This is a genomic window from Pseudahrensia aquimaris, assembly GCF_042676045.1.
Classification (GTDB): Bacteria; Pseudomonadota; Alphaproteobacteria; order Rhizobiales; family Rhizobiaceae; genus Pseudahrensia; species Pseudahrensia aquimaris.
In genome coordinates this window covers 686485-742110 of sequence record NZ_JBHTJV010000002.1, presented here as the reverse complement: position 1 = coordinate 742110, position 55626 = coordinate 686485, and the positions used below count along the sequence as shown (strand labels likewise).

Sequence of the window (55626 nt, the reverse complement as noted above, 5' to 3'; positions counted from 1 at the left end):
CGCCATCCAGCCCGGCGCTGTTCTCACCCGCGTCGCAGCCAGCCACATTCGCGTTGGCACGTTCCAGTTTTTCGCCGCGCGGGGCGAAGTCGAGCGCATTCGACAACTGGCCGACTACTCAATCCAACGTCACTATCCACATTTGATAGACAGCCGCACACCCTATCTTGATTTCCTTAAGCTCGTCATCGAAGCGCAAGCCGCACTCGTTGCAAGTTGGATGAGCATCGGCTTCATCCATGGGGTGATGAATACCGATAACGTCACCATTTCCGGCGAGACCATCGACTACGGCCCGTGTGCCTTCATGGACGGTTTTGATATGAATACCGTCTACAGTTCCATCGACCGCGGCGGCCGCTACGCCTATGGCAATCAACCAACGATTGCCCAATGGAACCTCGCTCGCTTTGCCGAAACCTTGATCCCATTGTTGGAAGCTCCCGACCAAGACGCAGCAGTCGAAATGGCAACCGAAGCCGTCACTGATTTCAGCGCTATCTACGCCAACCACTGGCTTGACCGAATGCGTGCAAAGATGGGCCTCAAGTTGGCGCAGGAAAACGATGGCGCTTTGGTGAAAGACCTTTTTCAAGCCATGCAAAATGAAGGCGTCGATTTCACCCTCTTCTTCCGTGCTCTTGCAGAAGCCGCGAACGGTAACGAAAATGCGGTGCTGTCGCTCTTTAACAAGCGAGATGAAATCTCGGCTTGGCTGGAAAGCTGGAAAGCGCGATGCAACGCTGAAAGCACTGCACCCAACCAGCGCCACAAAGCCATGAATGCGGTCAATCCACTCTACATCCCTCGCAACCACAAGGTTGAGGAGGCGTTGACTGCTGCTTGGCAAGACGACGACATGGAGCCCGCCAAAAAGCTGCTTGATGTCCTGTCCAACCCGTTCGAAGAGCGCGACAGATTGGAAGAGTACGCAAACCCGGCGCCAGCCGATTTTGGCCCTTACAAGACGTTCTGCGGTACATAAAGCGTGTGATCCCAGCACGATAAACGGTGCCTGCGGCGAAATGGCATCTTCATAAAGTTCGATTTTCCTTGAGCCGAAGCCCTCGCTACCCCAAATCCAACCAATCAAGTTCAGCCCAAGTCTCGGAAACCGCGTGTCTCTTTTTGTCATCGCCGTATTGCCGTTTCTGGGCGCGTTGCTTCCCGGTCTTCTGTATCCGGCAGGGCGTCAAACGTGTGCGGGTGTAACATTCATCGTCACGCTCGCTGCGCTTGTCGGCTTGCTCTCGAATGCACCGGCAGTGTTCGCAGGTGAAGTGGTCACTGCCCGGCTGGAATGGCTGCCCGCGCTGGGCCTCAACGGAACGCTCATGCTCGACGCACTGGGCTTCTTCTTCGCCTGCCTCATTCTTGGTATCGGTCTGCTCATCATTGCTTACGCGCGATACTACCTCTCGCGTGAAGATCATATGGGCGAATTCTTCACCTATCTGCTGCTGTTTCAAGGCGCGATGGTGGGCATCGTCATCTCAGACAACATATTGTTGTTGCTGATTTTTTGGGAATTGACCTCGCTGTCGTCTTTCCTGTTGATCGGTTATTGGAAACATCTGCCAGAAGGCCGCCAAGGCGCACGCATGGCACTGACCGTTACTGGCATGGGTGGTTTGGCGCTGATTGGTGGCATGCTTCTGCTGGGCCAAATTGTCGGTTCGTACGATCTCAGTGTGATCTTGCAAAACAAAGAACTGATCCAAGCCTCGCCGCTTTATGTGCCCTCTCTGCTGCTGATCTTGCTCGGCTGTTTTACAAAGTCTGCACAGTTCCCCTTCCATTTCTGGCTGCCTCACGCGATGGCGGCGCCGACACCTGTTTCCGCGTATTTGCATTCCGCAACGATGGTGAAAGCAGGTATTTTCCTAATGGCACGGTTGTGGCCCGTTCTTTCTGGCACAAACGAATGGTTCGTTATCGTAACCACGGCAGGGCTGATTACGATGGTGCTGGGTGCAGTGATCGCACTCTTCAAACACGACCTGAAAGCTCTGCTCGCTTTTTCCACCGTCAGCCATTTGGGCCTGATCACAATGCTGCTTGGAACCGGAACAGCCTTTGGGGCGATGGCTGCAGTCTTCCACATCCTCAACCATGCGACGTTCAAGGCCGCTCTGTTTATGTCAGCGGGAATTGTCGACCACGAAACGAAAACACGCGACATTCGACGCCTGGGTGGCCTTCGCCATCTCATGCCGATCACATTCGTGATCGCTTCGTTGGCGGCGCTTTCCATGGCCGGAATTCCCTTGCTGAACGGCTTCTTGTCGAAGGAAATGATGCTTGAGGAAACCACCCGCACAACATTGTTCGGCGCACCGTGGTTGGTGCCTGCGCTTGCCGTTATCGGTTCGCTCTTCTCAGCCGCCTATTCATTCCGCCTGATCGGCCACACTTTCCTCGGCCCCAAGCGCGACGATTACCCGGCACCGCCGCACGATCCAGGTCCTGGCCTGTACTTGCCGCCAGCAATCCTGATCGTGCCTGTCGTAATCATCGGCCTGATGCCATTCCTTGCTGAACCCTTCGTCCGACTGGTCACAGAAGCTGTGATCGGCGGCACTGCGGAAATGCCGACAGCCAAATTGAAAATCTGGCATGGTCTGGTTCCCGCGCTCTATATGTCGATTGTCGCTGTGGTTGGTGGTTTACTGCTGCTCAAAGCGTTTCCCACAGCCCTGCGCATTTGGGACAACGCTCCTCGGCCCGAAGCCAAAACAATCTTCGAAGCACTGGTTGAGGCTGTTGCCGCAGTCGCGCGCAAGACAACCTATGCCCTACACAATGGTGCCTTCACCCGCTATGGCGCGATCATGGCCTCGACCGTTATTGTCGCAGGCACCTACGCTTGGTTGACCGGGACAGTCGGCCCAGTCACGCGCGCTGTGCAGCCGGTAGACCCGGTTTCCATTGGCGGCTGGGTGATGCTAACCGCAGCAACGGTCGGGTTGGTCTTTACCCATCGCAACCGCTTCATGTCGCTCATTCTGATTGGCATTATCGGTCTCATCGTCTCCATCGGCTTCGTCTTTTTCAGCGCACCAGACCTCGCCATGACGCAGATTACGGTGGAAGTGGTTACGATCATCCTGCTGTTGTTGGCCCTCAATTTCATGCCAAACAAAACACCGGTCGAATCGACACCATTGTTGCGTTTGCGCGATGGCACAATTGCTGTTGCTGGCGGCTTGGCAACGACCGCTTTGGCCTGGCACTACCTGTTGCGGGACCACGTCGCACCGTCGATTTCAGATTTCCACCTCGCCAATTCCTACAAAGGTGGCGGTGGCACAAATGTTGTGAACGTAACCCTAGTGGATTTCCGCGGCTTTGACACCTACGGCGAAATCATCGTTCTCGGCATCGCAGCCCTGTTGATCTACGCTTTGACAGAAGCGCTTCTTTCCAGCCCCGTTCGCGCCAAATTGCTCAACCGCAAACCCGACCAGCCCCGCGCGGGCGACAAACATCCCATGATGATGGTCATACTCACCCGCGTCCTCATGCCACTTGCCATCATGGTCGGCTTCTACATCTTCTTAAGGGGGCACAACCAACCAGGTGGCGGCTTCATTGCAGGACTCATCGTTTCCATCGCAGTCGTGATGCAATACATGGCCAGCGGTTTCTCGTGGGCCTCAGCAAGATTGCGCTATCCCTACCACGGCGTCATCGGCGCAGGTGTTTTGATCGCAGGTCTCACCGGCATCGGCTCGTGGTTTGTTGGAAAACCGTTCCTGACAACAGCCTTCGAATATGTCCGCATTCCGCCGTTCGAGAAATTCGAGCTCGCCACCGCGCTTGTCTTTGACCTTGGAGTTTTCCTTGCAGTTGTCGGCGCAGTGATGTTGTCACTAGAAAGCCTGTCGCGCCTTTCAGAACGGGCGAATGTTCAAAGCAGCGACTACCCAATGGACATTGACCCATCACGTGATGACGCTGGCGAAAAGGGGAGCGCATAACATGGAGCTTCTCGTCGCCACAGGCATTGGTGTTTTGACCGCAGGCGGACTGTATCTCGTTCTGCGATTGCGCACCTTCCCCGTCATTCTAGGCATCGCTTTGCTCACATACGCGGTGAACGTTTTCCTGTTCGCATCCGGTCGCCTCACCATCGGCTCCGCCCCCATTCTGCGAGACGGCGTGACGACCTACGCCGACCCCCTGCCCCAAGCATTAGTGCTGACAGCAATCGTGATTTCCTTTGGCATGACAGCTGTTGTGGTGATGATCTCACTCGGCGCGTTTCTTGGGTCCGAAGATGACCACGTGAACGATCCGGCTGAAGACGACGACGGCACTTCCGAAAACAATTCGGGGGCAGCGAAATGAACCATTGGATTATCGCCCCGATCATTCTGCCGGCCATTCTCGCACCTTTCATCGTGCTGGCTGCCCGCTATCACATCGGCATTCAGCGGGCTTTATCGATCGCGGGTGTCGCCGCCCTTGTGATAATTTCTGGTGGCCTTGCATGGCAGGCATCTGACGGCACCATTTCGCTCTATCAACTAGGCGATTGGGCCTCTCCCTTCGGTATCGGACTGGTTGCAGACCGGCTCTCTACCGTCATGGTGTTCCTTACATCTGTTCTCGCCTTCTTCGTGCTGCTTCACTCAATCGGCTCTGGTTGGGACGAGCGTGGGCGGCACTTTCACGCGCTTTATCAGTTTCAGCTCATGGGCATTATCGGCGCGTTCCTGACGGGCGATCTGTTCAATCTGTTCGTCTTTTTCGAAGTCTTGCTCATCGCTTCCTACGGTTTGATGATCCATTCTGGCGGCAATGTGCGACTGCGCGCAGGCGTGCAGTATGTGATGTTTAACCTGCTTGGTTCGACGCTTTTCCTGTTTGCCCTCGGCGCAATCTACGCGGAAACCGGCACGCTCAACATGGCAGACCTCGCCCAGCGCGTCACACTTATTGACCCGTCCGCCAGCGTTGGCATCCGCGTGGCGGCAGTGCTTTTGCTGCTAGTATTCGCGATCAAGGCAGCAGTTGTTCCGTTGCACTTCTGGCTCCCCTCCAGCTACGCCGAAGCACCCGCACCAGTCGCCGCCTTGTTCGCTATCATGACCAAAGTGGGGGCTTATTCGATCATCCGCGTCTACACTTTGGCCTTTCCCGCTGATATGGAAATCATGGCGGGCCTTCACGGAACATGGCTGCTGCCGGCCGCCCTTATATCGCTTGCGCTGGGCACAATCGGCGTGTTGGGCGCGAAAAAACTAGACCGACTTGTAACGTTCTCGGTCATTGGCTCGATGGGTATGGTGATGGTGGCAATCTCCAAATTCACGCCGGACAGCATAACAGCCGCACTTTACTACATGATCCATTCCACGCTGGCCGCCGGAGCGCTTTTCCTCATCGTTGACCTCGTTCGCACTGGCCGGAAAAACCTTGTACTAACACCGCAGCCAACCGTCGCAGGCGCTTCGATGACCGCAGGAGTGTTCTTCGCTGCCGCCATAGCAATGGCGGGCCTACCGCCGCTATCCGGCTTCGTCGGCAAGCTGCTCATTCTGGACGCCGCCTTCTCGACGCCATACGGTGCTTGGGTATGGGCAGTTATCTTGATCAGCAGCCTTATTGGCATTGTCGGCTTTTCTCGCGCTGGCAGCATTATCTTTTGGAAGGCAAAGAGCGTCGAGCGGGCTCAAGATGACGCCATGCCGCCAGAGCCAAATGTCTTGAGCTATGTCGCGGTCGGTGGCCTTCTGGCCCTCATCGTAGCGCATACGATTTTTGCCGGTCCAATCTATGACTACCTCGCCGCCACATCAGAACAATTATTCGACCCACAGCCTTACATCTCGACCGTTCTGGAAACACCGGGCAAACTCAGCCCACCGGCAGGAGGCAATTGATATGAGCGCATTTGTTCGCTGGCTTTTGCCCCATCCGTTTCTGACGCTGCTCCTCGCCATCGTTTGGGTGCTGCTGCAAAACGAAGTATCGGCTGGAATGGTCGTCTTCGGCTTTATTCTAGGTATTATCATCCCACGCGCGACCGCCGTTTGGTGGCCCGAACGCCCAAGCAATTTCCGAATGGGCAAGATGATAAAATATAGCCTTTTGGTGATCTGGGATATTATCATCGCCAACATACAAGTCGGCTGGATCGTTCTGACCAAGCCAAATTCCAAATTGAAACCCGCTTGGGTTGTCGTTCCCATAGACGTGCGTCAACCAGAGGCCATCACGGTGCTTGCAGGCACCGTGACGCTGACGCCCGGCACGATTTCTGCAGATTTGTCGAACTGTGGTCACTATCTACTCGTCCACGCACTTCACACCGAAGATCCAGACGCCGTGCGTGAGGAGATCAAAGAGCGCTATGAGCGCCGATTGAAGGAGATTTTCGTATGATTTTCGCCCAAAGCCTGATGAATTTCGCCCTGATTTTTGCCTTCGTCGTCGTGGCACTGGCGCAATTGATGGCAACCATTCGCCTGGTCATAGGCCCCAGTTCCAGCGACCGCATACTGGCGCTGGATACGATGTTTGTGAACGCCATCGGCGTCATCGTGCTGCTTGGTATCTGGCAAGGAACACGAATTTATTTCGAGGTTTCGCTTATCATCGCCATGTTCGGCTTCGTCTCCACGGTGGCCTATGCCCGCTTTATTCTACGCGGAGACATGATCGAATGATGGAGATCGCCGCCCTTTATTTTATCAGCTTCTGCCTGCTTGTCGGCGCATGCTTCATCGCCATCGGGGCAATTGGTCTGCTTCGCTTTGATGACGCAATGGCCCGCCTTCATGCGCCAACAAAGGTCGGCACGCTCGGCGTAGGCGCGCTGTTGATCGCGTCCATGCTGCATTCAGACCTGTTCGGCGAAGGCTGGTCCATGCACGAAGTCCTGATCATGGCTTTCCTGTTCGTCACCGCACCAATTTCCGCAAACTTCATGGCCAAAGTGACAATTCACGCAAAAGCGTGCGAAGCGCCGCCGAAGCCAAGCGAGCAATCTAAATGGTCAACACTGGATGTTCCGGAAGAAGATCTTGAGGTGGCAGAGCAAAAGGTCTGATCGCGCAAGCAAGGCAACACCAAAATGACAACCCGACTAAGCCACTGAAATATCCGAAGAAATGGTGGGCGATACTGGGATTGAACCAGTGACCCCTACAATGTCAATGTAGTGCTGACGCGCCAAACGCTTGAAATAATGAGAAAAAATTTGAAAATTTAGTCTCGATTTGAAGTGTTTTAAGACGTAAGCATCCGATTTGGCCGGAACTTGACCAAGTTTTGACCAAGTCATGTTTCCACCTTCTGTGACAATTCAGTTTCATTGGCTCCTGAGCATTATGAAACTCCCAAATCAACGACCGACTACCCTCCCCGCACCAGAAACGCAGGATGACACTAAACGTCGAGATACATTCGACACTAGCCTGAAAAAAGAACAGCAGGCTGCACCATCGGACAGGATTGAAATTTCTGAAAACTCTCCAACAGGAGGTGGGCCAACCTACGAAAAATCTAAGGTGTTAATAGACCTGTTGCCTAACCAGTCGTCAGACCCGTTGTCTGCAACGTTGGCTGAGCCGTTACCCGAAATGTTGGGTAACGGGGGCAGTCGTGAATTTGTATCTTTCGCACTATGCAATTTAGGCGAAAGCTTGAGACTTCGTACCGTAGATATCGACCTGCTAGCAGCTTCAATTTCAAGTCGCCCAATTATCGAGCACATGCCGATGCCACATGCAATCGCGCAACTTTGCATTTGGGTGGACGGCATCTCAAATGGCACTCCTACTACGCCGACAACCTACGATGTCACGTTCTCAAAATTGGCGAAACGCTTTGTAGGATCCGCGCTGAATGCACACAATGCAGTTCCTCTTGCGCGGAAAATTAAGCAGCATGCGGGTGGTTTAGCGAGTGGAACAAAGTCCGTTTACAACTCATCAGCAGCGTTTGCATTCGCCAAACTTGCGATCGATGCCAGCAACACACAGGACCAGATTGCATATTTGGCGGCATTCCTAATTGCGGATTCTAAGCTTTTCGATCCGACCAAATTTCATGTCAGCCAAACAAGGTCTTCGCGATATCCAAATCAACTTGGCGACAATGAATTGTGTCGCATCGAGAAATATTTACGCGAAAGCTCCTCAGCGCTCTCCGAAGTGGCCGGACACATGCTCCATGCTATTCGCGAAACCGGTATGCGGCCTATTGAACTCAACAACTTTGATACAGGACAAAATGAAGAAGGTGTAATGTGGGTCAGGATAGAAAACTGTAAATACAGCCAAGATGGTCTCCGTGCTCATGGGCCGCATCGTACACTCTTTTTCGAGGAACCCAGCGAACGATTGATCATCGCTCTTCAAGAAACCTACGATCTTGCGTGGGGCATGCATGACGAGGATTGGCGAGTTTTGCTAAACGCAGCGCAGCGTCTGCTGAAAATCGCATGCCAAAAAATATGGGCTACCAAGAAAGAATACAAACATCACAATCACAGATTGTACGACGGTCGTCATCAGTTCGCGGCAGACGTTAAACTTGCTTATGAAAACCACCCCGACAAAGGGCGAATAGTAGCTGCTTTGATGGGACATGCGATTGATACAACGGCAGACGAACACTACGCAAAAAAGTCGGTGGGACGTAAGGGGGGCAAGCGCCCGCGTCCATCGCCGAAGGACGTAAAACAAGTCTCGGAAGTTAAAAAGAAAAAGACGGCTAAGCGGCTTAATCAGTTGCTCAACAGATCGGGATCCTCCAAGCTGAATGGGCCCAAAAAATAGATGCAGTGTCTTATTCAGCAGTTGCGAGATAGAAAGCCAGATGAGAGTGGTTTTGTCCTTGGGGTCGCAGGTAGCAAGGGTGGGGTTGGAAAAACAACCCTCGTTACTAACTTGGCTATCGCATATGCGCAGTTTGGATTGAGAGTTGCTATCGTGGATTGCGACTTTGATCAGCGATCAGCAGCAAGCTGGTGTCGGAGACGTCAAGAGCGTGGAAGCTCACCAAAAATTACTTGGTCTACCACCAAGTTGTCTGAACTCCGACAAAGTTCAATAATCCGGTCGCAAGCATATGATGTAATCATGGTTGACACTGCAGGACATGCGAATAACGTCATCGGTCAATTAGCATCGGTAGTTGATAAACTGCTGTTTCCAACGCAGTCGTCAATTTTTGACATCGAGCGAACAAATTTAATGGTGCACGCTGCGCAAAATATCGAAGGTCTTGATTTTGGAGTAGTTTTCAATCGAGGCCGCTCCCCCAGCAAGATGAGATTACAAGCGGTAGAGGAAGTACCAAAGCTACTTGATACTCATCTACCGGAATCGGTCAAACTACACGATGCCAGCGCTATCGGATTTGGCATCGGCGAGCTTGATTACAACTGCTCAGTCGCGAAATCCTTACGAGAAATCGCTTTGGAGGCCGTGGATCCAAACCAAAAGGGCATTGCAGAAAATGAGTAAATTCACAGATCTGATTGAGGAACACAAAAAATCTGCACTTGAAAGCGGCAACGCTCGCTTCAGCCTGCGTATACCGAGAAATCAACATTCCATGATCCAAAGACTGGCCGATGATGTCGGCATTTCTATGAACGATCTCATTTTGTGTGCGCTACAGGCCGCCTACTCCTCTTACACGGGCACGGAGTTACACAAACCAGACGATATGGCTTCGGAACTAGATAAACCAAAAGTCGAGTAATCGTGGAAATAGGTCTGTTAGGTCAGTTTACCAACCAACTTTCTGCGCAGCATGTAGTTGTATCACGAGCCCAGCCAAGCTGGCCGGAAGCGGAAGTTGGATTTCGCAGACAAAAACATCCGAAGCAGACGTTGACATCGCTTTTTTGGAGGAATGGTTTAACGCTATCGGAGCGAACAATGCTGACGTTTACATCCTAAGCTTGTGTCCAGTTCGACATCCCATTGACCAAACAATTGTGCCGCCGAGATCTTATAAGGAAGAAACGCTATTTCGGGCGCACTCTCTCTGAATGTCGTTCAGCCCAGTCTTTCATGGCCAGTGCAATTTTGCCTAGATCATGGCCAAGCTCTGTAAGCTCATAGGTCACTTTTGGTGGCGATGATGGTTCTACTGTGCGCGTCAAAAGATTGTCCTCCTCCATCTCGCGGAGATGCTCGGTGAGAACTTTGGACGAAATACCTTCAATCGAGCGGCGCAACTCTCCAAATCGACATGCCCTTTGGGTCAATCGACCAACGATCAGAATTGTCCATTTGTCGGCAATGCGCGATAGTGTCCGGCGTGTGTGACACTCGCGGGAGTAGACACCCCAGCATTCAAAACCGGGCGTGACCTTGGCACGGCGGCCGTCGCTTGGTTCAGCTACATCAGACATTTGAACTCTCTCATTTAGTGGTTACGAAAAGGTACCTACTTTTCCATACAAACTATATGTGACTAATGCAATGTCTCACGCCTGAAAGCAACAGGCACCACACAACGGAGAGACACGATGTCCATCAAAACAACCATTGCAGCAGGCGTAGTTGCTGCAGCTTCCACTCTTTCGACGGCTTCCGCAGAAGAACTTACCAAGCGTGTTCTTGTCTACGGAGATTCCAATGCCTGGGGCTGGGTCCCAATCGCGGAAGGATTTCCAACAACGCGCCTACCCGATGCCGAGCGCTTTGCTGGTGTCATGCAGGCCGCCTTGGGCGACGGCTATGAAGTTGTCGTAGATGGCTTGAATAACCGAACAACCGACATCGACGATCCGCAGGACTGGGGAAATGTACCCATGCGGTCATTCAACGGCGCAGCTGATCTACCTGCTGCAATTGCCCGTGAAATGCCGCTTGACCTTGTCATCATCATGCTTGGAACGAACGACGTGAAGGCGGGCTTTGAGCGTACGCCGGAGCGCGTGGCCGAGGGTGCAATGGCATTGGCCCTTATCGCAAAAGAAAGCCAAGGTGTTGCTACAGCCTATGCGGCTCCCAAGGTGCTTGTCGTAACCCCGCCACCCTTTGGAGCGTTTGGGGTTGAGGCATTTGCACAGTTTTACGCTGGTGGTGATGCCAAATCAGCGGCCTTCTCGGCTACATTTGCGGATGCAGGCAAAGCAGCAGAGGTGAGAATATTTGATGCAAGAGACGCAATGGGTGCCACCAGTGGCATCGACGGCGTTCACTTTTCGCTTGAAGATCATACCCAATTGGGTTCCGCACTTGCCACCGAAGTGAGTTCAATCCTTAAGTAAAATTAAATTGCGGGGCTCGATTTGTTCGAGCCCCGCAATGCGTTGGCGAGTAATGTGGTCTGTGAAATAATTCAAAATCCTCGTGTGTCTTTCGAAGATGCATAACCCAATTTCATCATGAGCCAATTCCCAATTCCAGCCTTCGAGAGTCGCTATAGTTCTTCTCGATGCACCTAAGACGGTAATAATTTTAGTATCATGCAACATCGGCAACCCTGAGCTCGGGGTTGCCGCTGACCTCCATCATGCCGCTAAACGCGCCTGGCCGGTAGCGGAAGTTGGATTTTGCAGACTAAATCATCCGAAGCGGACCCTAAAATCGCGCTTTGGCGTAATGGTCCAACGGCAACTTTTGCGGACGTTTGAGACCTTGGTTCAAATTGAATTTTACCCAAATCCATGAGACGCTTTGGTATGGATAAGGTAGTTGAAAACGCGGTACTACAGGCGCTCAAAGCAAGAGAACCAATTTTTCATCGCAGAGAATTCGGTATAAGCCGAGAAGCGTTGGAAGCGATGACAGATCCTGAGTTTTGGGAAGTCGGCGCAAGCGGAAAAACCTATGCACGTGAGTACGTTATTTCAAACTTACTCCACAGATATCAAGCTCCTGAACCGCACGATTGGCCTTGTCGTGACTTCAAACTCAGGCAATTAGCAGTAGACCTGTTTCTGCTTACATACGTACTGGATGAACCCGATAGGTGCACACGTCGCTCCACTATTTGGAAGCGAGAAGAGGATCAATGGAAAATAGTATTTCATCAAGGAACAGTTGTCGGCTAAGCGCTCTGAGCCGCCGTTGCTCCCACCCTTGATGTACGACGAGGCTGGCCAGAAGCGGGAGTTGCATTTAATGCTTTGAATGCCTGTTGCTAACGTTGGTTTGCTTACGACCAATGAGGTACTTTCCGTAAATGAGCACAAATCCACCGAAAGCGGCGATCCATAGTGATGCGGAAAGGCTGTACAATTCCATGGCGAAGTTCGGTAAAGCGATGGCTGATAGCCTTGCGGCGAGGGAGGCGATGAGGCTTGCGTAAATGAAAACCGTGCTTCCACCGGCTTTCAGCGGTTGGCCTGTATGGCCCAGCGTTGCGCGGGACATGACGCCGAGAGTCATAAGGCCGATGGCGCCGGCCATCCACACGTGTTGTGCAGCTGCGGCCGTCAGAACTTCAGGAAACATAATACCAACGCCAATACCAAGCGCTCCCAAGGGCACCATTGCATAGGCAATGTGGAGTACGAGGAGCAGTGGCTCTTGTTTGGTTTGCATGCCCTTCCAGCGGGCGAGCCTAAAAGTGTGAAGCAAAACGACAGCCAATAGCAGGAAGCCAGTGACTGCACGGTCCGGGGTAACGACCCAAACCAAAAGTGCGATGAGGGTAAGAAGGAGCGCCAGCTTATCAAATTGCTGCATCGGCGCGACCGGTCTGTCGGTCTTGTTGTTTTGAACCAACCAATTGCGTGTGAACGATGGAATGATGCGTCCGCCAATCACGCAGATCATCATGATGGCGGATGCAAGCCCCAGCCGCAGCCCCAAGCCTTGGGCAGCGTGGATGCCATGCGCCGCTTCCCAGTGAAAGATGCCGTTGGCCAGCGTGAAGGCGGCAAGCATGGCGAGCACGATCAAATTGCGCCAGTTCTTGCCCGCGATGATTTCCTGCAAGATCAAAGCACCCAACAGAATTGGAAAGGCGAGATCCATGATGGCAATTGTAGCCAGCGGCAAAAGGTCGGAAATTGCCATGGCTATTCTGCTTGCAATCCATATTCCAAACAGCAATCCCAGTCGCCAACCAACAACGGGCAATCTGCCCGTCCAGTTTGGAACAGCAGTCAGCAAAAAGCCCGCGATGATTGCGCCCAGATAACCAAAAAGAAATTCATGGGCGTGCCACGAAACGGGATCGAGGTGCGTCGGCAGTTCCACGATGCCGGTTAGCATCCCCATCCACATGACCATTGCCAGTGCTGCCCAGAAAGCGCCGAAAAGAAAGAAAGGACGAAACCCGAACGACAAAATTGCCGGACCATTCCACTCGCGGATTTGTGCTGCTGATGATTTGGACATGTCAGGCAATCTTCGGACTTCTGAATGTGCTGAGCACGGTGCCATCCATTGCGCAGGTCAGGCGAACCTGCCTGCCTTCAAACAAAAATGTCACACGGAATTTCTCCGCATCATCGCCTTCGCCCTGTTCAAAGCGCGAGGTGATACGCCCTGTTTTCATGAGGTCAGGAACTTCCGCAGGCTCAAGCCCAAGAAGGGCCCCCAAGTCTTCGGCGTCCACCACAATGCCTTCGTCCGACTTGTCCACCTTCATCACGGCCCAGCCCTCTTAGATGAAATATTGCAGCGCGATAGCCAGCGCGACGGCGCCCCAGAAGAAGCTGTTGAGCAGCGATCGGAGAATGCCGCTGTCGTCTTCTACGGAAATACCAAGCGCATGGAGAACAAGGGTTCCCGGCAGAAAAAACAGGTTTGAAAGCGCCTTAAGAATGCCCATGGGAGGTTCCTTTCACAGAATTCGGTTTGGTATGCGACCAAGTCGGCGGCTTGGCGAAAATATCGTTTGAGCGGGAAAGCCAAAGACTGGAAGCGATGCGTTTTGCAGCCTCCATCACGGGTGGAACCGCCTCAGCGGCGAAGGTTTGGTTCGCCGTTATTTCAAACAGCGAGAGCCATTGCTGAAAATCATTGATGGTCAGCCCATCTATTTTCTGGTGAGCGGGAACGGGCTTGCCCTTGTATTCTCCGCTGCGCAGCAGGACAGAGCGCCAGAAGGATTTCATCTTGTCGAGATGGCTGTTCCACTCGCCTTCAACATTAATCCGGAAAATCTGTGCCAGCCTGGGGTGCTGCAGAATGTCGGCGTAAAAACCTTCGACCAAATCTGAAATCTGCACCGCGGTAATGGAAGGGTGAACGCTGTGTCTTTCGACTGCGGGGCGAACGCTTATTCCATGATCGGGGTCGTTGCTCATTTTTCAGGGCTTGCTATAACATTCATACCAATTGCATCTTAATATCGTGATGCGAAATGAATTACAACATTTAATATGAATGATAAGGAGCGACGATGCGGCTGAATCAGGCAAGTGATTTTGCATTGCGAATTATGATGCTGCTCGCAGAAGACGAGAAGCCGCTTACCGTTGATGAAATCGCAAAGCGGCTCAATCTCGTAAAATCGCATGTAATGAAAATCGTGGCCAAGCTGGTCAAGGCCGGATTTCTAAACTCCCAGCGGGGAAGAAGCGGCGGTGTTTCCCTTGGCATGGCGCCGCAGCACATCGTGATTGGCGAGGTTGTTCAAGCCATTGAAGCGGACTTCGCCATTGTGGAATGTATGCAACAAGGCAGTTGTGACTGCGTCTTTGCCAGAAGTTGCCGGCTAAAGGGTGTCATCAGCGATGCGACTGCAGCGTTTCTCGACGTTTTGAACGCGCGAACGCTTCAATCTATATTGGCAAAATGACGGTCTGATATCGCCCGCTTCCTTGATCCAGCGCAAAGAGTGTTCTGAGAAAGCTCATTAAACTCATCTCCAACAGCTCGACCACCGGGCTGAAGAAGGAGAGAGACTATGATGATGACACGTCGTACAGCCCTGATGGCTGCAGCAATGGCAGCCGCTGCTCCAGCTGCGATCTCGAAGACCGCAATGGCCAGTGACGAGAGCATGACTCCCGTTGGAGCCAAAGTCGATTTGAGCGCATTGCCACGCAAGAAGGTGTCGCTGGTTGCGCCGCCATTCGTGCATGAGCATGACCAAGTGGCGAAAGATCCGCCCAGCATTGTTGAATTCGAAATGCTCGTGATCGAGAAAGAACACGAGATCGACGAAGACGGCACCATGCTTCAGGGCATGACCTTTGAAGGCTCCATTCCCGGCCCACTCATGGTTGTCCATGAAGGCGACTATGTTGAGTTGACGCTTATCAACCCGCCCGAAAACCAGATGCAGCACAATATCGACTTCCATTCCGCCACAGGCGGTCTTGGCGGCGGTGCGTTGACGCTAATCAACCCAGGCGAAAAAACAGTATTGCGCTTCAAGGCAGACCGGCCCGGCACTTTTGTTTATCACTGCGCACCAGGTGGTCCCATGATTCCGTGGCACGTCGTGACCGGCATGTCGGGCGCAATCATGATCCTGCCCCGCGATGGCCTGAAAGACGATCAGGGCAAGCCTGTCAGCTATGACAAGGTCTACTATATCGGTGAAAACGACTTTTACATCCCGAAGGACGAGAAAGGCGATTACAAGCGGTATGAAGATATTGGCAGTTCCTACGGGGATACGCTGGAGGTGATGAACGGATTGATCCCGACCCATGTTGTGTTCAACGGCAAGGTTGGTGCGTTGACAGGCGATAACGCGCTCAAAGCTAATGTTGGCGAGAACGTCCTGATCGTTCACTCGCAAGCCAACCGCGATACCCGTCCTCACCTTATTGGCGGACACGGCGACCTTGTTTGGGAAACCGGCAAGTTCAACAACCCGCCACAGCGCGACAATGAAACATGGTTCATTCGCGGCGGTTCCGCCGGTGCGGCGCTCTACAAGTTCCGCCAGCCGGGTGTTTATGCCTACGTCAATCACAACTTGATTGAAGCCGTCAGCCTCGGCGCAACCGCGCACTTTGTGGTGGAAGGCGAGTGGGACAACGATTTGATGGCGCAGGTTTTGCCGCCTAGCCCGCTCGAACGCGATGTCACGGCCATCTACAACAGCAAGAAGGCCCTCCCATAGGGGTCAATCTCCTCTATTAGTCAGGAAACTGCAGCCCGGTGCCAGAATTCGGTATCGGGCTGCATTTGTAAGGAGCAAGGACCATGACGATTATCAAAACAATTGCCGGTCTGGCCATTGTCACGTCAGTAGCTGCGATAGGCTACAATCAATTGACGCAGCAGACGCCGGGCGAAAAAGTCGCCGTTCCCGAACTTGTCACAATTCCGGCTGGTTCTTTCGACTACAGGCGGTCAGGCGAATTTCTCAAGAGCGGTGCGCCAGTCAATGCTCCCGTCTCCAAGGTCGATTTCAAGCAACCCTTGCACGTCACCAAATACCAGATCTCACGCGCGGACTATGCGCGGTGTGTGGCTGATGATTTTTGCGAGACGACATTTGGCCAAACTGAAAAGAATGCAGGCATTGACGATAACAGACCCGTCACAGGCGTCAGCTATCTCGACGCTGTAAATTACGCCCGCTGGCTCACAACCAAAACAGGCGTTACGTGGCGTTTGCCAGCAGATACTGAATGGGCCTATGCGGCCGGCAGTCGCTTCTTCGATGATGCAAAGGGCATCGAGACAAGCCAGAGTGATCCTTCAAAGCGGATGCTCTCGAAATACCAGCAGTCGATTGACCTCGACCGCGATGCCGATCCCATCGTTCGCATTCGTGGCGGATATGGCGCAAACGAGAACGGCCTCTTCGATCTGTCCGGCAATGTTTGGGAGTGGACATCGACTTGCTACAAACGGTCCAAAGTTTCCCAAGATGGCAAGGTCATTTCCGACGATGGTGAGGGCAATTGCGGCGTTCGCGTGGTTGAAGGTCGTCACCGATCCTACATGACCTTTTTCATTAAGGACGCCAAAAGCGGTGGTTGTGCTGTTGGCACCCCGCCAGACTATCTGGGCTTCCGTCTTGTCAAAGACAACCCACCACTGCTGTCCATACGACGGGTGCGCAATTGGCTCAAAGCCGTATTGTAAACAGACCGACACAAGGCTCGATTAAAAGAAATAGGCCGATCAGATCTTGAGGATCTGACCGGCCTTTTCGTTCGAGCAAGTCGTTTGGTTTACTTGGAAGCCTCGTATTGGGCGAAGGCTTCTTCAAACCGCTTTTTCGCCTTGCCCCGTTGTTTAACCGCTTTGGCATCGGCTTCATTGGTCGGTGTGCCAACGGCGATCAAGGCGATCATGCCCATTCCATAATGCGGAGAGCATTTGATGCCGTAGAGACCTTCCTTGTCGACCGTCAGGACGTATTCCACGTTAAACTTGCTTTTGAACTTCTCAACGCCATCGGGAAGCATACCCTTGATCGATTCGACATTGTGCCCCTTGTCAGTGGGAACGAATTTGAGGGTGTCACCAGGCGCCGCTTTGACGAAATCCGGCTCGAAAACCATCCCGCCTTTTTCGCCCTTGTTCAACATCAGAACTTCAAACTCGGCTGCATTTGCCCAGCCAGCGTTCAAAGCCGTTGCCATCATGGCGGCTATCAGAATTGCTTTGCGCATGTCATACCCTTTCCAGGTCTTGCTGTTTGCGATAACCCGTTAAAGCAGATGACAAGCGACACGAGTTTGATCCAGCACAACCTCAAGGCAGAATATGACCAAGCTTGACCCTTCGTTGATACAAAACCTGCCACCTTTCGCCGGAATTACTGATGCTGATCTCAAACTTCTGCTGGAACCAGCAAAATCCATAAGGGTGAAAAAAGGTGATCATGTTTTTGAGCAAGGTGAGGAAGCTGGTTCCTTCTTTCTCTTGTTGGACGGTGCCGTTCGGGTAGTCAAAATTACACCCATCGGGGAGCAGATCATCGCCCGTTTCATTGCGCCAGGCGAATTACTCGGCATTGCTCTAGCTTTAGGCTTTTCGCAATATCCAGCCAATGCGGTCGCCGCAGCCGATTGTGTCATCCTCGAATGGCCCAATTCCATCTGGGCCGAAACGATTGCAAAGTTCCCGACTTTTTCCACCAATACCTACAAGATCGTTGGGGCGCGTTTGCAGGAGACGCAAGAGCGTATCGTTGAAATGGCGACGGAGCGCGTGGAACAGCGTGTAGCAAATGCGCTGGTGAAGCTTTCCAAACAAATCGGCCGGAAAACCGATGATGGTCTGCTCATTGATTTTCCAATTTCCCGTCAGGATATATCTGAAATGACTGGCACTACTTTACACACTGTATCCAGATTACTCAGTAGATGGGAACAGGACGGTATCGTCAAAAGTGGACGGCAAAAGATCACAGTTTCAAACGGTGACACGCTCTTGCAAATCGCTGGTAGCCATAGCGGCGCTGTTTGATGGCCACAAACCACTAAAATCGCCGAAGTTGCGGGTTTAGCGAAGCCTTGAGCATCAAATAATTGAAGTGTCCGCTAATATCGGAAGCGATTTATGGCCCAAACGTCCTGAATGGGGCGCATAACGGACGTTGCTTTTTAGGTAAAATTCCCGAGATCCGTGCACAGAGTAATCTATAATTCTGAACTAATGCGATTTTCGGCAAACAAATAGGTTCGTTTACCCTAATTCTGAAAAGCCAAATATGGCTCTTGCTTTTTACGCAGCGTCTAATGATCTTAAAGCCAACGGTGTCGATTCACGGTACCGATCATCTGTAGATAGGCTGCGGGCCCTGGAGCGCTACCAACGCTTCCAGGGACCTAACCCAGCCTAATCTGCGCGTAACAGAAAGGTTGAGCTATGCTCACGTTTAATCACTTGGCTGATTCTGGCCAATACCCTCCCCCGAATAAATATGATGCTCTGGCGTTTGCTGCATCGCGCTGTGCGCTTGCGGCTTTCGTGTCCGACAACTCCAAGATCGACAAACAGTAGCACCCAGTTTTCGAACCGCGTTCGAAGACTGCGCCGTCGTACGCTGTGCGTTGGCCGTGGTGTGTTCTATTTGACCGTCTTGGTGCGCCTTCTGCTGTTCAGCGGCGGGAGGTGTGACCTCGATTGTTCTTCGCACGTCTGTTTTCGGAGCCGGTTCGATCTACTCACAAAAGGATTGAGCACATGAAACGTAACCCAAACACCGAAGCCAAATCTCTTCCAAAGGGCTGGAAGACTGACAATGCGATCACGACTGTCGAGCAAGTCGATGGCGTGGAACAGGTCACTCGTTTCCGCAAACCATTCTCTCATGTCCAGCTTCTCCGCGTACTTTTCGGAGACGTCTACAGCACACTGCGCCAGCTGCAGCTTACTGTGCCTGCAGTCTACGCAATCGTCATGTCTAGCGAAGAGGACAACGTCCATTCCTCGGTGTATGTCGGATCGAGCGGCGATGTGGAGAACCGGTTGCGTAGACACCAATACGACACGCGCTTCTCCTCAAAGGCTCACACCGTCTTCGTTCTAACCACGACCAGCCTTGAGGCCAACAGCGCCCATATGCGGTTTGCCGAAGGCGTTATTAACCGCATGACGGCTGACCAGCCCAATGTGAAAGTCATCAGCCAGGATGTGCCAGCGTTCGAAATGGGCGCTCACGATGAGCACATCGTTAAAGTGATCATCAAAGATGCCATTTCTCTGCTGGCAGCGGCTGGCTACCCAATGAACGCGCATGCCTCTTTGGTTTTGAAGAGTGTTCCGTTCTTGGACGAAAGCGAGATTTTGGACGGCGAAGACGAAAAGAACTTCAGCCTTACACCGATCGAAATCGAAGATGTCCTGTGGGAGTTCAACGCGTCAGCGGGCGTGCTGAGGGGTTACGAGATGAGCGGTGCTGTGATGTCGAACGGGCGTTTTCTCGTATTCCCGGGTTCGCAATATCGCGTGTGCGATGAGCACCAGCTTCCTAGAGGCCTGCAAAGCATTCGCAATCGTCTCGAATGGTCGGGCTATCTGGAGCAAACGAGAGCTGAAGACGGACGCCTTGAGCTGGTGTTTCCTGTCGAGTTTGCCAGCCCAAAACAGGCAGTCCACGCCCTCCTCAAGTCCAACAAACCAGTCGAAGGCTATTGGTCCCAGAAGCCGATGGGCGGTTCTGCACCCACTCTCGAAGTGCAGGAGTAATGGTCATGGATCGTGAAAACAGAAACGAACCCCACCCTGCCCTGCAGCCATCGTCAGTTAAATGGGTGCGAGCTCTCATCGCGAAGAGCGCGGCTAGAAACGGTCATGATAACGCTGAGGCTTCCAAGTCAGCCATACCGGTTGAAGAAAGCGCTCATAATCATGGGTGCTTGGATACGAAGTCGATCGTCGATGATCCCGCCATGGCAGTAAGGCTCGCGTTGGCCTGTGCCAAGGTTCACCGAGGTAACAAGGGCGCCATCCCACAGCCGGTCGTGGACCTTATGTTCAGCCATGCCTGCGATGGCGATGCAGCCTGCGCGGCGGTGCTTGCCTCGTTCAAAGGCTGGGGCTCGTTGGAGGCATCCGATATGATCGCAGCGAAAGCTGGCACGCCATCTATTAGGGGTAAGAAGTGCGTTTCGGACATGTCCGGTTCTGCTGAAAATGCAGGAGGGAAATCCGATGCGTAAACGTTCTCGCCCTCACAAAGTGCACAATCTTGCTAAACGCGCAGCTCGCAGCCACAAGCGTCGGTCTGCCAAGATGAATTACCGCCTGCGATCCACTAAAGGACGTAAGCTCACCAAGACTAACGCCCGTGGCGATCATTTGTTGGCCACTGCCTCAGTGCAGCCACTTGTCCAGCTGATCGACAAGCCTGAACTGCTGGAACTGGCGCCGTTACTGGATGAATTGCTCACCAAGCAAACCGACTGCGTGGACATGCGTGATGATGTGGTGGACGAACCGGACTTTATCATCCAGCCATCCAAAATGGACGGGCAGAACAACCTGCTGAGCGCCCAGCTGCTCTATCTGTTGTTGGCTGGTGTCCCAATCGCACGAAGGCGGCTGATCAGTCAGTTGCCGATGATCGCGCTTCGCACGACCATACCGAACTCCACCTGGTTGTATTTCAAAGTAGTGAATGAAGGTTGTGAAGATTCTGCAGTAGAGCTCTACACTCTGCTCAATCGAGCAGCGCTTTTGGAAAACAGCAAAGTCATCGCTGATATCGCAGATGCGGTTCTGTACAACTTCGCTGTCGACCGAGACTGCGATGCGCTGTTTCCTCTGCTCGTTCGCCGCTTCTCAAATGCGAGGCCAACCGGTATCACCATAACCAATTCCGTCATGCACACGGTGGTCCGATGTGCTGAAGCGCGTTTGACCCTCATGCAATTGCAAAAGGGTGCGGCCGTGGCCGACATGGGCGATCACGTCTTTCCCGGCGGATTGGGCGAAGACTTTGACTTGTCGATTGAGCTTTCCAAGATCATCGTCAATGCCGAGGCCACACCCTTCCAGTGCATTCGTTTGTGGCTAGACGCTCAAATGGACGTGGTGAGGGCACGGGCGCCAGATTTGGTGGAACGTTGGGAGGGGGGAGCGGACGAAGAGGATACCGATATCAAGATCGGGTCACTTTCAATGCGGAGTATGAAACGGAAGGCGCATTCTCCCGATTCCCTCATTGCAATTCTTCGCGATGTGAAGCGGCTGCATTCGTACTGGATTGATGGAACAGAAGTGGCGCACGGCGGACAGGATCTTCCCAGTAGCTCAATCAAACCTTCTTCCAAAACCTCTTCAAACAAGGCAGACAGCAAAGACCTGTTTGATGATTTTGATTTGGTTCGACCTGCACGGTCGAAAGAGCGTAATCGTCCAAACCAAACGTCAGGTGCTGAGAGTACTTATACTCCTGAGCAACCTTCGCTTGTCGTTCTGCCCAGTCTTCCAAAGCGCAACGGCGATACACACCACGATCCGCTGAAGGTGTTTCGGGAAGAATTGGTGGGAAAGGAATTGCCCCTGCTACCCACGCCGGACCTGTCCGACGCCCGTGCGCAATTGATCAAAATGCTTCCGCATCTGGCCTCGGTCACGGACCGCATCCTCAGTGCGATGGTGCCGCATGCATCCATAAAGCTGCCACCAGTGCTTTTGGTGGGACAACCCGGGTGCGGAAAGACAACTCTGCTGGAAGAGTTGGTCAAAGCAGTTGATGTTCCATCAATCACAATTGACGCGGCTGGCACGGCTGACGCGCATATGTTCGGAACCGATAATCGATGGGGAAACAGTTCGGCCGGCGTGCACCTAAACGTAATCATGGAACATCAAATCGCCAACCCGGTCATCATTCTCGATGAGCTGGAGAAACTCGGTGGTTCATTGAAAAACGGCGACCCACGGACCAAGTTGCTTGGCTTTCTTGAACCGCGCCGCGCATCTTCCCTGTTCGACAGCTTCCTCGCAGCACCATTGAATGTCAGTGCCCTCTCATGGGTCTTCACGGCCAACAGGCTACGCGATGTTCCAACTCCCCTGCAGAACCGATTGGAAATCATCCGCTGCCCATCGCCAAAGCCAGAGCATCTGGAAGCCTTGGCTCCTCAACTGCTTCTTGCTGCCTACGCAGAACGCGGCCTGTCAGCAGATTGGTGCGAACCGCTCACCGCAAACGAGCTGGCCACGCTCAAACGCCACTGGCGCGGAGGCTCTATCCGCAACCTACGCCGCCTCATCCGTGTGGTCGTGGACAGCCGAGATAAATTCATGACTGCTGTCTGATCAGCGAGCCATACGCTTCCTATCTTTCGTCTGTCGCTGTCGACTAGGTGCCGAGGCTCTGGGCTCAGGAAACTCCAGTTTGTGCCGTGCCTGTCCGTTCAGTGCGACGCCGATCATCTGCAATGCCAAGAGCATCCTGATCGCCGGGGGGCTTTATCCCAACATTGTTATTGAAATCAAAGAGTGCCAACCATGATCAACGTCAATACGCCCAATAAAGCTAAGTCAGATGATGGCATCAGTCCTGAGCGCAATCCACGCCGGAAACAGAAAGTCTGGGTTCTATCCGACCTTCACCAACGCGGGGTGTCCCCGCCATGGCTACCGACCACAATTCCTGATCATGACATCTGCATTCTTGCTGGCGATATTCATGTCAGCATTCAAGAAGCCATTGCCTTTGGCGAGCAGCTGACCCTACAGCCGACGGTTCTCGTAGTAGGCAACCACGAGTTCTAAAATCACGCCATTGACCGAGGCGTGGACGACGGGAACAAACACTTCGAAGCCAACCACAGCAGTGTCCCGACTGAGGCTAGCCAGGCCCACTCAAAGTCCAATATTCGCCTCCTCGAAAACCGCACCTGCAAGATCGGCGGAATCCGTATCATCGGCTGCACACTTTGGACCGATTACGCGTTGTATAAGAACCGCTGCGAAGATGCGATGGTGGCAGCGGAAATGTTCATGAACGATCACCGCATGATCAAAACATACGATGCACAGGGGTTGCCCGGCCAACGCATATTCCTACCGCACGATGCCCTGGTGCGTCACAGACAGTCGATCGAATATCTCACAACAGCATTGGCCAAGCCCTTCGAAGGTCCAACGATCATCGTCACTCACCACGCCCCACACCCAAACTCAGTCGCACCTCAATACGAAAATGATCTTTTGACAGCTGCCTTTGTCTCGGATCTGTCGGGCATGATCGAGAAATACCAACCCGATCTCTGGATCCACGGCCACACCCATACGCCATTCGACTACCAAATCGGGCAGACACATATCATCTGCAACCCGCTCGGATATGCACGTGAACGGACGGGGTTCGTTGAGGATTTGGTGGTGGAGGTTTGAGCAACATCAGTACGAACTTTGTAAGCGCCGAAGGTCGGTCATGCACCCCCAATTAGGCATTGGAGATCGAAATCGTGCTGCTCCGAAGCGGACATTGAAATTTGGCAATTGCTCCCTGTCAGCGCCAAAGGAACAAAAAAGGCGCATTGCATGTTGAAAATTTGGGACTCATCGTAACTGTCGTTGGTAAATGATGGGACAAAAGCCCGAGCGGCATTACGCTGATTCGCTATGAAACCTAAATAAATTCATTAATTGAGCGGAAATAAGAACCTGATTTCCCTTTATAACTGTCGAAACGACACGAGTAATTAGTATCGACTTATTGAACCCTGACACCGGATTTTACAGAATAACTTGGTTCATACATCGTTACCAATTCTTCAGCTGCTGAGGGGTGTAGAGCCATCGTGTCGTCGAAGTCTTGCTTTGTGCATCCCATTTTCATCGGGACGGCAATGAGTTGGGCCATTTCCCCCGCGTCTGGACCAAGTATGTGGGCCCCTACAAGTCTGTCCGTTTGAGCATCCACAATCAGTTTCATCAGCATTTTGCTGTCACGTTTAGCCAGCGTATATTTCATTGGGCGAAATGTCGTTTTGAAGATGTTCAGCTTTTCGTATTTGCGCGCAGCATCATGTTCTGTCATCCCAACCGTGCCGATTTCGGGATGAGAGAAAACGGCAGTGGCAATATTATCGTGGTTCGGCTCTTGCGGATTTCCCTTAAATTCGGTGGAAACAAAACACATGCTTTCATGGATGGCGACTGGCGTGAGTTGCACGCGGTCGGTCACATCGCCAACAGCCCAGATATTAGCGATATTTGTCTTGGAGTATCCATCAACAGGAATGTATCCGCACTCGTCGGTTTTAACGCCAGCATTCTCAAGTCCCAAAGAGTCCGTTTGCGGCACCCGACCTAGAGCGAACATTACTTGGTCAACCTCGATTGCACTCCCGTCGGAAAGAGTTGCTTTTCGTTTGCCGTTCTCAAGCCTCTCAATTTTCGAGAAGACTTGCTGGGTTATGATTTTTATCCCGCGTTTCTCATACTCCTCGTGCAGCAGCTCTCGGACGTCATCGTCAAATCCGGATAAAATTTCCTGCCCTCGGTAGAGTATTGTCGTATCCACACCCAAGCCGTTAAAAATGCCCGCAAATTCAATGGCGATGTAACCCGCCCCAGCGATGATTATACTCTCTGGAAGCGCGCTGAGATCAAATGCTTGGTCAGAGACAATAGCGTGTTCATGTCCCTCCAAGTCTGCGTGAGGATTTGGTGTGCCGCCGACTGCGATGAGAACTTTGTCTGCTGTCACAACACGGTCTTCGGATTTGAGCCAGATCTCGTGTTGCCCCCGCAGTTCTGCGCGGCTGTCAAAAAGCTCAACGGAATTGCTCATCAAACCTTTTTTGTAGAGCCCTTCCAGCCGGGTAATTTCCGCTTCCTTGCTGGCAACCAATTTGTCCCAATCGAATTTAGTGTCACCGACCGTCCAACCATAGCCTGCCGCATCTTCAAAATGCTCGTGAAAGGTTGATGCGTAGACATATAGTTTTTTTGGAACGCAGCCGCGAATCACGCATGTGCCGCCATACCGGCTTTCTTCTGCAATTGCGACGCGGTGCCCCAACGCGGCAGTTCGATTTGCCGCACGCACTCCGCCGGACCCGCCCCCAATAACAAACAAATCGTAATCATAATTCATTGCGAGCTTCCAATATTTCGGTTCAAGAGAATTTTAAAATTTCTGGATGGTCTCAAAGTATCTGGCACACTTCCTCAAAGCTGAATCTTGGTGCCCGGGGATACGTACTATCCGGATCTGCATAACCGATGGAACAAAGGAAATTCGACTTGATGCGTGTGCCGGCAAAGAACTCTTGATCGACATAACCATTATCAAAACCAGACATGGGACCGCAATCGAGACCCACTGCGCGCGCCGCCATTATGAGGTAAGCGCCCTGTAAGGTAGAATTTCGAAGCGCCGTGATTTGGGCTGCTATTTCATTCTTCTCGAAGAGCTTGATGGCTTGTGGTGAGGATGGATAAAGGCGGGGCAAGTGATCGAAAAATTCCAAATCCTGCCCTACAATAGCAATCACTGGCGCACTTTCAGCCCGCTTGATATTGGCATCGAACAAGGCGGGCAAAAGCCTGGCCCGTGCTTGCGGTGTCGTTAGGAACACAAACCTCACCGGGCTGCCGTTCATGGAAGTCGGCCCCCATTTCATCAAATCATAAATCTCGGCAAGCTGTTGCGCTTCCACTGGCTTGGGAAGAAACCGATTGGCAGTACGCGCTTGTGTAAAGAGTGCCTCTATAGCTTTGGCATCTATCGTCATCTTAGAACGCTCGTCATTTGTGGAAACAGAAGCAAAAGCGCGATCATGAACAGCATGGCTGCCACAAAGGGACTTGTGCCAATAAAGATGTCGCGCAATGTGACCTGCGTGTTTCCAAGTGCAGCTTTGACGACATAGACGGATAGACCGAGCGGCGGGGTAAGCAGACCGACCTCTATTGCGATTACCGTCACGATGCCAAACCAAATCAAGTCTACGTTGAAGCTGACGAGCAGCGGCAACATGAGTGGCAGCGTGATCAGCATTATAGAAACGGAATCCAGGACCATCCCCATCAACAGCAAAGCAATCAGATAGACGACAATCAAAGTCATCAACTGAAGGTCAGCACTTGTCGCTAGCCCCACGAGATCGGCTGGCAGACCCGACAGCGCAATCATGCGCGTGTACATATTGGCCGCGATAATGAGCAACAGGATCGAAACCGAAATTTGTCCGGTTTCAATCATAACCCGCCAAAGTGCGCCCCAACTCGACATGCCAGGCAGAAGGGCAGCCTTTATTGCGTAAACGATCAACGCCAGTACAGCACCCACTGCTCCCGCTTCTGTGGGTGTGAAAAATCCACCGTAGATTCCCCCCAAGACCGAGACCACCAGGAAAGCGATAGGGGTGAGCTTCAAAAGAGCCGAACGCGGCGTTTCAGTTTGGGCAGGTGTGCGGCTCCATGCACTTGGAAAATCAGTTGAAATGATACGATCGAGGTTTCCGACGAAAGAAGGAACCCATCGTGCAAGACCGTAAATCATGAAACAAAAGCCCGTAGCGAGTATCAGACCAGGTACGATAGCAGCGGTGAAAAGAGCGCCAACTGAAACCTCGGCGATGATGCCGTAAACGATCAGCAGGAGCGAAGGCGGGATAAGCATTCCGAGAACAGAACTGCCAGCCACGACGCCCACAGCAAAGCGCGCCGAATAGCCGTGTTCCAGCATGGGTGGCACCGCAACTCTGGTAAACACGACCGCGGATGCAATAGATATTCCGGTAATCGCCGCGAACACCGTATTAGCAGCAACTGTTGCGACGCCAAGGCCACCTAACAAGCGGCCAAGCAACCATTGGCACACATCAAACGCATCTCGCCCCACCCGCGCTTCGTGAACAAGCATACCCATGAGCACGAACAGCGGCACGACACCGAAAAGCTGGTTTTGAATGGAACCTGTCGCGGCGATCTTCAGCATATTGATCGCTGACTCCAGATCGCCCCGCAGCAACCACACGCCAACGAAACTGAGCGCAGCTAAGGCTGTTGCAATTGGCATACCGATCAAGACGATCAAAACCATCAGTACAACCAGAATTGCGGCTATCGCAAAGCCATCAGATGCGGAGAGCAGCAGAGCAGCGGAACACGCACCTATGAGTGCGAAAATGGCGATCGCGGTGTATCCCTTTGGCGCGCCTCGATGAGCGTCAGGATGTTCAGGTTCATCTTTCATAACAGCGCGCAGCGAGAGCCAGGCCTGAACAAGAAACTCGGCGGCAGCAATCGTTGCGCAGATAACGACAATGGCGCGAAAAGGCCAAACTGCTACAGCGAAGTCGCCTTGGCTGCCAAAGTAGTCGTCGTAGATCCAAGCCTCTTGCAGATCAGGTAGTGTGCCGTAAGCGATCAAGGCCATGATTGCAGCACCCACAAGATGGAATACGAAAAAGAACAAGCCAGCTGCCGCAGGCGTGCGCATTTCTATGCCATCGAGAAAAGCGTCTGATCGAGCAAGTCGGCCATGTCGAATGCTATCGGCAACCTGCAGAAAAACGATTGCGACGATGGAGTAACCAACGATTTCAGGGACGCGGGGCAGCGGAGAGTTGAAAATTGATCGCCCCAACAGATCAGCCGTAATCAGGAACATGATGGCAACTGTCCAAATCGTTCCAGCAATGCTGAGAACGGCACTTAAGTTGGCAAGCGGCTGAAACGGAAGCCGTCCCGTCAAGACAGTTCTGCGGCTCCACGCTGATGGAATACCGCTTGGCGTGGCGCCAGCAACATGGCGCCACGGTGTCTTTATAAGAAATCGCATAGCGCGATTATGTCCAGTCACGTGCAGGTTGAACGCCAGCGGCCTTCATCGCGTCCATATAAGCTTTCAGCACTTCGCCAGCCGGCGCACCCCGGTTTTCCGTGACCGCTCGCCATTCGGCCGCTATGTCGGGGAGCCCGTCGACCCATTTTTGTCGCTCGGCGGGATCCAGAGTGGTTATCGTCGCACCACCAGCAGTCATTGCAGCTTCAAAAGCTTGTCCGGCATTCATCAACTGGGTTGCATGAACTTGCGAATACTCCTGGCCCAGTGTCTGCAAAACGCCCTGCACGTCTTCAGGGAGCTTACGCCAACTGCGACGGTTGACGGCGAGGCCTCCGGTCATTTGGCTGCCAATACTGACCTTGGTCACATACGGCGCAGGTTCAAAAAGCTTGAACGGAACGGCACCGGAAAATGCAATCAAAACGCCATCCGCGACGCCAGAACTCAAATTATTGTAGAAATCTGGAAGACCTGAATTCACCGGTACTGCGCCGGATCCTTTCAGAAAATTTCCGACCGATCCGGCTGCAATCATTTTCATGCCGTTGAGTTGTTCGTACCGTTCAAACGGCTCACGCGTCAGCATGTGGAAAGTTTCAATGCCGCTGGCACCCAAGAAAATTTGTTTTTGCCGCTGCCAAGCTTCTGAAAGAGCAGGAAGCTCTTGGTGTAGTTTGTTGATCACTGACAGCTGAAGCGGCAAGTCATCGGTGACGAAGGGCGTATGGAAAGTCACATTCTGGAGCGGCATCTTGCTCTCTTCCCAAAGCGTTCCGACCCACCCCATGTCCGTCAGTCCATCGGCTACTGCTTCCAGTGTCTTGTCAAACTTATAGAGAGCGCCGCCATAGCTCTCAGTCCAGTCTACCGAAATGGCCGATCCGGCGGCAGCAAGTCTGGAATTTGTTTCTTTGACAACATGGCTCGATAGCGCCCCCACCCATGGCACAGCGGTCGGATGACTGGACGACATAGTGAGCTTGATGACTTCGGCATGAGCCTGTCGAGGCAGCACACTGGCGCCAGCAGCTGCGGCCATCGCCGCTAAAATTGTTCTTCGTGAATGAAGCATGGTTTCTCTCCCATTTGTTTTTCAGTTAATTCCAGCCTGAAACAGGCTTTCTCCTCGATCAGACCCTCTCAAGAGCAATGGCGATGCCTTGGCCCACGCCAATGCACATGGCTGAAAGTGAATATTGTGCGCTTGTTTCGCTCAGCTCGACGGCAGCGGTGCCGGTGATACGAGCACCAGACATTCCCAGCGGATGGCCCAACGCGATGGCCCCGCCGTTTCGGTTAATCCGTGGGTCATCATCAGCAATGCCGAGTTCGCGCAATGTGGCGAGCGCTTGGCTGGCAAAAGCTTCGTTGAGTTCAATCACGCCGAATTGCTCTTGTGTCATGCCAAGCCGTGCCATCAATTTGTTCGATGCCGGCGCAGGTCCGATGCCCATGATTCGGGGCGGCACTCCCGCAGTGGCGGCCCCCAGTATTCGGGCGATAGGCGTCAGCCCATGCCGAGCTGCAGCATTTTCAGACGCGATGATAAGCGCAGCTGCGCCATCGTTTACCCCCGAGGCATTGCCTGCGGTTACAGAACCACCTTTGCGAAACGGAGCCTTGAGGGCCGCCAGCTTTTCAATGGTCGTGTCGCGCAGATGTTCATCTTTATCGAAGACGACAGGGTCACCTCTGCGTTGATCGATACTGACCGGCGTGATCTCTTTTGCCAGCCGTCCGCTGGACTGGGCTTTCTTGGCGGCTTGTTGAGAGCGCAGAGCAAACAGGTCTTGATCTTCGCGTGTTACATTGAAGTCCTCAGCCACGTTTTCGCCAGTCTCTGGCATGGAATCCACGCCATATTGCGTCTTCATCACCGGGTTGATGAAGCGCCATCCGATCGTGGTATCGTGAATTTCGGTTACCCGTGAAAAGGCGGCATCGGCTTTCGGCATCACGAAGGGCGCGCGGCTCATGCTCTCAACGCCGCCAGCAATAGCGATGTCTATCTCTCCAGACTTGATGCCGCGAGCGGCGATTATGACCGCGTCCATACCTGAACCACAGAGCCGATTGATCGTCGTTCCTGGGACAGTCTTTGGCAGATTGGCTAACAAGGCCGACATGCGCGCAACATTGCGGTTATCTTCACCAGCCTGATTGGCACAACCGTAGATGACCTCGTCGATGCCTTCCCAATCTACCTGCCTATGCTTTTCCATCAGCGACTTTATGGGCAGCGCTCCAAGATCGTCTGCGCGTACAGAAGAAAGCGCGCCGCCAAAACGGCCAATCGGCGTTCTCGTGTAGGCGCAGATATAGGCTTCGGGCATGCTACTTCCTCACAATTCGGGCACGTTCAGCGGCACGATCTTGCCATCGACATGCAGCGGCGCGCCGGTAACCGCCTGCAAGTTGTCAAAAGCGAGTGCATCCAGTTTTTCGCGCAACACAAAAGTGGCATCGACGATGTCGATGACGGCGAGCGATGTGTAGATGCGTGTGACGCAGGCTTGCCCGGTTAGAGGCATCGTGCATTCGGCAACCAATTTGGGCTCGCCACTCTTGGTGATGTGATCAGTAACAACTGCTACGTTTTTAGCGCCGTGAACCAAATCCATCGCGCCACCAACGGCTGGAACACCGCCTCTTCCCGTCGACCAGTTTGCAAGATCGCCGTTTTGAGCAACCTGGTAGGCGCCGAGAACAGCAAGGTCCAAATGACCTCCACGCACCATGGCAAAACTGTCCGCATGGTGAAAAAATGCAGCACCCGGATTGAGGGTGATTGCTTTTTTACCGGCGTTGATGAGGTCCCAATCCTCTCGCCCCTCTGGTGGTGCTTTGCCAAAACCCAAGACACCGTTCTCGGTGTGATAGGTGACATTTCGCCCTTCGGGCTGAAACTTGGCGATCATTTCCGGGAAACCGATACCAAGATTTACATAAGAGCCGTCTGTCAGGTCTTGAGCGGCGCGCCAAGCAATCTGAGCATTGGAAAGCTTTATTGAGTTCAACTGCTTACTCATGCACTGGCCTCCGGATAAACAGCGTTTTGACGGTTCAGCGCCTCTTCCTGTGCCGGGTTTGCAACGTGGACAATCCGGTCCACGAAAATGCCCGGCGTTATGATGCGTTCAGGATCGATCGCACCCACTTTCGTAACATGGCTGACCTGGGCAATCGTTTGGTTTGCAGCCATGGCCATCAGCGGATTGAAGTTTCGCGCGGCCATTCGATAGGTCAGATTGCCCATCGCGTCGCCGATCTGCGCCTTGATGAGCGCGATATCAGCTTTCAGCCAACGCTCCTGGACGTAGTCTTTTCCGTCAAAGTTCTGCACCGGTTTGCCCTGCGCTAGCTCCGTGCCGACGCTTGTGGGCGTGAAGAAAGCTGGAATACCTGCTCCGCCAGCTCGGATGCGCTCTGCTAGCGTTCCTTGCGGAACCAATTCCAGCTCGATACCGCCGGACAGATAAAGATCGTTGAAAACGACAGGATCAGCGGAGCGTGGGAATGAGCAAATTATTTTGCTGACCATCCCCTGCTCTATCAAAGCAGCGATGCCAACGTGGCCGTTACCGGCATTGTTGTTGACCACGGTCAAATTTTTTGGGCCGCTATCAATCAAAGCGTGGATCAATTCAATCGGAGCACCTGATCCGCCAAATCCGCCAATCATGACGGTGGCACCATCTTGGACAGCGCTCACTGCTTCATGGATATCGTTTTCAAGTTTGGTCATGGTGATCACGTGGCCAAACTGAGACATGCATCAAATGCACTATTGATTTGTTGAGCGCCGTCCACGCCTGGGGCAGTTTTGCTGCGCCAAGCGACATAGCCGTCTGGACGCACCAACAGGCAGCCGTCTTCGTCTATTTCACTAAGATCGGACCAATCGCCGAACATGTCGTCATAGTCACAGCCCGGACCAATCTGAACAGATTTGACTGTCACGCCGGTTCGCTTTGCCATTTGGTTGGCGGCTTCCACCCACGCATCGCCGCCAATACCGGTCAGCAAGGTAAAGCTACCGCCACCGACTACATCGAGCGTCGACACCTTATGGCTTCTTCGGTTGAGCCAGACATGAGGCAACTTTGCACCGGGCGCACTGCTGGGCTGGTAATATAACTCCGCACAGCGTTGAAATGGCCTGTGCACGTCGTTTCCTGCATGAACAGCGGTCGATACGTAGCGTTGATTCAATTCCACGCCGTGGGCATTGTATTCATAATCCTTTGCGCGAATGGCGCTGCGGAGATCGGCGCGCCGTTTTTTACCTTCGGACGTGTTGTCTTTGCGCGCTTCAATGCCTTTTTTCATCGCGTCGACATCGGCGGCATCCGCCAGACCAAGCGCCCCAAAGATGGGTCCGTATTCGCCAATGGAACGCCCGGCCCGCGAGACGATCTGCTCGGCCACGGGCGCACGTTCATCATTATAGCTTTCGAGCAATTTTTCGCCCGCAAAGCCCTTGAGGATGTAGGCCAGCTTCCATGCCAAATTGTAACTGTCCTGAACGGAAGTGTTGGAACCCAGACCATTGGTCGGCGGGTGCCTATGGACAGCATCACCCACCGCAAAGACGCGGCCCTTGCTGAGCGTTTCCGCCCAGCAATTGTTGACAGTCCAAAGCGACGTGGAATCTATCTCGACATCAAGGTCGTCGACACCGACAAGCGAACGCACGATCCCCTTGGCAAAGTCGTCGGTCATTTCCGGCGCGCCTTCGGCTAGATCATATCCGTAGACCACCATCCAGCGCTTCCAGGGCTTGATCATGCGCAAAATGCCCATGCCGACACCGCCGACATTGGCACCGGGCTGAATGATGCAATAGAGGACACTTGGGCGGTGGGCGACATAAGCAGATAGATCAGCTTCGAAAATGATGTTCATGGAACCAGCCACGCCCATCTTTCCCGCAAGCGGCAATCCGGCCTGCTCAACAACCTTTGAATTTCCGCCATCGGCACCGATCAGATATTTCGCGCGGATCGAGTATTCCTGGCCCGTGAGTTTATCGACCACCTTTGCCGTAACGCCAGTTGCGTCTTGTTCGTGACTGACAAATTCTGTGTTGAACCTGATATTGGCACCGCGCTTGACTGCGTTGTTTATCAGGACAGGTTCCAAGAAATTCTGAGGCAAGTCGCACATCGAACTAGGGCTTGCCAATTCGTAGTCGGCACGCCGTTGCGGATGGTTACCCCATGAATGGATGCGGCCTAGTTCTTCACCAGCCAATGACGTGCAAAATACATTATTGGCCATCATTTCCTGTGGCTGGGCAAATTGTTTTGCCTCTTCCTCGACGCCGAGATCGCGCAAGACTTCCATTGTTCGTTGGTTTGTGATGTGCGCGCGCGGCGTCCGGCTCGGTCCGCCAAATTGGCTGACCGCGATACAATCGACGCCGTAAGTTGCGAGTGCCAATGCGGCCGTGCCGCCGGCTGGGCCAGTGCCAACGATCAATACATCTGTTTCCACTATTGTCATTTAAACTCCTCCCAAAGCTCAATTTCATTAATCTGTTCGTTGCCGCGTCACATTGGCCGGACACCTTCAAAGGCGTCCTGAAGCATGGATCGGATCGCGTCCTTCTCGACAGGGCGCGGGTTGTAATATGGATTCTTGACGGCCAGCGTCGCAGCCCTGTCCAAATCGCTCTCAGTCAATCCGAAATCGCGCAAGGACTTTTGCTTGTTAGAAAGCAACATCAGGTCGTAGAGCCCGCCAGGTGCATCATCCACGCCCAATGCGGACGCAGTTTGCTTCATGGCTTCACTAGCATGATCGCGATTATAGGCAGCCGTGTAGGGGATCATCAGACAGTGAACAGCGCCGTGGTTCAAATCAAAGGTGCCGCCAAGCGTGTGACAAATCTTGTGGTGGATCGCCATGCCGACGGATGCCAAACACGCACCGGCAAGCCACGCGCCATATTGCGCATTCGCTCGGGCTTCACTGTCCAGCGTATCGCTCATTAGATTGGGCACAGCAGTTGCGAGCGCCTCGATCGACGCTTGGGCAAGCATGGAAACAATCGGGTTTCGGTCTTGGGCGTAGAGAGCTTCAACCGAATGGGCAATCGCATTCATGGCCGACGGCCCTGCAATGAAGGATGGTAAGGTATAGGTCAGTTCCGGATCGTAGATGACGGTTTCCGGCAACACTTTCAGCGTTGTCTGCGTCGTCTTCACGCCATCTTCGGTCTGACCAATAATGGGGGTCATTTCCGATCCGGCATAGGTGGTCGGAATGGCCAATTGAGGCATGTCGGTGCGAAGGGCGATTGCTTTGCCCAACCCGATGGTCGAACCGCCGCCAATCGATACCACTGCATCGATAGACTTGTCGGAGACTACAACCATCGCCTGGTTAGTGACATCAACCGGGGTGTGCATGGCCGCTTGGCTGAAGACACCACCGGCAAGCGGCCCAAGACTTGAAGCGAGTGCCTGCGCGTCCTTTTCCTGCTCCGGTGTCGAAAGCACGAGAGCCCGCTTCGCGCCCAGCTTTTCAAGTTCGTCTCGTGCCTCGCTAATGCGACCTCGACCAAAGACAACCCTAGATGACAAGGCTTCATATACGAATGGTTCCATGGCTTGCATCTAACGAGCCGCGGAGAATTTGACTTTTGCACGGTCGCCAGGAACCAGAACAAAGTCGTAACGCATGGTGTAGAATGGATTTTCCTTCTTGTATTTTTGAGCCGTTTCCGGATCGTCCGTCAGATCGAAATCGGTGATCAACGAGTCCTTGACGCCGAACACCGCGTCACCGCCAAGATATTCATCTTCCCGATCAAAGATCTCCGATACGATCGTTTTGTAACCCGGCGATGAAACAATGAAATGGATATGGGCGGGGCGCATATTGTGACGCCCGCCTGCCTCAAGCAGTTTTCCTACCGGCCCATCAATTGGAATTGGATAAGCTTCGGGACGCACAGTCCAAAAAGCATACGTGCCGTCCTTATCCGTCTTCAGTTTGCCTCTTAGGTTGAAATCTGGCTGATTGGGGTCAGTATTTTCATAAAGACCATTGTTGTTTGTCTGCCAGATATCGAGTTCGGCATTAGATAACGGCTCACCGTCAATATTACGAACCTGACCGGTAATGAGAGCTGCAACACCATCATTTTCGCCGCGCGAAATATTGTCATAGTGCTCGATATAGGGAGCACCCTCACGATAAAACGGTCCCAGAACGCTCGGCTCGAACGCGCCCTCAGGTAGATCGTCGTTTAGTGTTTCGACGAGCATGGTCAAACCGAGTGTGTCAGACAGCAGAATAAATTCATGCCGCTTTTCATCACTGATCTGGCCACCCCATGCTAGGAACTGTGTAGCAAAAATTAATTCGTCTGGTGTTAGTTTTACGTCCTTCGCAAATGAGTGAAGGTGTTTGATGAGCGATGCCAAGATCTGCTTTGTTCGCTCGTTTTTGGTCCCCGCGTACTCCTTAAGCGTGATGTCTGTAATCATATCCGGCGTGGTTTTCACTGCACCTGTCATTTTATAATCTCCCATTTTTTTTGAGGACTGAAGCCTTGGCCAGCCGCTTTCAGAGCGTGCTATCGGCTAGATCCATGATCTGTTTTGCAACAAAGGTCGGTTGCTCCTCAGCGACCCAATGACCGCATTCGGGAATGCCGCCGCCAGTGACATTGCTGGCGACTTTCTCCATGCTCTCCAAGCACCAATTGTTCATCAGTGCCGCCCCGCCCCAAGCAATCACGGGCACATCCAGCGGCTTTTTCATGTGCTTGATGGCTTGCTCTTGGTGCTTCCAGAACGCTTTGTAGATTTCCAAACCCGCGCGCAAAGACCCGAATTGCGTGAAAGCACGCTCATATTCGTCGAGCGCTTCCTTGGTCACAGCTTGCGGGTTGTAGGAAAACTCGGTGTAGTAGTAGTCGAGATATTTCCGCTCATTTCCGCGGATCAGTTCTTCAGGGTAAACCGGCACCGAATGCCAATTCATATGCCAGAAGAATTTTCCTTCAGGCTTGGGTTGCATGCCCTCTTCGTGGCCGCCCGTGCCGGGTATCATCATCTCGAAATTGGCCAACCCAACCACTTCATCGCGGAACAGGGCGGCATAGTGATAGGCCCACACGGAGCCCCAATCGTGACCCACGACGACAACCTTGTTGTGGCCCAGGTGATCGTGAACCAGAGTGCGGATATCGTCAGCCAAGTTATCAGCGTCATAGCCGGTTTCAGGCCGCGTTGAGTAACCCGCACCCCGGATATCGGGACAGATGACCGTGTATCTCTCGGCCAGAATCGTCTGCACTTCGCGCCAGCCATAATTGGTGTGAGGCCAGCCGTGAATAAGCACGATCGCAGGCCCAGAACCCGCGACAGTGTAATGTATTTTGATGTCCTTGATGTCAGCCTTGTGATTTGTGATTTTGACGTCAGCCATGATTTTCCTCCCAGAAATAAGGTCAAACAGCTTGCGCTGAGTAGCCGTTCAATTGCCCCGCTTGCTCAAGTGCGCGGGGGAAAAAGTCGCGGATAGATGCAATGATCTCATCGGCTGACATGGCGTCGAATTTGCTGGAGAATATCTCCGGCCCGACGTTTTTCATGCCGCCAATTTTCCCAAGCGTCTTTGTGATTTCGGTGACCGGGAACTCGCCCTCGCCGCACGGCACGCGCCAGTTGAGACAATCATCCGGTGCGCTGCGGTCTTCCGGATAGGTCAGCGGTGCATCAGCCAGCTGAACCGAAGATATTTTCTCTCCAGGAATGGTGGCGAGAAGATCCAGATCGGGATTGCCGCGCATGAAATGCCAATAGTCAAAAACAATGCCGGAATTGTCTTTGCCCGCGTCACGCACCACCGCCCACGCCATATTAAGATCGAACAGACCCCAAAACGGGATGAATTCAAGATCGCAGCGCACACCGATTTTCGCTGCACGGTCACAAATGGACGCGAAAGCCTCCGTCAGCTGGACCGAATTTACCGTACCGGCAGGAAAGCAGCATATCGTTGACATGCTCTCGACTTGAAACTCTTCCGCCAGCTTCATGAAATCGTCGACCGAGAAGCCAAGAAACGGGAAGAACTCTTCCGCCACATTGTCAGGCTTCCACTTGGGTGCCCACCGTGTGAGCGGGTCGAGGTGGGCCAGTTTGACGCCCTCATCCGCGGCCATGGCCAGCATATCTTTCGCGGACCAACCCTCCGCCTCTTTCCATTTGGTGACATGAAGAGGCGTAATCGAAATTTTTCCGAAGCCCGTCTCGCGTGCAACGCGCAATTGTTCCGGCAGAGAAAGCTCGCGTACCGTGCCTTGCCAGAGAAGATAATTGTCTTTGTCATGAGCCATTTGATTATTCCGTTACTTTTGAAGTTGATGAAGAAACTCGAAGGGCTGTGGCATCGCTAAATTCCACGCGACGCATGATGGGGAAGACGGTGATGCCGTATCTATCGGCGATCAGCCCCCAGATGCCCTGCTTGGCAAAGAGCATGATTGCGACAGCCATCAGACCGAAAGCGATGAGATACCAAGAGCCATAATCTGAAAACACTTCGCGCAGCACGAAGAAGATGGCAGTGCCCACAAATGGCCCCTCAATGCGCCCAATGCCACCGATGACGACAATGAAGATGATGGCAGCGGACCATTCCATGACATCGAAGGCCGCAACCGGCGAAATGCGCAATTTTTGCAGGAAGATCAGCGCTCCGATCATGCCGGTGAAAGCTGCAACGCCGACAAAGACGCCGAGTTTGAGGCGGAAAGTATCAACGCCTACCGAACCAGAGGCTATCTCGCTGTCACGGATCGCGGTCATGCCAAGACCAAATCGGGATCGTAGCAAAAGATAGACCATTGCCACCGAACCGACGGCAATTGCCAAGGCGGTCATGTAGATGATGAGTTCCCGCCCAGCCCGGTCCGATGCGATGGCGCGAACGGCATCAAGCGGCAGACTCATGCCAGAGCCGCCGCCGAGCGCAGGCACTTCAAAGAATGCCAGCTTGAAAACCTCCGCTACGACCCAAGTGCCAATTGCAAAATACGGTCCAGACAAGCGGAACATCAGTAAAGCAACGGGCAACGAAATAAGACCGGTGAGTAATCCGGCGATCGGCAAGCTCATGATCGGTGAGAGGCCCGCATACGTGACGAACGCGAACATCATGTAACCGCCGAAACCGATAAAGGCCTGCTGGCCCACGGAAAGGAGCCCCGCATAGCCAGCCAGCAAGTTCCACATCTGGGCAAGAGCGAGAAAATAACAAATTTCCACCACAAGCCGCATTGTGGATCGGTCGCCTGTCATCGGAAACAAAAGCAAACCAACAAACAGCAATCCCAAGATCGAAAGCCCGATGGTTGATGCTCGCGTTGCGCGCGTGATTTTATAATCAGATGCGGTCATCAGTGAGAGACCTTTGGAAACAAGCCCTGCGGCCGTGCGAGCAAAATTGCGAGAAAGACCAAGTGACCGGCCATGATCTGAAACTGCGGATCGATGCGTCCACCAATTGCCTGCGCCAGACCTAGGCCGATGCCGCCAGCAAGCGTGCCCCATATGCTGCCCAAACCACCAATGATGACGGCCTCAAAGGCAAAAAGCAGGCGGACGGGACCCGATAGCGGATCAAACGTCGTGCGGATGGCCATTAGGACGCCGGCAACGCCAATCACAGCCATGGCTATCCCTGTTGCAATAGCGAATATGCGTTTGGTGTTGATCCCCATCATGCGCGCCGCTTCTGGATCATCCGATGTGGCACGAAATTCGCGCCCCAGTTTGGTGCGATAGAAAAGAGCCTGAAGGCCTATGATCGTACCAATGGCGACCGCAAGGATGATAATCGGGAAGATGCCAAGGCTGATGTCATTGTTGAGCGCGACACTTGCTGTCTCCACCTCGCCGAGGCTGAGCTTTTGACTGTCGGCGGAAAAACCTTCCAAGAGTGCGTTCTGGATGACGATCGCCATGCCAAACGTAACGATCATGGGTGGCAGCAAGTCGTCGCCCAGCGTGCGGTTGAGGATGTTTGTTTGAAGCAAAAATCCGAAACCGAAGAAGACCGGCACGACGATTAGAAGGCTTGGAATGGGGCCAATTCCCAAGGACTCGACGATGATTAGCGAGACGAAACCTGCAAGCACGATCATGTCACCATGGGCTATGTTGACGAGCCGCATGACGCCGAACATCAGCGAAAGCCCCACAGCAAACAGCGTGTAGACGCCGCCTAACAAAATCCCCTGCAAAAGTGTGTTGATCCAATCCATCATCACATTCCGAAGTAAGCGTCGCGTATGGCGTCCAGGCTTACCTCTGCCGCGGATGAGGACAGCGAAACCCGCCCCTCTTGCATGCAGTAAACCGTGTCCGCCACGCTGAGTGCGCGCTGGATGTCTTGCTCAACGATGACGATCGACATGCCCTCGTCTTTCAGTGTTTTGATCGTTGTATAGAGGTCTTCGATGATGACCGGGGCAAGGCCCAGACTGATTTCGTCGCAAAGCAACATGGTTGGATTGCTCATCAGAGCGCGCCCAATGGAGACCATCTGTTGTTGGCCGCCAGAAAGAGAAGTTCCCGATAAGTGCCGCCGCTCCGCAAGGACTGGGAACAGGTCGTAAATGCGTTCAAGTGACCAAGGCCCGGAGCGATGAGAGTGGCTTCCAAGAACGATGTTTTCCTCAACTGAGAGCGATGGAAATAATCGCCGCCCTTCTGGCACCATCGCAATGCCGGTCTCGATCACCGTATGTGCCGGACGCCCACCTACGGCTACGTCATCCACGTAAATCATCTGAGGCGTTGTATTGATCATGCCGCAGATCGACTTCATGAGCGTGGTTTTGCCCGCGCCATTGGCGCCGATAATCGCAGTCGTTTCGCCTGACTTGAAAGTCACATCGACGCCGAACAGCGCTTGGAAATCACCGTAATACGACTTCAGATTTCGCGTAGTAATCGTGGTCATGCGGGCTCCACCCCCATATAGATTTTTTGGACCTGTGGAGATTTCATGACCGCTTCAGGCTCGCCATCGGCCAACAATTCGCCGCCGTTCAGCACGATCAAACGGTCAACCGTTGCCAGCAAAGCGTGAACGATGTGCTCGATCCAGATCAGGGCAATGCCGGTTTTGCGGATGTCGCGAATGGTTCCGATAAGAGATTGGACCTCGTGCTCGGTAAGCCCGCCAGCAATCTCGTCCAGTAAAAGTAGTTTGGGATCAGTCGCCAGACCGCGCGCCAATTCCAGGCGCTTTCGTTGCAGCAGGGTCAGGTGCCCGGCAGGCTTGTTCGCCTCTTTTGCCAAACCAGTTAGATGCAGCACCTCGATCACATGAGGACTTGCTTCTGCTTCACCCTTGCCCGAGCCGAAGACTGCTGCCGTGAGAATATTCTCATAAACCGTCATTTTGCCGAACGGATGGGGTATTTGGTAGGATCGCCCGATGCCCTGCCGACAACGCTTGAAAGGCTTGTCCTTTGAAACTTCTCGCCCCCCAAACGTGATCGAGCCGCCGTTTATGTGCTGATCTCCCGTGATCAGATTGAACAACGTGCTTTTGCCCGCGCCATTGGGTCCGATAATGCCCAAGCCTTCGGATGCCTGCACGGTCAGATCGAGACCTTTCGCGATCACCACAGCACCAAATGCTTTATCGACAGATTTGAGTTGCAATAGAGGGGTCAATGAAAAACCAATCGTCAGCCGCCAAGATCCGGCGGGTGAGCATCTAAAAAGAAAGTATGCTCACCCGCCCCATCACCTTGGGAGGAGCCCAAAATCAGGAAACGCTTTCTACCTTGCCACCAGCGGGCACGTTTTTAGCGGCAACCGTCGATACAATGATGGGTTCAAAAGCATGAGGACCGTCAGACTGACGCCACTGCGCACCTGTCAGAGGCGTCAGGACCGCGTTTTTAACCGGGCCGCTTCCCGCCTTGACCGGGCCGCTTATGGTCTGAATGTCGGTTGAGAAAAGCGCCTCGCGGGTGGCATCGTAGTCTCCGCCGCCTGAACGTTTGAGAACATCGATAGCTGTCTCGAAGATCATGTGGATCGTACCAATCGGCTGAATCCACTGAGCGTTCTCCACTGCCTCAAAAGCCTTGGCATAGTCAGTAGCACTCTCGCCGCTAATGGAGCTTTCAAATGGATAGCTTGGGTGCCAGAACAAATCGAAGCTGTGGTTTTGCGCCAAAGGTCCAAGCGACTCAGCCGTGCCGGGGAATGCGAGCGCAGCTGCGGTTGTTGCGGCTTTCACATTGAAGCCTTGTTGGGCTGCCTGCGTCCAGAAAGTCGTCCAGTCTGGTGGCAAGGCCACACCGGTAATGATTTCAACACCAGCCTCTTTGAATTGGGCGATAATGGCGGAAAAATCGTCAGTCAGATCCTGATATCGACCTGGATCAACGACCGTATAACCGTTGCTCTTCAGAACCGGGGTAAAGCCCTGAGCGAAACCGATACCGTCTGGGTTGTTAGGCCAAAGGCCACCGACAACCTTGTTGGTGTCCAGCTGGTTCCAGATGTCCATGTAGGTGTTGGTTATTTCACTGAAGCCCCAGAACAGGTGCAACTGCCAGTCAAACGGCTTCTCGTCAGTCGCGCCGCGACCATAATATTGCGTCTCCCAAGGTGTGATGGTGGAGACCAGCGGCACCCCATTGAGCTCGCATTGGTCGGCAACGGGACTGACCGTCAGCGGGTGGATGCCCGCGACCATCATATCCACTTCGTCGTTCAAGATAAGTTCCGCTGCAACTTCCGAAGCGCGGTTGGAGCTGGACTGACTGTCCTTGACAATAATCTCGACTGCGCGCTTGCGCCCGCCATCCACGACGATCCCATCTGACAGTTGCTGTTTGAGATGGTTCAGAACGAATTTGTCTCCAGCAGCGACAGCACCCAACGGTCCTGTTTCCGGATGCACGAAGCCAAGTTTCAAAGCGCCGCTTTGAGCGATCGCCGGCATTGGAAAGCTGACCGCTGCTGCAGCCGCGCCAGCACCAATTAGCACTTTACGACGGGTTAAATTGTTCCTGATGTCAGTCATTGTTGCTCCTCCCAGAACGCGACAAGTATGGACTAATCATTCCAGTAAGGCACCGACCCGCCTGGTCGTCAATAGCATATTTCCATATTTATCGGTTTACATGGACTTGCATGTATGTGTAACTATCATTCCATTATTGGAATCCGCTTGGGAGGGTGTGGTTTTGGGTGCGATCTTTTCTGACGCGGATATTGCGCCGCCACCCAAGAGGATATTGTGGTGGGGAAACGTCAGGGGCCTCACCTACAAGCAGCGACTGGCATTCGCCTCCAAGCATGGTTTCGACGCGCTCAATATTTCGCCTTTTGACGTGGTTGCGCTGCTTGAAACGGGTGAAACGCTTTCGTCCATCAAAGCCATGGCAGACGACGCTGGCCAAAAACTGACTTACCTCGACCCGATTGTATCATGGCTACCCGATTGGCGGCCCATAGGCGCTGCGGAAGAGATGATCCCTTTTCTCGAAGCGGGGCTTGGTCGCGAGCTTGAATTTGCCCAGGCGCTCGGCATTGACCGATTGCTCACAATCACAGCCTTTCCCGAAGGCCGCTATAACCGCGACGAGATTGCTCAGCGTTTATATGCTTTTGCGGATAAGGCAGCGTCCCTTGGCATGGTTTGTGTACTCGAAGCCATGCCGATGTGGGGCCTGAAGCGTTTTGCAGATGTCGTTGACGTTTGGCGCCGTATCGATCGTCCTGATGTGAAATTGATGTTTGACACGTGGCATTACTGCCGTGGCGGCCGCTCTGATCACCTGATCAGCGAATTGCCTTCCGGTGCCATTGATCACGTCCAGTTTGCAGATGGAACCGCTGCAAAACCAAACACGATGACCTTGTTTGAGGACTGCCTCTATCACCGTTTGCCTATCGGTGAAGGCGCCCTACCGATTGATGATCTAGCGAAAATTTTGGCTGCCGCAGGACATCTGAATTCCGTTGGACCAGAGGTCTTTTCGCGCATCTTCGATGAACTGCCTGCGGACCAATTGGCTGCTGCACTGATGCCAGGCTTCGAGAACGTGGTTTCAAAACATTGCGATAATTTGAGTGGGGTGGGCATTGGACATGGCTAAGCGATTTGATGGAAAACGGGTTGTCATCACAGGTGCCGGTGTGGGCATTGGACTGGAAATTGCAAAGCGTTTCGTCGCTGACGGCGCTGTTGTCGTATCGGCTGATATTGCCGTAACAGACGCGCTAAAGCAGGTAACCACCTCCTGCGGCGGCGGCGCTTTTGAGCTTGATCTTGGCAGTCGCCAAGGGCCGGTCGAACTTATCGAGCGGGCCATCAAAATCATGGGTGGTGTAGATATTCTTATCAACAATCTCGGTGCATCTCCGGTGCGAGAAGGTTTCTTGCAAACCACTGATGACCATTGGGAGCGGTTGTTCAACATCAACCTGTTTTCGATGGTAAGGGCCACACGTGCCGCCCTGCCGTCTTTGATCGAAAATCAAGGTGTCATTGTCAACGTCACAAGCGTGCTCGCGCGCGAACCTATTGTGATCCAGCCAGACTATTGCGCAACCAAGGCTGCAATCATGAATTTGTCGCGCAATATTGCGACCGAGTTTGGCCCCCAAGGGGTTCGGATCGTCAATGTATCGCCTGGGCCGACTCTCACGCCGCAATGGACCGAGCCGGGCGGTCAAATTGAGCAATATGCCGAACGCGCTGGCGTCAGTCCTGACGAGGCGCTGAAAGTCACGATACCCGAAGATCTCGGTCTCGCGCTGAGACGGTTCGTGCAGCCTTCCGAAATTGCCGACACGGTTTTGTTTGCGTGCGAGGCCACCGCCATCACCGGGACCGAATTATTGGTGGACGCAGGCATGCGCCGGTCCGTTTGATCACACGACTACCACGACAGGAAAAAAGCAATGAACCAGCACACAAAGCCCGATCTTGAAGCTCTCGCACGTCAAGCCAGAATGGCCGCGGTGGGGGACGCCGCACGGCGGACAATTGTTCACCCCGATCATCCGGTTCCAGACACCCCCCGAGGAGAAAGCGAGGCGTCACCACGCTTTGAATTGTTTCATTTCACGATGTCGATTTGCTCACAGAAGTCGCGCGTAGCTCTGCTCGAAGCAGGCCATTCATTTGCAAGCAATGAACTGGTCATCATGCCCCCGCTAAATGAGAATTATGCGCCTGAGTATGTGCAACTGCGGATGAGTTCGAAACTTGCTAAAGAGAGGCCTTTGGTCGGCTCTTACTCAGGAGCCACGGATGTTGGCAAGGAAGGTTTCGATCCGCTCGTCGTGCCAACTTTGGTCGACTATGAGACGAACGAAGTTATCGCAGACTCACGAACCATCACAATGCATGTGGCTAGTGTTGGAGAGAACACGCTCATCCCTGATCAGAATAAAGACGACGTCATCAAAGAAATCGACATCGTAGATGGATTGCCCATAGCGGGCCTGTTTTACGGCAAGAACCCAGCCGGCGATCATCGTCCCACGGCCATCCAAAAAGGCATGCAGGACGCGCACACCCGCAAGATCGAGCAGATCAATTTGCGGCTTGAGGCGATGGCCCCCGATCATCCGCTGCGAAAGGCCTATGCGCATAAAATTATGAAAGAAGAAGCGGGCCGAAAATTCATCTCCGACGAAGCAAATATGCAGTCACTGATCGATCACGCGCAGAACGCAATCAGAGGCTTGGATGAACGCTTGTCGGACGATCGCACATGGGCAACTGGTGAGACATTCACCATGGCCGATGCGTTCTGGGGACCAAGTCTGTATCGATTGTTGTATTTGGGATATGACTGGATGTGGGCTGACTTGCCGAAAACCACAGCCTATGCCGAGCGCACATTCGAACGCTCCTCGATCAAGATGGGAGTCATCAAATGGCCCGGTCATCCGCCCGGCGACACCATTGCTCGATTTATGGGGTAATTCAGCGTTATGCCCAATCTGAGCATCAAAGTTGACAGAGCGCTTATATCCGACGTGCAGCCGCTGCTCGGGTCGATTGAAGACACTCTGGCGGCGACCTACGGCATTGCAGTCGACAAATGCAATGTCATGGTGTGCGAGATGGACACCGCGCCTCACGCTTGCCCGATCTATATCGAATTTGTCTATCGGGAGAGTGCAACCAATGGCGCAGATAAAATTGCGATGGTGGGCAAACAAATTGCTGAGTGCCTGAAACCCATGGAGGCGCGGATTGCATTCCGCGCTTTTGCGATGACGGCTGAAACACTACTGTCAAAGAACTTCTAGTCTCACAGCATGCGTAGCCTCATCTCTTATTCGTGTAGACCAAGAGTCGTTCGGCGCGCCCTTCTGATGAGTTTTGTCGTCGGCATCGTTTTAGCACTCATCAATCACGGGCAAAAGATCATAGCGGGCGAGATAGATCCGGGATCCGCCATTCGAATAGGATTGACCTTTCTCGTCCCCTATTGTGTATCCACATTTTCGTCAGTCTTGGCTCTCAAGGAGTATGAAGCGACGACGAGCGAAAACAATGGCGTCGGACGAACGGAGACAGGTGTCTAAATGGCAAAGACCAGACAATTTGACATGGAGCTCGTGTTGAATCGCGCCCTCGCCGTATTTCGGGAGCTTGGTTACGAAGCCACATCCGTAGACGATTTATCCGAAGCGACCGGCTTGGGCAAAGGCAGCCTGTACGCTGCTTTTGAAAGCAAAGAAGGGCTGTTTCTTCACGTTTTAGACTTCTATCGTCAAAAATCCGACGCCCGTTTCAAAGCCGCCTTGGAAAACTCATCTCTTGTCGAGGCCATATCAGATGCGCTGCAGGTTTTCTTTGAAAATCTCACCGACGCTGACAATTGCGGCGGATGCCTTGTGGTGCAAGCTGCGGAAAACAGTGAGATCAAATCGCGTCGAATAAGGCGCAAGGTTGTGGCCGCGTTTTCCGAAGAAGAGCAAGCCTTTTACGAGCGCCTCCGAAAGGCTTGCAGCGATGGAGAGTTATCGCCCGCAACAGATGTCAGAGCCCTTGCACGTTTTTTGTCTGCGCAGACGCGCGCCATGGGTGTGACCGCCAGAATTTCCGATGACCCGCAAGTGCTCAAAGACATTATGAGTGTGGCACTAACGACAATATCGGCAAGAACCAGTATCGCGGCGAATACGGCAAGCGCACATGCAGTATGAATGACAGCGGCTCAGCTCGACCCGCGCGTCGAAGGAAGGCTCCAGTCAATATCAGGACCAAGAGGCACGATGCCATTTGGATTGCGCTTCGGGCTTTTGGAATAATAGCCCTGCTTGTAGATGTCGAAGCGAACAGTGGCTGCGACACCGGGCGAGTTGTATAGACGTCGCGCATAATCCCACAAGTTAGGATAGTCGATCAGGCGACGCAGGTTGCACTTGAAGGCACCGAAATAAGCGACGTCAAAACGTGCCAATGTCGGAAACAGCCGAGCATCAGCTTCCGTCAACTCATCGCCCATAAGCCACTGGCGGTCTGCAAGATGGCTTTCAAGAGCATCAAGGGTCTCAAACACATCGTGGAAGCCTTTTTCATACGCTTCTTGGGACTCTGAAAATCCTGCCCGGTAGACACCGTTGTTCAGATTTTTGTGTATGCGATCATTCCAGAGATCGATTTCCGCCCGCAAATCGACCGGGTAGGCATCCCAATCATTGCCGCCACAGTTATTGAATACACTGCCAAACATGCGAACAATGTCTGCGGATTCGTTGGAAACAATGGTGTCCGTCTCTCGATCCCAAAGAATTGGCACGGTGACACGTCCTGAATAGTTGCGATGCGATCTTGAATAGAGTTCGTGTAGGAATTCGCTGTCAAAAAGATCGTCTGGGTAGCCTGCATTGCGATCGAATATCCAGCCTTGGTCCGTTCGCCGCGGCGCGCAGACCGAAACAGTTACGATGTCTTCAAGCTGCTTGAGTGCGCGCATAAGCAGCGTTCGGTGCGCCCAAGGGCAATTCCAAGCAACGTATAAATGATAGCGATTTGCTTGCGCAGGATATTGGCTTTGCTGCGCGATTATGCCCTGTGAGACGGGTTCAACCCATGATCTGAGGACGGATGGACTGCGCTCGAAAGCGCCTGAGGGTGCAGCGCTTATTCCTTCGTCCGTGATCCATTCGCCGCGAAACATTTTCCCCATGTGAGACTACCGAGCCTCGCAATGTGAAGCTGTCGTCACGGCCGCGACGCGGCTGGGCAAACCCTTGAGAATCTGGTCTCGCGAAGCTCCACCCCGCGCTCGTACGGCCTGCGCGTTCATGAAATCAATCGTCAGTGTTGCTTTGACCTCAGCATCGGCGGGAGGAATATCCGCCCAAATCACACGGCACAGCTCATCGTGTGTCGCTTGAAGCGTTTGCGCCAATTTTTCACCGACTTCTGGGAACTCCGTGGCATTGGTCGCAGCAACGCATGATAGCAAACACCCCGTTGGACTATTTTTCTGTGTGTTGCCTTCCAGAGCTGTTCGCAAAAAAGCAGCGACCGCCTGCTCGGGAGTATCGGCTTGTGCCGCTGCTTTCATAGGTTCGGCACCAAATAGGTCGCGGTAATAATCCAGCACGCTCAGAAATAGCTCATATTTCGATCCAAAATCATTGTAGAGGGACGGACGTGTTATCCCCATGCCAAGCGTCAGATCGTCCAAAGAGGCTGCTTCATAGCCTTTGCGCCAGAATACAAGCATCGCTTTATGAAGGAGGTCCTCTTTCGTCTGGTTTCGCGGTCGACCGCGCTTGGTAACAGGAGCCCGTACTTCGGACGATGGATTTTCATCATCGGACATTTTTTCTACCAATCAATATAAAAAGCTGGACAGGCACGACAGATTAATTTACTAACCGATCAGTAAATTAAAATCAAGGTGCACCTCATGCCGCTAATCGATAGTGCCAGAGAGCCTTTCGCAAAGGACAGCGCAGTTTGCTTTGACGCTGATCGCGGGAGGTCAAGCCGATGAATTTGTTTGCCCGCATTCGCTCGCTTTTCATCTCAACTCCGAAGGAAATTAAAATGTCATCTACTGAAACCATTCTGCTGATCAACTCCTCCGCCCGCAGCGCAGACTCATATTCGTTGCCGTTAGCCAAGCAGTTGGCTGAGGGTCTGCAGAGCAAATTAAACGGCGCGGAAATTGTCGAGCGCGATCTCACAGAAAACACGCCGCCGGTCGTCAATGCAGCTTGGTTTGCCGCTGCTTACACGCCGCAAGAAGAGATTACTGACGAGACGCGGGCATCGCTTGCCGCGTCAGATGAGATCGTGGACGAGTTCCAAAAAGCATCCGCTCTGGTCATCACGGTTCCGATCTACAACTTCACCGTTTCTGCTCAGCTCAAATTGTGGATCGACCAGGTTTGCCGTTTTGGCCGCACTTTCACATACACTGAAAATGGTCCGAAACCTCTCGGTGAAGATCGCCCGTGCTATTTGGTTGTTGCCTCTGGCGGCACTCAGATCGGTTCAGAGATTGACTTCGCGACCGGCTATCTGAAGCACGTGCTCGGTTTCATCGGGATCACCAACATCCACATCGTTGAAGCCGACCAACTCATGCAGCACGCAGACGAAAAGCTTCCTGCAGCAAAGAAGCAGGTCGAGGAATATATCACGAGCTTTGCGGCTTAAACTGCGCTTCCATGCGGCGGTGATTGGACTGTTTTAACCAGAACCGCCGCATCAATCTTTTTCACTTTATACAAGGAAGTTTTGCATGGGGCTGCTCGTCGATGGTGTCTGGAAAGACCAATGGTACGACACCAAAAGCACCGGCGGCGCCTTTAAGCGATGGACATCAAAGTTTCGTAACTGGGTAACAGCTGACGGCTCGGCCGGCCCCACGGGGGAAGGTGGCTTTAAGGCGGAGAGCGGTCGCTATCATCTCTATGTCAGCCACGCCTGCCCTTGGGCGCACCGCACGCTCGTGTTCCGCGCGCTGAAAGACCTGGAAACCCATATCAACGTCTCTGTTGTTCATCCTGATATGCTGGATGACGGTTGGAGCTTTGCATCGGATTATCCCGGCGCGACCGGCGACCGACTTTATCAGCTGCCATTTGTGCGTGATATTTATATCAAGGCCGATCCGAAGGTTTCGGGACGGGTGACGGTGCCGATACTGTGGGACACAGAACGCGAGACGATTGTCTCCAACGAGAGTTCTGAAATCATTCGCATGTTCAACACGGCGTTTGACGGGCTGACAGGCAATGCGCACGACTACTGGCCTGCGCAGCTTCGGGATCAGATCGAGGAGGTGAATGCGCGCGTTTATGACACGATCAACAACGGGGTCTACAAGTCAGGCTTTGCCACAACCCAGGCCGCTTATGATGCAGCTGTCGTTCCCCTCTTTGAAAGCCTGGATTGGCTGGAAGAGAGATTGAGCCGACAAAGATATCTCGTGGGCGACGATTTGACGGAAGCCGATTGGCGCCTGTTTACCACGCTGGTTCGCTTTGATCTGGTTTACCATCAGCATTTCAAATGCAATCGCAAGCGGCTTATCGATTACCCCAATTTGTGGGCTTATACACGTGAACTATACCAAATGCCGGGCATCGCCGGGACGATAAATTTCGACCATATCGTCCGCCATTATCACATCAGCCATGAGAGCATAAATCCCCACCGAATAATCCCGATCAATCCGGTTTTGGATTTTGACGCACCGCACGGGCGCTCATAGGGTTCTCTCAAAGTATCCTGCCAATTCAACGTTGGTCGAAGAAACCCATGGATTTGATGGAGGTAGACTATGACAGGGACAGCACTCATCATCGGCGCTGGACAGGGGCTATCAGCATCTGTTGCCCGCAAATTGTTCGCCAGGGGATACCACATCGTATTAGCGGCGCGGGACGTTACTGATCTGGCGGAAATCGGCTCGGAGTTGAATGCGGACCTGATCGAATGCAATGCGCGCGAGCCACGCGAAGTGGAAGCCCTGTTTGCCCATATCGACTCCATCAATAAGCCTCTTGAGGTCGCGATCTATAACCCTTCAGCAAGAAGCAGAGGGCCGATCTCGGAGCTTGATCCGTCCGATGTCGAGAACGCACTCATGGTGACCGCATATGGCGCGTTTCTCATGGCGCATCATGCCAGCAAGCGGATGCTTGGCTCAAACGCCGGGACAATGCTGTTCACGGGCGCTTCTGCGGGGGTAAAAGGCTTCGCCAATTCGGCGCCGTTTGCCATGGGCAAGTTTGCGCTGCGCGGCCTTTGTCAATCTCTTGCCCGTGAACTGCACCCGAAAGGCATTCATATTGGGCATGTGGTAATTGATGGCGGGATCTCGACTGCCGGGAAATCGGACGCCGACGCTATGACAGAGCACACCCACCATTTACTGGATCCTGACTCAATCGCTGATTCATATTTGGCACTCATTGACCAGCACCGATCAGCTTGGGCATGGGAAATAGAACTGCGGCCTTGGGTGGAGAAATTCTGAAATGCACTTGCCTGACGCAATCTACAGTTTGCGCCCCAGATAGGGCATTGCACGCAGGAAATGGTTTCTACGATACCGTACGTGTAAAACCTGCAAAGCTTGCCCCTGCGCCTAAACCAATAGAACGCCGTTTCTGCCCATTCTCGGCAAGGGTAACACTTTGGTTGAAAATGGCTGGACTTCAGATTTTTGATATACTGCCCGCATGAGATGCGTTGAAAACCGCTGCTGAGGCGCATACAGTTTTCGCCATGCCCGTAAGCTCCCGCCTAGCTGTTGCCACCCATATTTTGACCGTCATGGCGGTTAAGGAGGGTGTGCCTGTTGGGTCCGAGGATATTGCAAAACGTGCCAGCACGAATGCTGCGGTGGTGAGGAAAATTATCAGCATGTTGGGGCGGGCTGGCATCACGACATCGCAGCCCGGTGCAAAAGGCGGGACGTGTTTGGCGAGGTCGCCGGAACAGATCACCCTTCTCGATATCTATCGCGCTGTGGACAGCCAGGAAATTTTCGCCAGCCCAAACTGCCCGCCTGATGCAGCTTGCCCGATTGGATCTAGGATAGGGCCAGTGCTGGACGTTGTGAAAGCGCGGGCCACCGATGCCATGCAGGCAGAACTGGCGGCTGTGTCGATTGCCGAAATCGCTGCAAAGTTGAAACCGGCAACAGCCTGAATAACGACAGCACATGTGACGGTTGACGCTGCGATATTTAACTGTAATCATATCGATTACGAATCTTGCGAGTATAGGCCTCCCTATTTGACCTACGCAAAAATCGGCGCGGCTCTTTTTGGTGTCTGGGGCGTCATGCACCTTGGCGCAGCATGGCAGGTAGCGGCCTTGGGGGGCGCACTGGAAGCTGGCGAAGTTCAGGGGCGGCTTTTCCAGACGGCATTTTTCCTCGCCTTCTTCGCACTGCTTGCCATCGTGACAGCCCGCTTTAACTGGCAAAACAACCGCGCGGCGTTTTGGATAAACGCTATCGGTACGTCGGCTGCTGACATACCGTTTCTGCTGTTTCTTGTGGCACCCGGAATTATCGGCCCGCCCGCGAATTTTGCCGGGCCGCTTGTCTGGGTTCTTGCCCTTGGTTTCTCTGCGTTTGGGCTAAGACGGAGCTGAACAGGTCCGCGCTTTCTACCCACGCCCTAAACTGTAATCGCCTCACATACGGATTATACCCATGTCACAAAATCCCAAAGTCATCATCATCGGCGGCGGTTATGGCGGCCTCCGCACAGCCGCTTCGCTCAAAGATCAGGCCGATGTGACGGTTATCGACCGTAACGACTACTTCCATCACAAGGCTGCCGCACTGCGCGGATTGGTGGCGCGCGGCTGGAGCGAGCGAATTTACGTCGACTTTACCGATATCGGCATGGACGCCACATTTCTGCAGGCAGAGGTCGCACAGATAGACCCGCAAAACCGCGCAATTACCCTCACCGATGGAACAGCAATCCCGTTCGACTATCTCGTCATTGCAACGGGCTCAACCACAAAACTGCCGACCGAACAGTTTGGTCTATCTGGCGCAACGGCCCACGATAGGATCGGCCAAGCCATGCAGACTTACACGAAGGCCAAGCGCGTCATCATTGTTGGCGATGGCCCGGTCGGGGTCGAAATGGCAGGCGAATACCGCGACCTCTCGCCAAACATCGAGATCACTTTGGTGAGTAGCGCTAAAGCCCCGATGGCCACCGTTGGCAACGAGACTTTCAGCGCACGCGTTACTGACTTGTTGGAACGGCAGAAGGTCAAGCGGATTGGCGGTCGAATGGTGGAAGAGATCGGCGCAAACCATGTGACGTTGAACAACGGCGAACGGCTGGAGGCTGATATTATCGTGCAAGCCGTTGGGATCACGCCGAACACCGAGTGGATCAAGAGCTTCGCCCCCGACTGGCTGGACGAACGCGGGCAGGTTCGTGTCGGACTCAGTCTGAATGTCATCGGTCAGGATCACATTTTTGCTCTGGGCGACTGCAGCGATATTGCGGAGCCAAAGATGCTTAAGATGGCAGACAATCAGGGCAAATATCTCGCCTCTGCTATCATGGCGTGCCAAAACGGGCAGGCATCTCAGCCCTACGAACGCTTCGCTAAAAAGCTTACAATCCTGCCCTTTGGCGCGAAAGATGGCGTGGCTCTTTTACCTATCGGCAAAGAAGGCACGGTCGTCTGGCGGCCACTGGGCCGCTTTATGGTGGTCAAGCGCAAAGGCATGCAGCTTCTCTCCAATATGTTCCCCGGCAGCTACGTCTAAACAGCCGCAGCATATATTTCAGTATGACCCTGACGGGGTGTCGTCGATGGCTGACCGACAGTAAATTGCAAAATCCTAGCTCGACCGTTCGGCGCTTCGTCGCTCCTCTACCTGCCGGAAGTCCACAACTTAGCCATCCTTGATGGTGTAGAAGTTGACGGACCAATTGGCCCGATTGGAAAGGCACCACCGCTTCGCCTCATTCCAACGCAGCGATAAACCGATCAAGCGCTTGCATCACGGCCTTTCTCTGTTCGTCAGAAATTGATGCAAAAGCCTGTTTGTCTCGGGCCAGAGCGTCGGGCAGGATTTCGTTGTAGATTGCCGTGCCGCTGGGCGTCATTGCCCAGATTTTGCGCTTCTTGTTGGTGGGGTCGAGGCGGTATGTGACGTGGCCATTGCGTTCCAACTGGCGCAAGGCGCGGCTAACGGTCATTTTTTCCATGCCCATGAAACGGGCAATGTCCTCGCCCGAAGTACCCTCCATGACAGCAAGCGCCATAAGGCAGCGCCATTCCGGTAGGGTAACGCCAAGACGCTCTCCATGGGCCTTGGAAAACGGCTGCGCCATCAGGTTGGCCGCACGGACCAATCTGAACGTCAGTGTGGAATCAATCCCATCGTCGGGAGTAGCTGATTTGCTTTTCTCGTATTGGGCCATGGCTCGTTCTAGGGGCTTAATGAAGGAAGCCAAAGCGACAATTGCGGGAACAGCACAACCATGATGACCAGAGCGAAGAGGGCCACGAGATAAGGCGCACTTTCGCGGATCACATCAATGGCGCTGCTGCCGGCTTGAGCCGCTGTGATATAGAGCAGGATTCCCACCGGCGGTGTCACGAGGCCAATGGATGAGGCCAAAATGGCCACCACGCCAAGATGAACAAGATCAACCCCGCCCGCCAAAGCGACGGGCACCAAAATAGGTACGACTACGACCAGAAGCGTTATCGGCTCCAGCATCGTGCCTGCAAGCAGCAGGACTATGGCAATCAAAACGAGCAACATGGTTCCTTGTAATCCCGTTTCGGTGATCGCGGCTACCAGTTCCCGCGCTATGCCTGAATAGGCGATGATCCACACAAAACCGCCGGACACCGCGATGATGATGAGAACCCGTGCGCTGTCCACCGCCGCTTCGCCAAGCGCCCTTGCCAATTCGAGGGGCGTTGTTTCGCGGTAAATGAACAGGCTGACAAAGGCCGCATAAAACGCAGCGACCGCTCCGATTTCTGATGTGGTCGCAAAGCCCATCACAAGGCCCGAGACGACGACCACGGGCATGAGCAGCGCAAAGAAGCTGGCTTTGAAGGCGTCCCAGATTTCGCGCCATCCTTGCCAGCGGCTTGCCGGATATCCACGCCGCCGCGCTATCAGTGCGGAAGCGACCAGCAAAAAGCCGCCCATAGCTAAGCCGGGTAGTAGGCCTGCAAGGAAAAGGTCGCCAATCGGTGCCCCCGTAAACAGGCCGAAGATAACCATGGGGATCGAGGGTGGGATGACCAGCCCAATCGTGGCTGACGAGGACGTGACAGCGGCTGCATAAGCGCCAGAATAGCCTTCTTTCTTCATGGCCGGAATCATCACCGAACCGACTGCCGCCACGTCGGCAACGGCCGAGCCGGACACCCCGGCAAACACCATACTGGCCCCGATATTCGCGTGGGCCAGACCGCCGCGGAAATGCGCAAGGATTGACCGCGCCAGCCGCAAGAGCCTTGCGCTCATCCCGCCCTGGTTCATGATCGCGCCAGCTAGAAAGAAGAACGGAATGGCCGTGAAGTCCGTCTTGTCGAGACCGGACATCATGCTTTGAACCACCACAATGTCGGGCAGGTTTGGCGCAAACCACCACGCATAGGCGGCAACGGCCAAACCCATAGCGAGAAAGACGGGCCAGCCGATCAGCAGTAAAATGATGAAGGTGCCGAAGAGGACCGCGATCAGCTCAAGCACGGGCTGCGCCTTCGCCACCATCGGGGTCGAGGAGCCGAAGCGCCAGATCGATAACCGCTCCGATAAGCAAATAGGTCGTGCCAATAATGATGGGCCAGTATTTGACCGCACCCGATACACCCAGCGCCGGAAGGTCGATAAAGCCGTAAACGCCGATGGTCTTGTCGATCATCGGCAGAAGGACCACGCAACAGGCGATGACGACAATGCAGGCGGCCATGTCGATGCGGCGTCGCAGGGCTGCTTTTGATCCTGCCAGCAGATCAACAGCGATGTGTCCACGGCTGAGCCAAAGATGGCCAACGCCAATCCATGCCAGCGACAGCAGCATGACGATGGAGACATCGCCTGCCCACGGCCAGCCCGTGCCGAAAGCGTAGCGCATGATGACCTGCACGAAGTCCAGGCTCACCAGCGCCAGCACAAGCGCAGCCATGATGATGCGCGAGGTGGAAGTCAGCCAATGGCGGAGCCGGGTCAGCCGGCGGATGGTAGATGTCATCGGCCCATGACCCTTTGGCTCACATCAACAGGCGAGGTTTACATGCCGCGAATTTTCGCGACCAGACCGTCTTCCCACATCTTGCCCTCCATATTGCCAACGATACCATCGCGGGCAAATTCAAAGGTGGAGATATCGGGCTGCACGGTGGTGACGCCGAGCGATTCCAGTTTGGCCATGTTTTCTGCCATCAGGTCGGCATGGATCTTCTTTCCGTCCACGCCCGCCTTGGCAGCCGCTTCGCGCACCCATGCTT

The 55626-nt window shown here is 53.5% G+C and carries 62 protein-coding genes (2 of these 62 cut by a window edge); 33 read left to right on the top strand and 29 right to left on the bottom strand.

All coding sequences use genetic code 11. The features are described 5' to 3' along the window. The 10 genes from ACFQ14_RS03360 to ACFQ14_RS03315 all read left to right on the top strand — a co-directional run. Nucleotides 1–985 carry the 3' portion of a protein adenylyltransferase SelO gene (locus ACFQ14_RS03360; protein WP_377211280.1) on the top strand. The gene continues 494 nt to the left of window position 1, outside the view, so the window shows 985 of its 1479 coding nt (coding positions 495–1479); its start codon lies off the left edge, out of view; the stop codon is at nucleotides 983–985. A gap of 133 nt (nucleotides 986–1118) precedes the next feature. Next, nucleotides 1119–3980, top strand: coding sequence for a monovalent cation/H+ antiporter subunit A (locus tag ACFQ14_RS03355; RefSeq protein ID WP_377211279.1), 2862 nt, complete (start codon nucleotides 1119–1121; stop codon nucleotides 3978–3980). A 1-nt stretch (nucleotide 3981) separates the two neighbouring features. Then, on the top strand, nucleotides 3982–4350 hold the full coding sequence (locus tag ACFQ14_RS03350; protein ID WP_377211278.1) for a Na+/H+ antiporter subunit C: 369 nt from the start codon (nucleotides 3982–3984) through the stop codon (nucleotides 4348–4350). Further along, complete coding sequence (locus ACFQ14_RS03345; protein ID WP_377211277.1) at nucleotides 4347–5888, top strand: monovalent cation/H+ antiporter subunit D; 1542 nt, start codon at nucleotides 4347–4349, stop codon at nucleotides 5886–5888. Before ACFQ14_RS03350 ends, ACFQ14_RS03345 begins: the two co-directional genes overlap by 4 nt. 1 nt (nucleotide 5889) lies before the next feature. Further along, nucleotides 5890–6390, top strand: a complete 501-nt coding sequence (locus ACFQ14_RS03340; protein WP_377211276.1) for a Na+/H+ antiporter subunit E — start codon at nucleotides 5890–5892, stop codon at nucleotides 6388–6390. After that, complete coding sequence (locus ACFQ14_RS03335) at nucleotides 6387–6674, top strand: K+/H+ antiporter subunit F (protein WP_377211275.1); 288 nt, start codon at nucleotides 6387–6389, stop codon at nucleotides 6672–6674. Before ACFQ14_RS03340 ends, ACFQ14_RS03335 begins: the two co-directional genes overlap by 4 nt. Next, on the top strand, nucleotides 6671–7057 hold the full coding sequence (locus tag ACFQ14_RS03330) for a Na+/H+ antiporter subunit G (RefSeq protein ID WP_377211274.1): 387 nt from the start codon (nucleotides 6671–6673) through the stop codon (nucleotides 7055–7057). The genes ACFQ14_RS03335 and ACFQ14_RS03330 overlap by 4 nt, the downstream gene beginning before the upstream one ends. Nucleotides 7058–7337: 280 nt before the next feature. Further along, nucleotides 7338–8789: a hypothetical protein gene (locus ACFQ14_RS03325; protein ID WP_377211273.1), complete on the top strand. Its 1452-nt coding sequence runs from the start codon at nucleotides 7338–7340 to the stop codon at nucleotides 8787–8789. Beyond that, the gene (locus ACFQ14_RS03320; protein ID WP_377211272.1) at nucleotides 8790–9479 is read left to right on the top strand and encodes a ParA family protein; all 690 of its coding nucleotides are present in this window, start codon (nucleotides 8790–8792) and stop codon (nucleotides 9477–9479) included. Further along, nucleotides 9472–9720, top strand: a complete 249-nt coding sequence (locus ACFQ14_RS03315; RefSeq protein WP_377211271.1) for a hypothetical protein — start codon at nucleotides 9472–9474, stop codon at nucleotides 9718–9720. Before ACFQ14_RS03320 ends, ACFQ14_RS03315 begins: the two co-directional genes overlap by 8 nt. A gap of 268 nt (nucleotides 9721–9988) precedes the next feature. On the opposite strand, the gene ACFQ14_RS03310 is transcribed toward ACFQ14_RS03315, so the two are convergent. Continuing rightward, on the bottom strand, nucleotides 9989–10378 hold the full coding sequence (locus ACFQ14_RS03310; RefSeq protein ID WP_377211270.1) for a winged helix-turn-helix transcriptional regulator: 390 nt from the start codon (nucleotides 10376–10378) through the stop codon (nucleotides 9989–9991). 117 nt (nucleotides 10379–10495) lie between these two features. On the opposite strand from ACFQ14_RS03310, the gene ACFQ14_RS03305 reads away from it, so the two are divergent. Together ACFQ14_RS03305 and ACFQ14_RS03300 are read left to right on the top strand one after the other, a co-directional pair. After that, a complete protein-coding gene (locus tag ACFQ14_RS03305; protein ID WP_377211269.1) occupies nucleotides 10496–11242 on the top strand; it encodes a GDSL-type esterase/lipase family protein in 747 nt (248 codons plus the stop codon). 414 nt (nucleotides 11243–11656) lie between these two features. Next, nucleotides 11657–12028: a nuclear transport factor 2 family protein gene (locus ACFQ14_RS03300; protein ID WP_377211268.1), complete on the top strand. Its 372-nt coding sequence runs from the start codon at nucleotides 11657–11659 to the stop codon at nucleotides 12026–12028. Between the two features lie 67 nt (nucleotides 12029–12095). On the opposite strand, the gene ACFQ14_RS03295 is transcribed toward ACFQ14_RS03300, so the two are convergent. The 4 genes from ACFQ14_RS03295 to ACFQ14_RS03280 are packed head-to-tail and all read right to left on the bottom strand — an operon-like array spanning nucleotide 12096 to nucleotide 14236. Beyond that, on the bottom strand, nucleotides 12096–13322 hold the full coding sequence (locus tag ACFQ14_RS03295; RefSeq protein WP_377211267.1) for an NnrS family protein: 1227 nt from the start codon (nucleotides 13320–13322) through the stop codon (nucleotides 12096–12098). Between the two features lies 1 nt (nucleotide 13323). Next, nucleotides 13324–13575, bottom strand: coding sequence for a DUF6522 family protein (locus tag ACFQ14_RS03290; protein WP_377211337.1), 252 nt, complete (start codon nucleotides 13573–13575; stop codon nucleotides 13324–13326). Between the two features lie 15 nt (nucleotides 13576–13590). Beyond that, the gene (locus ACFQ14_RS03285) at nucleotides 13591–13758 is read right to left on the bottom strand and encodes a hypothetical protein (protein WP_377211266.1); all 168 of its coding nucleotides are present in this window, start codon (nucleotides 13756–13758) and stop codon (nucleotides 13591–13593) included. Continuing rightward, the gene (locus ACFQ14_RS03280; RefSeq protein WP_377211265.1) at nucleotides 13745–14236 is read right to left on the bottom strand and encodes a group III truncated hemoglobin; all 492 of its coding nucleotides are present in this window, start codon (nucleotides 14234–14236) and stop codon (nucleotides 13745–13747) included. Before ACFQ14_RS03280 ends, ACFQ14_RS03285 begins: the two co-directional genes overlap by 14 nt. A gap of 95 nt (nucleotides 14237–14331) precedes the next feature. On the opposite strand from ACFQ14_RS03280, the gene ACFQ14_RS03275 reads away from it, so the two are divergent. The 3 genes from ACFQ14_RS03275 to ACFQ14_RS03265 all read left to right on the top strand — a co-directional run bounded on the left by ACFQ14_RS03275 (nucleotide 14332) and on the right by ACFQ14_RS03265 (nucleotide 16982). Continuing rightward, the gene (locus ACFQ14_RS03275; protein WP_377211264.1) at nucleotides 14332–14730 is read left to right on the top strand and encodes an RrF2 family transcriptional regulator; all 399 of its coding nucleotides are present in this window, start codon (nucleotides 14332–14334) and stop codon (nucleotides 14728–14730) included. A 111-nt stretch (nucleotides 14731–14841) separates the two neighbouring features. Then, nucleotides 14842–16008 carry a copper-containing nitrite reductase gene (gene nirK / locus ACFQ14_RS03270; protein ID WP_377211336.1) on the top strand — a complete coding sequence of 389 codons (1167 nt, stop codon included), beginning with the start codon at nucleotides 14842–14844 and terminating at the stop codon, nucleotides 16006–16008. Between the two features lie 83 nt (nucleotides 16009–16091). Then, nucleotides 16092–16982 (top strand): SUMF1/EgtB/PvdO family nonheme iron enzyme, encoded by an 891-nt coding sequence (locus ACFQ14_RS03265; protein WP_377211263.1) that lies wholly within the window; start codon nucleotides 16092–16094, stop codon nucleotides 16980–16982. A gap of 89 nt (nucleotides 16983–17071) precedes the next feature. Here ACFQ14_RS03265 and ACFQ14_RS03260 read toward each other — a convergent pair whose 3' ends face one another. After that, nucleotides 17072–17515, bottom strand: coding sequence for a pseudoazurin (locus ACFQ14_RS03260; RefSeq protein ID WP_377211262.1), 444 nt, complete (start codon nucleotides 17513–17515; stop codon nucleotides 17072–17074). A 94-nt stretch (nucleotides 17516–17609) separates the two neighbouring features. On the opposite strand from ACFQ14_RS03260, the gene ACFQ14_RS03255 reads away from it, so the two are divergent. The 6 genes from ACFQ14_RS03255 to ACFQ14_RS03230 all read left to right on the top strand — a co-directional run bounded on the left by ACFQ14_RS03255 (nucleotide 17610) and on the right by ACFQ14_RS03230 (nucleotide 23702). Then, a complete protein-coding gene (locus ACFQ14_RS03255) occupies nucleotides 17610–18314 on the top strand; it encodes a Crp/Fnr family transcriptional regulator (RefSeq protein WP_377211261.1) in 705 nt (234 codons plus the stop codon). 720 nt (nucleotides 18315–19034) lie between these two features. Next, nucleotides 19035–20039, top strand: a complete 1005-nt coding sequence (locus ACFQ14_RS03250; protein WP_377211260.1) for a hypothetical protein — start codon at nucleotides 19035–19037, stop codon at nucleotides 20037–20039. 5 nt (nucleotides 20040–20044) lie between these two features. After that, nucleotides 20045–20512, top strand: coding sequence for a hypothetical protein (locus ACFQ14_RS03245; RefSeq protein ID WP_377211259.1), 468 nt, complete (start codon nucleotides 20045–20047; stop codon nucleotides 20510–20512). Beyond that, the gene (locus tag ACFQ14_RS03240; RefSeq protein ID WP_377211258.1) at nucleotides 20505–22619 is read left to right on the top strand and encodes an AAA family ATPase; all 2115 of its coding nucleotides are present in this window, start codon (nucleotides 20505–20507) and stop codon (nucleotides 22617–22619) included. Before ACFQ14_RS03245 ends, ACFQ14_RS03240 begins: the two co-directional genes overlap by 8 nt. 192 nt (nucleotides 22620–22811) lie before the next feature. Further along, nucleotides 22812–23078 (top strand): hypothetical protein, encoded by a 267-nt coding sequence (locus tag ACFQ14_RS03235; RefSeq protein ID WP_377211257.1) that lies wholly within the window; start codon nucleotides 22812–22814, stop codon nucleotides 23076–23078. Nucleotides 23079–23099: 21 nt separating this feature from the next. After that, on the top strand, nucleotides 23100–23702 hold the full coding sequence (locus ACFQ14_RS03230) for a metallophosphoesterase (RefSeq protein WP_377211256.1): 603 nt from the start codon (nucleotides 23100–23102) through the stop codon (nucleotides 23700–23702). 322 nt (nucleotides 23703–24024) lie between these two features. On the opposite strand, the gene gor is transcribed toward ACFQ14_RS03230, so the two are convergent. The 17 genes from gor to ACFQ14_RS03145 all read right to left on the bottom strand — a co-directional run bounded on the left by gor (nucleotide 24025) and on the right by ACFQ14_RS03145 (nucleotide 42186). Then, nucleotides 24025–25413, bottom strand: coding sequence for a glutathione-disulfide reductase (gor, locus tag ACFQ14_RS03225; protein WP_377211255.1), 1389 nt, complete (start codon nucleotides 25411–25413; stop codon nucleotides 24025–24027). Between the two features lie 52 nt (nucleotides 25414–25465). Then, a complete protein-coding gene (locus ACFQ14_RS03220) occupies nucleotides 25466–26053 on the bottom strand; it encodes a malonic semialdehyde reductase (protein ID WP_377211254.1) in 588 nt (195 codons plus the stop codon). Beyond that, the gene (locus tag ACFQ14_RS03215) at nucleotides 26050–28107 is read right to left on the bottom strand and encodes a TRAP transporter large permease (protein WP_377211253.1); all 2058 of its coding nucleotides are present in this window, start codon (nucleotides 28105–28107) and stop codon (nucleotides 26050–26052) included. Before ACFQ14_RS03215 ends, ACFQ14_RS03220 begins: the two co-directional genes overlap by 4 nt. A 7-nt stretch (nucleotides 28108–28114) precedes the next feature. Continuing rightward, nucleotides 28115–29185, bottom strand: a complete 1071-nt coding sequence (locus ACFQ14_RS03210) for a C4-dicarboxylate TRAP transporter substrate-binding protein (RefSeq protein ID WP_377211252.1) — start codon at nucleotides 29183–29185, stop codon at nucleotides 28115–28117. A gap of 58 nt (nucleotides 29186–29243) precedes the next feature. Continuing rightward, nucleotides 29244–30446, bottom strand: coding sequence for a 3-oxoadipyl-CoA thiolase (gene pcaF, locus ACFQ14_RS03205; RefSeq protein WP_377211251.1), 1203 nt, complete (start codon nucleotides 30444–30446; stop codon nucleotides 29244–29246). Between the two features lie 9 nt (nucleotides 30447–30455). Beyond that, on the bottom strand, nucleotides 30456–31142 hold the full coding sequence (locus tag ACFQ14_RS03200; RefSeq protein ID WP_377211250.1) for a 3-oxoacid CoA-transferase subunit B: 687 nt from the start codon (nucleotides 31140–31142) through the stop codon (nucleotides 30456–30458). Further along, a complete protein-coding gene (locus tag ACFQ14_RS03195) occupies nucleotides 31139–31858 on the bottom strand; it encodes a 3-oxoacid CoA-transferase subunit A (protein ID WP_377211249.1) in 720 nt (239 codons plus the stop codon). The genes ACFQ14_RS03200 and ACFQ14_RS03195 overlap by 4 nt, the downstream gene beginning before the upstream one ends. Before the next feature lie 5 nt (nucleotides 31859–31863). After that, nucleotides 31864–33618, bottom strand: a complete 1755-nt coding sequence (locus ACFQ14_RS03190) for an FAD-dependent oxidoreductase (RefSeq protein WP_377211248.1) — start codon at nucleotides 33616–33618, stop codon at nucleotides 31864–31866. Nucleotides 33619–33665: 47 nt separating this feature from the next. Beyond that, nucleotides 33666–34724, bottom strand: a complete 1059-nt coding sequence (locus tag ACFQ14_RS03185) for a maleylacetate reductase (protein WP_377211247.1) — start codon at nucleotides 34722–34724, stop codon at nucleotides 33666–33668. Nucleotides 34725–34733: 9 nt separating this feature from the next. After that, nucleotides 34734–35639, bottom strand: a complete 906-nt coding sequence (locus ACFQ14_RS03180) for a dioxygenase family protein (RefSeq protein WP_377211246.1) — start codon at nucleotides 35637–35639, stop codon at nucleotides 34734–34736. A 49-nt stretch (nucleotides 35640–35688) separates the two neighbouring features. Next, nucleotides 35689–36555 (bottom strand): alpha/beta fold hydrolase, encoded by an 867-nt coding sequence (locus ACFQ14_RS03175; RefSeq protein ID WP_377211245.1) that lies wholly within the window; start codon nucleotides 36553–36555, stop codon nucleotides 35689–35691. A gap of 22 nt (nucleotides 36556–36577) precedes the next feature. After that, the gene (locus ACFQ14_RS03170) at nucleotides 36578–37468 is read right to left on the bottom strand and encodes a sugar phosphate isomerase/epimerase family protein (protein WP_377211244.1); all 891 of its coding nucleotides are present in this window, start codon (nucleotides 37466–37468) and stop codon (nucleotides 36578–36580) included. Nucleotides 37469–37472: 4 nt separating this feature from the next. Continuing rightward, nucleotides 37473–38531: a branched-chain amino acid ABC transporter permease gene (locus ACFQ14_RS03165; protein WP_377211243.1), complete on the bottom strand. Its 1059-nt coding sequence runs from the start codon at nucleotides 38529–38531 to the stop codon at nucleotides 37473–37475. Further along, nucleotides 38531–39397 carry a branched-chain amino acid ABC transporter permease gene (locus ACFQ14_RS03160; RefSeq protein WP_377211242.1) on the bottom strand — a complete coding sequence of 289 codons (867 nt, stop codon included), beginning with the start codon at nucleotides 39395–39397 and terminating at the stop codon, nucleotides 38531–38533. Before ACFQ14_RS03160 ends, ACFQ14_RS03165 begins: the two co-directional genes overlap by 1 nt. 2 nt (nucleotides 39398–39399) lie before the next feature. Then, the gene (locus ACFQ14_RS03155) at nucleotides 39400–40098 is read right to left on the bottom strand and encodes an ABC transporter ATP-binding protein (protein WP_377211241.1); all 699 of its coding nucleotides are present in this window, start codon (nucleotides 40096–40098) and stop codon (nucleotides 39400–39402) included. Further along, nucleotides 40095–40808 (bottom strand): ABC transporter ATP-binding protein, encoded by a 714-nt coding sequence (locus ACFQ14_RS03150; protein WP_377211240.1) that lies wholly within the window; start codon nucleotides 40806–40808, stop codon nucleotides 40095–40097. Before ACFQ14_RS03150 ends, ACFQ14_RS03155 begins: the two co-directional genes overlap by 4 nt. A 106-nt stretch (nucleotides 40809–40914) precedes the next feature. After that, nucleotides 40915–42186: an ABC transporter substrate-binding protein gene (locus ACFQ14_RS03145; RefSeq protein WP_377211239.1), complete on the bottom strand. Its 1272-nt coding sequence runs from the start codon at nucleotides 42184–42186 to the stop codon at nucleotides 40915–40917. 163 nt (nucleotides 42187–42349) lie between these two features. On the opposite strand from ACFQ14_RS03145, the gene ACFQ14_RS03140 reads away from it, so the two are divergent. The 6 genes from ACFQ14_RS03140 (at nucleotide 42350) to ACFQ14_RS03115 (ending at nucleotide 46337) form a co-directional block, all read left to right on the top strand. After that, on the top strand, nucleotides 42350–43264 hold the full coding sequence (locus tag ACFQ14_RS03140) for a sugar phosphate isomerase/epimerase family protein (protein ID WP_377211238.1): 915 nt from the start codon (nucleotides 42350–42352) through the stop codon (nucleotides 43262–43264). After that, nucleotides 43257–44042, top strand: coding sequence for an SDR family NAD(P)-dependent oxidoreductase (locus tag ACFQ14_RS03135; protein ID WP_377211237.1), 786 nt, complete (start codon nucleotides 43257–43259; stop codon nucleotides 44040–44042). The genes ACFQ14_RS03140 and ACFQ14_RS03135 overlap by 8 nt, the downstream gene beginning before the upstream one ends. A 30-nt stretch (nucleotides 44043–44072) precedes the next feature. Further along, entirely contained in the window at nucleotides 44073–45104 is a 1032-nt protein-coding gene (locus ACFQ14_RS03130) for a glutathione S-transferase family protein (protein ID WP_377211236.1), read from the top strand. Between the two features lie 9 nt (nucleotides 45105–45113). After that, nucleotides 45114–45434 carry a hypothetical protein gene (locus tag ACFQ14_RS03125; RefSeq protein ID WP_377211235.1) on the top strand — a complete coding sequence of 107 codons (321 nt, stop codon included), beginning with the start codon at nucleotides 45114–45116 and terminating at the stop codon, nucleotides 45432–45434. A 66-nt stretch (nucleotides 45435–45500) separates the two neighbouring features. Beyond that, nucleotides 45501–45713, top strand: a complete 213-nt coding sequence (gene nrtS, locus ACFQ14_RS03120) for a nitrate/nitrite transporter NrtS (protein ID WP_377211234.1) — start codon at nucleotides 45501–45503, stop codon at nucleotides 45711–45713. After that, nucleotides 45714–46337: a TetR/AcrR family transcriptional regulator gene (locus tag ACFQ14_RS03115; RefSeq protein ID WP_377211233.1), complete on the top strand. Its 624-nt coding sequence runs from the start codon at nucleotides 45714–45716 to the stop codon at nucleotides 46335–46337. It abuts the gene before it with no gap. Between the two features lie 11 nt (nucleotides 46338–46348). Here the strand turns inward: ACFQ14_RS03115 and ACFQ14_RS03110 are convergent, their stop codons facing one another. Both ACFQ14_RS03110 and ACFQ14_RS03105 read right to left on the bottom strand, forming a co-directional pair. Next, nucleotides 46349–47314: a glutathione S-transferase family protein gene (locus ACFQ14_RS03110; protein WP_377211335.1), complete on the bottom strand. Its 966-nt coding sequence runs from the start codon at nucleotides 47312–47314 to the stop codon at nucleotides 46349–46351. A 15-nt stretch (nucleotides 47315–47329) separates the two neighbouring features. After that, entirely contained in the window at nucleotides 47330–47980 is a 651-nt protein-coding gene (locus ACFQ14_RS03105; RefSeq protein ID WP_377211232.1) for a TetR/AcrR family transcriptional regulator, read from the bottom strand. A 215-nt stretch (nucleotides 47981–48195) separates the two neighbouring features. On the opposite strand from ACFQ14_RS03105, the gene ACFQ14_RS03100 reads away from it, so the two are divergent. From ACFQ14_RS03100 to ACFQ14_RS03075, 6 genes are all read left to right on the top strand, one after another. Continuing rightward, a complete protein-coding gene (locus tag ACFQ14_RS03100) occupies nucleotides 48196–48810 on the top strand; it encodes an FMN-dependent NADH-azoreductase (RefSeq protein ID WP_377211231.1) in 615 nt (204 codons plus the stop codon). An 85-nt stretch (nucleotides 48811–48895) separates the two neighbouring features. After that, nucleotides 48896–49870, top strand: a complete 975-nt coding sequence (locus tag ACFQ14_RS03095) for a glutathione S-transferase family protein (RefSeq protein ID WP_377211230.1) — start codon at nucleotides 48896–48898, stop codon at nucleotides 49868–49870. A gap of 69 nt (nucleotides 49871–49939) precedes the next feature. Further along, complete coding sequence (locus ACFQ14_RS03090) at nucleotides 49940–50638, top strand: SDR family NAD(P)-dependent oxidoreductase (RefSeq protein WP_377211229.1); 699 nt, start codon at nucleotides 49940–49942, stop codon at nucleotides 50636–50638. Nucleotides 50639–50853: 215 nt separating this feature from the next. Next, the gene (locus tag ACFQ14_RS03085; RefSeq protein ID WP_377211228.1) at nucleotides 50854–51315 is read left to right on the top strand and encodes an Rrf2 family transcriptional regulator; all 462 of its coding nucleotides are present in this window, start codon (nucleotides 50854–50856) and stop codon (nucleotides 51313–51315) included. Nucleotides 51316–51402: 87 nt separating this feature from the next. Next, entirely contained in the window at nucleotides 51403–51765 is a 363-nt protein-coding gene (locus ACFQ14_RS03080) for a hypothetical protein (RefSeq protein ID WP_377211227.1), read from the top strand. 61 nt (nucleotides 51766–51826) lie between these two features. Then, nucleotides 51827–52912 (top strand): NAD(P)/FAD-dependent oxidoreductase, encoded by a 1086-nt coding sequence (locus ACFQ14_RS03075; protein WP_377211226.1) that lies wholly within the window; start codon nucleotides 51827–51829, stop codon nucleotides 52910–52912. A gap of 199 nt (nucleotides 52913–53111) precedes the next feature. Here the strand turns inward: ACFQ14_RS03075 and ACFQ14_RS03070 are convergent, their stop codons facing one another. The 4 genes in view from ACFQ14_RS03070 to ACFQ14_RS03055 are tightly spaced (at most 38 nt apart) and all read right to left on the bottom strand, a layout consistent with a single transcriptional unit that may run on beyond the window. Continuing rightward, nucleotides 53112–53573 (bottom strand): MarR family winged helix-turn-helix transcriptional regulator, encoded by a 462-nt coding sequence (locus ACFQ14_RS03070; protein ID WP_377211225.1) that lies wholly within the window; start codon nucleotides 53571–53573, stop codon nucleotides 53112–53114. A gap of 8 nt (nucleotides 53574–53581) precedes the next feature. Continuing rightward, a complete protein-coding gene (locus tag ACFQ14_RS03065) occupies nucleotides 53582–54868 on the bottom strand; it encodes a TRAP transporter large permease (RefSeq protein WP_377211224.1) in 1287 nt (428 codons plus the stop codon). Continuing rightward, a complete protein-coding gene (locus ACFQ14_RS03060) occupies nucleotides 54861–55370 on the bottom strand; it encodes a TRAP transporter small permease (protein ID WP_377211223.1) in 510 nt (169 codons plus the stop codon). The genes ACFQ14_RS03065 and ACFQ14_RS03060 overlap by 8 nt, the downstream gene beginning before the upstream one ends. Before the next feature lie 38 nt (nucleotides 55371–55408). Then, on the bottom strand, nucleotides 55409–55626 hold the 3' end of the coding sequence (locus tag ACFQ14_RS03055; protein ID WP_377211222.1) for a TRAP transporter substrate-binding protein. Its footprint extends 775 nt past the window's final position; 218 of the gene's 993 nt are visible here — the last part of the coding sequence; the start codon falls outside the window, past its right edge; the stop codon is at nucleotides 55409–55411.

Coding starts and splice junctions, on each gene's coding strand:
- ACFQ14_RS03350 (WP_377211278.1), top strand. CDS start 3,982: ATGGAGCTTCTCGTCGCCACAGGCATTGGTGTTTTGACCGCAGGCGGA.
- ACFQ14_RS03345 (WP_377211277.1), top strand. CDS start 4,347: ATGAACCATTGGATTATCGCCCCGATCATTCTGCCGGCCATTCTCGCA.
- ACFQ14_RS03340 (WP_377211276.1), top strand. CDS start 5,890: ATGAGCGCATTTGTTCGCTGGCTTTTGCCCCATCCGTTTCTGACGCTG.
- ACFQ14_RS03335 (WP_377211275.1), top strand. CDS start 6,387: ATGATTTTCGCCCAAAGCCTGATGAATTTCGCCCTGATTTTTGCCTTC.
- ACFQ14_RS03330 (WP_377211274.1), top strand. CDS start 6,671: ATGATGGAGATCGCCGCCCTTTATTTTATCAGCTTCTGCCTGCTTGTC.
- ACFQ14_RS03325 (WP_377211273.1), top strand. CDS start 7,338: ATGAAACTCCCAAATCAACGACCGACTACCCTCCCCGCACCAGAAACG.
- ACFQ14_RS03320 (WP_377211272.1), top strand. CDS start 8,790: ATGCAGTGTCTTATTCAGCAGTTGCGAGATAGAAAGCCAGATGAGAGT.
- ACFQ14_RS03315 (WP_377211271.1), top strand. CDS start 9,472: ATGAGTAAATTCACAGATCTGATTGAGGAACACAAAAAATCTGCACTT.
- ACFQ14_RS03310 (WP_377211270.1), bottom strand. CDS start 10,378: ATGTCTGATGTAGCTGAACCAAGCGACGGCCGCCGTGCCAAGGTCACG.
- ACFQ14_RS03305 (WP_377211269.1), top strand. CDS start 10,496: ATGTCCATCAAAACAACCATTGCAGCAGGCGTAGTTGCTGCAGCTTCC.
- ACFQ14_RS03300 (WP_377211268.1), top strand. CDS start 11,657: ATGGATAAGGTAGTTGAAAACGCGGTACTACAGGCGCTCAAAGCAAGA.
- ACFQ14_RS03295 (WP_377211267.1), bottom strand. CDS start 13,322: ATGTCCAAATCATCAGCAGCACAAATCCGCGAGTGGAATGGTCCGGCA.
- ACFQ14_RS03290 (WP_377211337.1), bottom strand. CDS start 13,575: ATGAAGGTGGACAAGTCGGACGAAGGCATTGTGGTGGACGCCGAAGAC.
- ACFQ14_RS03285 (WP_377211266.1), bottom strand. CDS start 13,758: ATGGGCATTCTTAAGGCGCTTTCAAACCTGTTTTTTCTGCCGGGAACC.
- ACFQ14_RS03280 (WP_377211265.1), bottom strand. CDS start 14,236: ATGAGCAACGACCCCGATCATGGAATAAGCGTTCGCCCCGCAGTCGAA.
- ACFQ14_RS03275 (WP_377211264.1), top strand. CDS start 14,332: ATGCGGCTGAATCAGGCAAGTGATTTTGCATTGCGAATTATGATGCTG.
- nirK (WP_377211336.1), top strand. CDS start 14,842: ATGATGACACGTCGTACAGCCCTGATGGCTGCAGCAATGGCAGCCGCT.
- ACFQ14_RS03265 (WP_377211263.1), top strand. CDS start 16,092: ATGACGATTATCAAAACAATTGCCGGTCTGGCCATTGTCACGTCAGTA.
- ACFQ14_RS03260 (WP_377211262.1), bottom strand. CDS start 17,515: ATGCGCAAAGCAATTCTGATAGCCGCCATGATGGCAACGGCTTTGAAC.
- ACFQ14_RS03255 (WP_377211261.1), top strand. CDS start 17,610: ATGACCAAGCTTGACCCTTCGTTGATACAAAACCTGCCACCTTTCGCC.
- ACFQ14_RS03250 (WP_377211260.1), top strand. CDS start 19,035: ATGAAACGTAACCCAAACACCGAAGCCAAATCTCTTCCAAAGGGCTGG.
- ACFQ14_RS03245 (WP_377211259.1), top strand. CDS start 20,045: ATGGATCGTGAAAACAGAAACGAACCCCACCCTGCCCTGCAGCCATCG.
- ACFQ14_RS03240 (WP_377211258.1), top strand. CDS start 20,505: ATGCGTAAACGTTCTCGCCCTCACAAAGTGCACAATCTTGCTAAACGC.
- ACFQ14_RS03235 (WP_377211257.1), top strand. CDS start 22,812: ATGATCAACGTCAATACGCCCAATAAAGCTAAGTCAGATGATGGCATC.
- gor (WP_377211255.1), bottom strand. CDS start 25,413: ATGAATTATGATTACGATTTGTTTGTTATTGGGGGCGGGTCCGGCGGA.
- ACFQ14_RS03220 (WP_377211254.1), bottom strand. CDS start 26,053: ATGACGATAGATGCCAAAGCTATAGAGGCACTCTTTACACAAGCGCGT.
- ACFQ14_RS03215 (WP_377211253.1), bottom strand. CDS start 28,107: ATGCGATTTCTTATAAAGACACCGTGGCGCCATGTTGCTGGCGCCACG.
- ACFQ14_RS03210 (WP_377211252.1), bottom strand. CDS start 29,185: ATGCTTCATTCACGAAGAACAATTTTAGCGGCGATGGCCGCAGCTGCT.
- pcaF (WP_377211251.1), bottom strand. CDS start 30,446: ATGCCCGAAGCCTATATCTGCGCCTACACGAGAACGCCGATTGGCCGT.
- ACFQ14_RS03200 (WP_377211250.1), bottom strand. CDS start 31,142: ATGAGTAAGCAGTTGAACTCAATAAAGCTTTCCAATGCTCAGATTGCT.
- ACFQ14_RS03195 (WP_377211249.1), bottom strand. CDS start 31,858: ATGACCAAACTTGAAAACGATATCCATGAAGCAGTGAGCGCTGTCCAA.
- ACFQ14_RS03190 (WP_377211248.1), bottom strand. CDS start 33,618: ATGACAATAGTGGAAACAGATGTATTGATCGTTGGCACTGGCCCAGCC.
- ACFQ14_RS03185 (WP_377211247.1), bottom strand. CDS start 34,724: ATGGAACCATTCGTATATGAAGCCTTGTCATCTAGGGTTGTCTTTGGT.
- ACFQ14_RS03180 (WP_377211246.1), bottom strand. CDS start 35,639: ATGACAGGTGCAGTGAAAACCACGCCGGATATGATTACAGACATCACG.
- ACFQ14_RS03175 (WP_377211245.1), bottom strand. CDS start 36,555: ATGGCTGACGTCAAAATCACAAATCACAAGGCTGACATCAAGGACATC.
- ACFQ14_RS03170 (WP_377211244.1), bottom strand. CDS start 37,468: ATGGCTCATGACAAAGACAATTATCTTCTCTGGCAAGGCACGGTACGC.
- ACFQ14_RS03165 (WP_377211243.1), bottom strand. CDS start 38,531: ATGACCGCATCTGATTATAAAATCACGCGCGCAACGCGAGCATCAACC.
- ACFQ14_RS03160 (WP_377211242.1), bottom strand. CDS start 39,397: ATGGATTGGATCAACACACTTTTGCAGGGGATTTTGTTAGGCGGCGTC.
- ACFQ14_RS03155 (WP_377211241.1), bottom strand. CDS start 40,098: ATGACCACGATTACTACGCGAAATCTGAAGTCGTATTACGGTGATTTC.
- ACFQ14_RS03145 (WP_377211239.1), bottom strand. CDS start 42,186: ATGACTGACATCAGGAACAATTTAACCCGTCGTAAAGTGCTAATTGGT.
- ACFQ14_RS03135 (WP_377211237.1), top strand. CDS start 43,257: ATGGCTAAGCGATTTGATGGAAAACGGGTTGTCATCACAGGTGCCGGT.
- ACFQ14_RS03130 (WP_377211236.1), top strand. CDS start 44,073: ATGAACCAGCACACAAAGCCCGATCTTGAAGCTCTCGCACGTCAAGCC.
- ACFQ14_RS03125 (WP_377211235.1), top strand. CDS start 45,114: ATGCCCAATCTGAGCATCAAAGTTGACAGAGCGCTTATATCCGACGTG.
- nrtS (WP_377211234.1), top strand. CDS start 45,501: ATGAGTTTTGTCGTCGGCATCGTTTTAGCACTCATCAATCACGGGCAA.
- ACFQ14_RS03115 (WP_377211233.1), top strand. CDS start 45,714: ATGGCAAAGACCAGACAATTTGACATGGAGCTCGTGTTGAATCGCGCC.
- ACFQ14_RS03110 (WP_377211335.1), bottom strand. CDS start 47,314: ATGTTTCGCGGCGAATGGATCACGGACGAAGGAATAAGCGCTGCACCC.
- ACFQ14_RS03100 (WP_377211231.1), top strand. CDS start 48,196: ATGTCATCTACTGAAACCATTCTGCTGATCAACTCCTCCGCCCGCAGC.
- ACFQ14_RS03095 (WP_377211230.1), top strand. CDS start 48,896: ATGGGGCTGCTCGTCGATGGTGTCTGGAAAGACCAATGGTACGACACC.
- ACFQ14_RS03090 (WP_377211229.1), top strand. CDS start 49,940: ATGACAGGGACAGCACTCATCATCGGCGCTGGACAGGGGCTATCAGCA.
- ACFQ14_RS03075 (WP_377211226.1), top strand. CDS start 51,827: ATGTCACAAAATCCCAAAGTCATCATCATCGGCGGCGGTTATGGCGGC.
- ACFQ14_RS03070 (WP_377211225.1), bottom strand. CDS start 53,573: ATGGCCCAATACGAGAAAAGCAAATCAGCTACTCCCGACGATGGGATT.
- ACFQ14_RS03060 (WP_377211223.1), bottom strand. CDS start 55,370: ATGACATCTACCATCCGCCGGCTGACCCGGCTCCGCCATTGGCTGACT.